The sequence below is a fragment of the Roseibium sp. genome, assembly GCF_048260565.1.
In the GTDB taxonomy this organism is placed as follows: domain Bacteria; phylum Pseudomonadota; class Alphaproteobacteria; order Rhizobiales; family Stappiaceae; genus Roseibium.
This window is the reverse complement of record NZ_JBLXGP010000012.1, coordinates 1-56,567: the sequence shown is the minus strand read 5'-3', so window position 1 is coordinate 56,567 and position 56,567 is coordinate 1. Positions and strand designations below refer to the sequence as shown.

Annotated in this window: 50 protein-coding genes (1 of these 50 running past the window's edge); 22 read left to right on the top strand and 28 right to left on the bottom strand. The window is 61.5% G+C overall.

Features of this window, described 5'->3' with window-relative positions; translation table 11 throughout:
* Both csgH and ACN0SO_RS20855 read right to left on the bottom strand, forming a co-directional pair.
* Positions 1-244, bottom strand: the 5' portion of a protein-coding gene (csgH, locus tag ACN0SO_RS20860; protein WP_417680698.1) for a curli-like amyloid fiber formation chaperone CsgH. It extends 146 nt beyond the left edge of the window; only the first 244 of its 390 coding nucleotides appear in the window; its start codon is at positions 242-244; the stop codon falls past the left edge of the window.
* A gap of 78 nt (positions 245-322) precedes the next feature.
* Complete coding sequence (locus ACN0SO_RS20855) at positions 323-757, bottom strand: curlin (protein WP_417680696.1); 435 nt, start codon at positions 755-757, stop codon at positions 323-325.
* 241 nt (positions 758-998) lie between these two features.
* Between ACN0SO_RS20855 and ACN0SO_RS20850 the strand changes: the two genes are divergently transcribed.
* Entirely contained in the window at positions 999-1,862 is an 864-nt protein-coding gene (locus tag ACN0SO_RS20850; protein ID WP_417680694.1) for a hypothetical protein, read from the top strand.
* Between the two features lie 213 nt (positions 1,863-2,075).
* Here the strand turns inward: ACN0SO_RS20850 and ACN0SO_RS20845 are convergent, their stop codons facing one another.
* Genes ACN0SO_RS20845 through ACN0SO_RS20810 form a run of 8 tightly spaced genes read right to left on the bottom strand, consistent with a single transcriptional unit; the run spans position 2,076 to position 10,534 of the window.
* Positions 2,076-2,861, bottom strand: coding sequence for a crotonase/enoyl-CoA hydratase family protein (locus tag ACN0SO_RS20845; protein ID WP_417680692.1), 786 nt, complete (start codon positions 2,859-2,861; stop codon positions 2,076-2,078).
* Positions 2,858-3,718: a hydroxymethylglutaryl-CoA lyase gene (locus ACN0SO_RS20840; RefSeq protein ID WP_417680690.1), complete on the bottom strand. Its 861-nt coding sequence runs from the start codon at positions 3,716-3,718 to the stop codon at positions 2,858-2,860. The genes ACN0SO_RS20845 and ACN0SO_RS20840 overlap by 4 nt, the downstream gene beginning before the upstream one ends.
* 3 nt (positions 3,719-3,721) lie before the next feature.
* A complete protein-coding gene (locus ACN0SO_RS20835) occupies positions 3,722-5,356 on the bottom strand; it encodes an acyl-CoA synthetase (protein ID WP_417680688.1) in 1,635 nt (544 codons plus the stop codon).
* Positions 5,346-7,340 (bottom strand): biotin carboxylase N-terminal domain-containing protein, encoded by a 1,995-nt coding sequence (locus ACN0SO_RS20830; RefSeq protein ID WP_417680934.1) that lies wholly within the window; start codon positions 7,338-7,340, stop codon positions 5,346-5,348. Before ACN0SO_RS20830 ends, ACN0SO_RS20835 begins: the two co-directional genes overlap by 11 nt.
* Positions 7,340-7,855 (bottom strand): O-acetyl-ADP-ribose deacetylase, encoded by a 516-nt coding sequence (locus tag ACN0SO_RS20825; protein WP_417680686.1) that lies wholly within the window; start codon positions 7,853-7,855, stop codon positions 7,340-7,342. Before ACN0SO_RS20825 ends, ACN0SO_RS20830 begins: the two co-directional genes overlap by 1 nt.
* A 4-nt stretch (positions 7,856-7,859) precedes the next feature.
* Positions 7,860-8,288: an ASCH domain-containing protein gene (locus ACN0SO_RS20820; protein WP_417680684.1), complete on the bottom strand. Its 429-nt coding sequence runs from the start codon at positions 8,286-8,288 to the stop codon at positions 7,860-7,862.
* A 4-nt stretch (positions 8,289-8,292) separates the two neighbouring features.
* The gene (locus ACN0SO_RS20815) at positions 8,293-9,900 is read right to left on the bottom strand and encodes a carboxyl transferase domain-containing protein (RefSeq protein WP_417680682.1); all 1,608 of its coding nucleotides are present in this window, start codon (positions 9,898-9,900) and stop codon (positions 8,293-8,295) included.
* A 1-nt stretch (position 9,901) separates the two neighbouring features.
* Complete coding sequence (locus ACN0SO_RS20810) at positions 9,902-10,534, bottom strand: TetR/AcrR family transcriptional regulator (RefSeq protein ID WP_417680680.1); 633 nt, start codon at positions 10,532-10,534, stop codon at positions 9,902-9,904.
* Positions 10,535-10,710: 176 nt separating this feature from the next.
* Here ACN0SO_RS20810 and ppk2 point away from each other — a divergent pair, with 176 nt between their 5' ends.
* Together ppk2 and ACN0SO_RS20800 are read left to right on the top strand one after the other, a co-directional pair.
* Positions 10,711-11,619, top strand: coding sequence for a polyphosphate kinase 2 (gene ppk2 / locus ACN0SO_RS20805; protein ID WP_417680678.1), 909 nt, complete (start codon positions 10,711-10,713; stop codon positions 11,617-11,619).
* Between the two features lie 97 nt (positions 11,620-11,716).
* The gene (locus ACN0SO_RS20800) at positions 11,717-12,730 is read left to right on the top strand and encodes a Gfo/Idh/MocA family protein (protein ID WP_417680676.1); all 1,014 of its coding nucleotides are present in this window, start codon (positions 11,717-11,719) and stop codon (positions 12,728-12,730) included.
* 81 nt (positions 12,731-12,811) lie between these two features.
* On the opposite strand, the gene infC is transcribed toward ACN0SO_RS20800, so the two are convergent.
* Positions 12,812-13,351: a translation initiation factor IF-3 gene (gene infC / locus ACN0SO_RS20795; RefSeq protein WP_417680932.1), complete on the bottom strand. Its 540-nt coding sequence runs from the start codon at positions 13,349-13,351 to the stop codon at positions 12,812-12,814.
* Between the two features lie 349 nt (positions 13,352-13,700).
* On the opposite strand from infC, the gene ACN0SO_RS20790 reads away from it, so the two are divergent.
* Positions 13,701-14,150, top strand: coding sequence for a translation initiation factor IF-3 (locus ACN0SO_RS20790; protein ID WP_417680674.1), 450 nt, complete (start codon positions 13,701-13,703; stop codon positions 14,148-14,150).
* Here ACN0SO_RS20790 and ACN0SO_RS20785 read toward each other — a convergent pair.
* The gene (locus ACN0SO_RS20785) at positions 14,147-14,521 is read right to left on the bottom strand and encodes a YkvA family protein (RefSeq protein ID WP_417680672.1); all 375 of its coding nucleotides are present in this window, start codon (positions 14,519-14,521) and stop codon (positions 14,147-14,149) included. The two genes, ACN0SO_RS20790 and ACN0SO_RS20785, sit on opposite strands and share 4 nt — an antisense overlap.
* Positions 14,522-14,683: 162 nt before the next feature.
* On the opposite strand from ACN0SO_RS20785, the gene ACN0SO_RS20780 reads away from it, so the two are divergent.
* Entirely contained in the window at positions 14,684-15,121 is a 438-nt protein-coding gene (locus ACN0SO_RS20780; RefSeq protein WP_417680670.1) for a DUF4399 domain-containing protein, read from the top strand.
* Positions 15,122-15,296: 175 nt separating this feature from the next.
* Here the strand turns inward: ACN0SO_RS20780 and ACN0SO_RS20775 are convergent, their stop codons facing one another.
* Positions 15,297-16,934: an acyl-CoA dehydrogenase family protein gene (locus ACN0SO_RS20775; protein ID WP_417680930.1), complete on the bottom strand. Its 1,638-nt coding sequence runs from the start codon at positions 16,932-16,934 to the stop codon at positions 15,297-15,299.
* 221 nt (positions 16,935-17,155) lie between these two features.
* On the opposite strand from ACN0SO_RS20775, the gene ACN0SO_RS20770 reads away from it, so the two are divergent.
* On the top strand, positions 17,156-18,025 hold the full coding sequence (locus ACN0SO_RS20770) for a YihY/virulence factor BrkB family protein (protein WP_417680668.1): 870 nt from the start codon (positions 17,156-17,158) through the stop codon (positions 18,023-18,025).
* Between the two features lie 3 nt (positions 18,026-18,028).
* Here ACN0SO_RS20770 and ACN0SO_RS20765 read toward each other — a convergent pair whose 3' ends face one another.
* The gene (locus ACN0SO_RS20765) at positions 18,029-18,916 is read right to left on the bottom strand and encodes a DMT family transporter (RefSeq protein ID WP_417680666.1); all 888 of its coding nucleotides are present in this window, start codon (positions 18,914-18,916) and stop codon (positions 18,029-18,031) included.
* A gap of 236 nt (positions 18,917-19,152) precedes the next feature.
* On the opposite strand from ACN0SO_RS20765, the gene ACN0SO_RS20760 reads away from it, so the two are divergent.
* Positions 19,153-20,340, top strand: a complete 1,188-nt coding sequence (locus tag ACN0SO_RS20760) for an NAD(P)/FAD-dependent oxidoreductase (RefSeq protein ID WP_417680664.1) — start codon at positions 19,153-19,155, stop codon at positions 20,338-20,340.
* Positions 20,341-20,407: 67 nt separating this feature from the next.
* On the opposite strand, the gene ACN0SO_RS20755 is transcribed toward ACN0SO_RS20760, so the two are convergent.
* The 9 genes from ACN0SO_RS20755 to secA form a co-directional block, all read right to left on the bottom strand.
* Positions 20,408-21,811 carry a uracil-xanthine permease family protein gene (locus tag ACN0SO_RS20755; protein WP_417680662.1) on the bottom strand — a complete coding sequence of 468 codons (1,404 nt, stop codon included), beginning with the start codon at positions 21,809-21,811 and terminating at the stop codon, positions 20,408-20,410.
* 239 nt (positions 21,812-22,050) lie between these two features.
* The gene (locus ACN0SO_RS20750) at positions 22,051-22,848 is read right to left on the bottom strand and encodes an alpha/beta fold hydrolase (protein WP_417680660.1); all 798 of its coding nucleotides are present in this window, start codon (positions 22,846-22,848) and stop codon (positions 22,051-22,053) included.
* Positions 22,849-22,926: 78 nt separating this feature from the next.
* Positions 22,927-24,126 carry an adenylate/guanylate cyclase domain-containing protein gene (locus ACN0SO_RS20745; RefSeq protein WP_417680658.1) on the bottom strand — a complete coding sequence of 400 codons (1,200 nt, stop codon included), beginning with the start codon at positions 24,124-24,126 and terminating at the stop codon, positions 22,927-22,929.
* 60 nt (positions 24,127-24,186) lie between these two features.
* A complete protein-coding gene (locus tag ACN0SO_RS20740; protein ID WP_417680656.1) occupies positions 24,187-25,689 on the bottom strand; it encodes a glycosyltransferase family 39 protein in 1,503 nt (500 codons plus the stop codon).
* A 10-nt stretch (positions 25,690-25,699) separates the two neighbouring features.
* Positions 25,700-26,128: a GtrA family protein gene (locus ACN0SO_RS20735; protein ID WP_417680654.1), complete on the bottom strand. Its 429-nt coding sequence runs from the start codon at positions 26,126-26,128 to the stop codon at positions 25,700-25,702.
* The gene (locus ACN0SO_RS20730; protein WP_417680651.1) at positions 26,125-27,150 is read right to left on the bottom strand and encodes a glycosyltransferase family 2 protein; all 1,026 of its coding nucleotides are present in this window, start codon (positions 27,148-27,150) and stop codon (positions 26,125-26,127) included. The genes ACN0SO_RS20735 and ACN0SO_RS20730 overlap by 4 nt, the downstream gene beginning before the upstream one ends.
* Positions 27,151-27,321: 171 nt before the next feature.
* Positions 27,322-29,106, bottom strand: coding sequence for a B12-binding domain-containing radical SAM protein (locus ACN0SO_RS20725; RefSeq protein ID WP_417680649.1), 1,785 nt, complete (start codon positions 29,104-29,106; stop codon positions 27,322-27,324).
* 233 nt (positions 29,107-29,339) lie between these two features.
* Positions 29,340-30,029, bottom strand: a complete 690-nt coding sequence (locus ACN0SO_RS20720) for a hypothetical protein (protein ID WP_417680648.1) — start codon at positions 30,027-30,029, stop codon at positions 29,340-29,342.
* Positions 30,030-30,189: 160 nt separating this feature from the next.
* Positions 30,190-32,979 carry a preprotein translocase subunit SecA gene (secA, locus tag ACN0SO_RS20715; protein ID WP_417680646.1) on the bottom strand — a complete coding sequence of 930 codons (2,790 nt, stop codon included), beginning with the start codon at positions 32,977-32,979 and terminating at the stop codon, positions 30,190-30,192.
* A 271-nt stretch (positions 32,980-33,250) separates the two neighbouring features.
* On the opposite strand from secA, the gene ACN0SO_RS20710 reads away from it, so the two are divergent.
* The 4 genes from ACN0SO_RS20710 to ACN0SO_RS20695 all read left to right on the top strand — a co-directional run bounded on the left by ACN0SO_RS20710 (position 33,251) and on the right by ACN0SO_RS20695 (position 36,229).
* The gene (locus ACN0SO_RS20710; protein ID WP_417680644.1) at positions 33,251-34,099 is read left to right on the top strand and encodes a peptidylprolyl isomerase; all 849 of its coding nucleotides are present in this window, start codon (positions 33,251-33,253) and stop codon (positions 34,097-34,099) included.
* A 110-nt stretch (positions 34,100-34,209) separates the two neighbouring features.
* Positions 34,210-35,457: a bifunctional glutamate N-acetyltransferase/amino-acid acetyltransferase ArgJ gene (gene argJ / locus ACN0SO_RS20705; protein WP_417680642.1), complete on the top strand. Its 1,248-nt coding sequence runs from the start codon at positions 34,210-34,212 to the stop codon at positions 35,455-35,457.
* Between the two features lie 98 nt (positions 35,458-35,555).
* Entirely contained in the window at positions 35,556-35,963 is a 408-nt protein-coding gene (locus ACN0SO_RS20700; RefSeq protein WP_417680640.1) for a (deoxy)nucleoside triphosphate pyrophosphohydrolase, read from the top strand.
* Positions 35,964-36,004: 41 nt separating this feature from the next.
* The gene (locus ACN0SO_RS20695; protein ID WP_417680638.1) at positions 36,005-36,229 is read left to right on the top strand and encodes a Flp family type IVb pilin; all 225 of its coding nucleotides are present in this window, start codon (positions 36,005-36,007) and stop codon (positions 36,227-36,229) included.
* A gap of 176 nt (positions 36,230-36,405) precedes the next feature.
* Here ACN0SO_RS20695 and ACN0SO_RS20690 read toward each other — a convergent pair whose 3' ends face one another.
* Entirely contained in the window at positions 36,406-37,296 is an 891-nt protein-coding gene (locus tag ACN0SO_RS20690) for a methyltransferase domain-containing protein (RefSeq protein ID WP_417680636.1), read from the bottom strand.
* A 149-nt stretch (positions 37,297-37,445) separates the two neighbouring features.
* Between ACN0SO_RS20690 and ACN0SO_RS20685 the strand changes: the two genes are divergently transcribed.
* The 4 genes from ACN0SO_RS20685 (at position 37,446) to ACN0SO_RS20670 (ending at position 39,976) form a co-directional block, all read left to right on the top strand.
* A complete protein-coding gene (locus tag ACN0SO_RS20685) occupies positions 37,446-38,204 on the top strand; it encodes a ComF family protein (protein ID WP_417680634.1) in 759 nt (252 codons plus the stop codon).
* 91 nt (positions 38,205-38,295) lie between these two features.
* Complete coding sequence (gene grxC, locus ACN0SO_RS20680; protein WP_417680633.1) at positions 38,296-38,553, top strand: glutaredoxin 3; 258 nt, start codon at positions 38,296-38,298, stop codon at positions 38,551-38,553.
* 41 nt (positions 38,554-38,594) lie between these two features.
* On the top strand, positions 38,595-39,446 hold the full coding sequence (locus tag ACN0SO_RS20675) for a carbon-nitrogen hydrolase family protein (RefSeq protein ID WP_417680631.1): 852 nt from the start codon (positions 38,595-38,597) through the stop codon (positions 39,444-39,446).
* The gene (locus tag ACN0SO_RS20670; protein ID WP_417680629.1) at positions 39,443-39,976 is read left to right on the top strand and encodes a DUF1178 family protein; all 534 of its coding nucleotides are present in this window, start codon (positions 39,443-39,445) and stop codon (positions 39,974-39,976) included. The genes ACN0SO_RS20675 and ACN0SO_RS20670 overlap by 4 nt, the downstream gene beginning before the upstream one ends.
* A gap of 103 nt (positions 39,977-40,079) precedes the next feature.
* Here the strand turns inward: ACN0SO_RS20670 and ACN0SO_RS20665 are convergent, their stop codons facing one another.
* Complete coding sequence (locus ACN0SO_RS20665; RefSeq protein WP_417680627.1) at positions 40,080-40,565, bottom strand: phasin family protein; 486 nt, start codon at positions 40,563-40,565, stop codon at positions 40,080-40,082.
* 215 nt (positions 40,566-40,780) lie between these two features.
* Between ACN0SO_RS20665 and ACN0SO_RS20660 the strand changes: the two genes are divergently transcribed.
* Positions 40,781-42,628 carry a PHA/PHB synthase family protein gene (locus ACN0SO_RS20660; protein WP_417680625.1) on the top strand — a complete coding sequence of 616 codons (1,848 nt, stop codon included), beginning with the start codon at positions 40,781-40,783 and terminating at the stop codon, positions 42,626-42,628.
* Positions 42,629-42,638: 10 nt separating this feature from the next.
* Here the strand turns inward: ACN0SO_RS20660 and ACN0SO_RS20655 are convergent, their stop codons facing one another.
* The gene (locus ACN0SO_RS20655; protein ID WP_417680623.1) at positions 42,639-43,328 is read right to left on the bottom strand and encodes an alpha/beta fold hydrolase; all 690 of its coding nucleotides are present in this window, start codon (positions 43,326-43,328) and stop codon (positions 42,639-42,641) included.
* A gap of 32 nt (positions 43,329-43,360) precedes the next feature.
* Positions 43,361-44,119 (bottom strand): bifunctional 2-polyprenyl-6-hydroxyphenol methylase/3-demethylubiquinol 3-O-methyltransferase UbiG, encoded by a 759-nt coding sequence (ubiG, locus tag ACN0SO_RS20650; protein ID WP_417680621.1) that lies wholly within the window; start codon positions 44,117-44,119, stop codon positions 43,361-43,363.
* 181 nt (positions 44,120-44,300) lie between these two features.
* On the opposite strand from ubiG, the gene ACN0SO_RS20645 reads away from it, so the two are divergent.
* From ACN0SO_RS20645 to clpB, 6 genes are all read left to right on the top strand, one after another.
* A complete protein-coding gene (locus tag ACN0SO_RS20645) occupies positions 44,301-45,551 on the top strand; it encodes an aspartate kinase (protein ID WP_417680619.1) in 1,251 nt (416 codons plus the stop codon).
* A 73-nt stretch (positions 45,552-45,624) separates the two neighbouring features.
* Positions 45,625-47,892 (top strand): phosphoenolpyruvate--protein phosphotransferase, encoded by a 2,268-nt coding sequence (gene ptsP, locus ACN0SO_RS20640; protein ID WP_417680618.1) that lies wholly within the window; start codon positions 45,625-45,627, stop codon positions 47,890-47,892.
* A 63-nt stretch (positions 47,893-47,955) separates the two neighbouring features.
* On the top strand, positions 47,956-49,029 hold the full coding sequence (prfA, locus tag ACN0SO_RS20635) for a peptide chain release factor 1 (protein WP_417680617.1): 1,074 nt from the start codon (positions 47,956-47,958) through the stop codon (positions 49,027-49,029).
* Positions 49,030-49,031: 2 nt separating this feature from the next.
* A complete protein-coding gene (gene prmC, locus ACN0SO_RS20630) occupies positions 49,032-49,889 on the top strand; it encodes a peptide chain release factor N(5)-glutamine methyltransferase (RefSeq protein WP_417680616.1) in 858 nt (285 codons plus the stop codon).
* A gap of 352 nt (positions 49,890-50,241) precedes the next feature.
* Complete coding sequence (locus ACN0SO_RS20625; protein ID WP_417680615.1) at positions 50,242-50,946, top strand: DUF4167 domain-containing protein; 705 nt, start codon at positions 50,242-50,244, stop codon at positions 50,944-50,946.
* A gap of 228 nt (positions 50,947-51,174) precedes the next feature.
* Positions 51,175-53,772: an ATP-dependent chaperone ClpB gene (clpB, locus tag ACN0SO_RS20620; RefSeq protein WP_417680614.1), complete on the top strand. Its 2,598-nt coding sequence runs from the start codon at positions 51,175-51,177 to the stop codon at positions 53,770-53,772.
* A gap of 92 nt (positions 53,773-53,864) precedes the next feature.
* Here clpB and ACN0SO_RS20615 read toward each other — a convergent pair whose 3' ends face one another.
* Entirely contained in the window at positions 53,865-55,844 is a 1,980-nt protein-coding gene (locus ACN0SO_RS20615) for a M23 family metallopeptidase (protein WP_417680613.1), read from the bottom strand.
* Between the last annotated feature and the right edge of the window lie 723 nt (positions 55,845-56,567).

Below are 56,567 nucleotides of genomic sequence, written 5' to 3'. Positions count from 1 at the left end.
CGCCCTGGCTGATGCTGGTGTTGCCGCTGCCGCCGGAGCCCTGAACGGTGAGCCGGTAGGTGCCGGACACTTCGGGGCCGGCGTCCACATGGCCGGCAAGGGCGATCATGCCGCCGTTGACGGTTCCGGTGATGTCGCAGCGGGCGGTTTCGCTGCCTGCCTGGCTGTCGCCGGCCGTCCACAGGGTTACGCCTGCAAGGGCGACGAGGATGCCGGCGAGGGCGGGTCTGGAATATTTCAACATGGCGCTTTCCTTTCCGGCGACGGCCGGGACCGGGCCCGGTCCGTCGAGGGTATCGTTGGGAGATATGCCGGACCGGGGTTACGGGCAGGTCTGGACAAAGGCCGCGACATTGCCGCCGCCGGACTGGGAGACATTGGCGTTGCAGCCGTTGCCGACCTGAACGCCGGCGGCCACGTTGCCGTTGCCGTCCTGGGTCAGGACCGCGGTGTGGTTCGCGCCGAACTGGCCGACGCCGCCGGAATTGCCATGGCCGTTCTGCCAGATGTCTGCGTCGTTGTTGATGCCGTCCTGGCCGATGGCGGCTGTGTTGTGGTTGCCGAACTGGTGGGTGACCGAATTGTTGTGCAGGCCGTTCTGGAAGATGCCGATGATGTTGTTGAAGCCGACCTGTTCGCCGCCGGCGGAATTGCCGAAGCCGAACTGGTCGATGGTGATGCCGCCGGCCATGGCGGGGGCTGCGAAAACGCTCAGGGCAATGGCGGTTGCGGTCGAGATGATGAATTTCCGGGTCATTGTGTTACTTCCTCTGCTCTGGTGTGCTGCGGCAGCGCCGCTTGCTGATGACAGGAACAGGATTAGCAACCGCATCCGGAACCCGGACTGAACCGGCCGTTCAGATTGCGTTCATGACCGGAGACGGTTTTCAGGCTTGCCTTGCGCAAAAGGGAATCCCCAGAGGAAGGCCGGAGATTTCTTGACCTGCGGGTAAAGCGGATTCACTTTTGTTGCCGTCAATTCAGAGGACCGAATCAGGGTGCGCATCACGATCCGGGTCCTCAAGCCCGGTCAACCGGAGGCCATTTTGGGCAGGACAGCGAAACTCGAGCTTCTAAGACGCCTGCTGCCGCTTTTTCTCGGCGTGCTCGGCATTGTCGGCGCGCTCAGTTTCCTGAGCCCGCTGAGCGGCCTGCTTTGCCTGATCGCCGGGATCGGTATCTATACCGCCATGCCACGGCCGAAGGTGCCGAAGGGGGCGGTGAAGCCGGTGCCGAGACCGCCGGTCTGGGTCACGGACGGAATCGGATTTTTTGTCGGGATTTCGCTGTTTTCCCTGTCATTCCTCGGCGCGATCTATGGGGCAGGCGCAGGTCTGGTGCTGTTCGCGGTCCTGCTCGTGCCGGCCAGCCTGTCGTTCCCGATCTTCATGATCGCGGTGCGCCAGGAAACGTCGTGGATGCGCTTTTTCGGCAATGGCTTCGAATTCGCCCAGCTCGGCCTTCGGGCGCGGGTGCCTTACGTGGACCTGAAAGGGGTTCGCGTGCGGGTCTGGAGCGCGCGGGGCGGCATCGGCTGGCTGCTTTCGGCCGTCGGCTCCGCGAGCCGCGGGAAGGTGGCGCTGTTGTCGGGTGCGAAACAGACCAAGACCCTGGTCTTCACCCGCAAGGACGGGTCGCAATTCGCGGTGTCCTCGGAAGTGATCCCCGATCTGCAACGGATTCTGATCGGCATGGACCGCGCCGGGGTGGATCTGCCGGAAGGCCTGAGCGACCGCGAGCGCAAGAAAATCCGCAAGACCCGCGAAAAGCTTTACGGCCGGACGCCAGAGCCGGAGACCGAACAGCTCGATGTCGCCCGCATCGCGGCCACGGTCCGCAAATACCGGCTGAACAAGAGCTGATCGGGTTCAAAGCCTCTATCGGTCGTCATCCCGGAAAAGCCGTCAGGCTTTGTCCGGGACCGGGGAGCCCCTTCATCGCGGGCTTGATTCGAAATTCCCCCGTTACGGCTCGGCTCGCCGGTCCCGGCTCTGCGCTGGCGCTCCGGCCGGGATGACAATGAGAGGGAAACGGGTTTTTTGAGTCTCACGTGCCGGGAAGGCGCGCAACTCGCTCTAGGCGACCCAGTTCGGCTTGCGCTTGTCGAAAAAGGCGGAGATGCCTTCCCGGGCTTCCGGAGTTTCCCAGGTGTCCGCGAGGCGGCGGATGGTGTCGTCGATGACCGCGTCGGACATGTCCGGTCCCAGAGACCGCGCCAGCGCCTTGCTGGCGGCAACGGCTGCGGGTGCCGCGGCAAGATAGGGTTTGATTTCCGCTTCTATCGCTGCGTCCAGCTGGTCCGCCGGAACCACCTTTGCCAGGAGATCGAGATCCCGTGCCTCCTGTGCGCCGAAGATCCGCGCTGACATGAACACGCGGCGCGCCTTGCCCTCGCCCATGCGGGCCAGAACATAGGGGCTGATCGTCGCCGGGATCAGGCCGAGACGGACTTCGGTCAGGCCGAATTTGGCGTCCTCGACGGCGACCGCCGTGTCGCAGACACTCATCATGCCGATGCCGCCGCCGAAGGCCTGGCCCTGCACCCGGCCGATCAGCGGCTTGGGCAGTTCGTTGAGCGCTTTCAGCATCAATGCGAGTTTGCGCGCCTCGGCCATGCGGGTTTCGCGGGTGGCGGCGAACTGCTCGCGCATCCAACCGAGATCGCCGCCCGCGCAAAAGCTTGCTCCGGCGCCGGTGAGGACGACCACGCGCACCTTCGGATCGGCGGCAAGCAGCCGGGCGGCTTCCGCCAGTTCGTCGATCATTTTGGCGGACAGGGAATTGTGCTTGTCGGCACGATTCAGGAGAAGGGTCGCGACACCGCGTTCGTCGGTCGTGATCGCAATGGTTTCAAAAGTCATTCGCTGTCGCTCCTCAGGCTTCGGGCGAAGGCCGCTGCCTCTGCCAGTTTTTCCCTGTCGAGGCCGGTCTCGTAGCCTTTCCGGACCATCAGGTCCGCGACTGCCTCGGTCGCGACATTGCCTTTGGCGCCCGGCGCATAGGGACAGCCGCCAAGACCGCCGATGGCGGAATCGAAGGTGCGCAGGCCCTTGTCGAGACTGACCTCGATGTTTTCCAGCGCCCGGCCCTTGGTGTCGTGGTAATGGCCGGCAAGGCGGTCGGCCGGCACCTCGGCCAGAACCGCGTCGAGCATGCGCGCGATCGTCTCAGGCGTGCCGGCGCCGATGGTGTCGCCGAGGGAGATTTCATAGCAATCGAGTTCGTAAAGCAGCTTGGCGACCCGGGCGACCGCTTCCGGTGGGGTCGGTCCGTCATAGGGGCAGTCGGTAACGCAGGAGATGTAGCCGCGGACCGGCAGGCCATCCTCATGGGCTTTTTCAATCAGCGGCGTGAAGCGCTCGATGCTTTCGGCTACGGAGCAGTTGATGTTCTTCTTGGAAAAGCCTTCCGAGGCCGCGCCGAAAATGGCGACCTCGTCGACGGATGCGTTGCGGGCCGCCGTATAGCCTTTCACGTTCGGGGTCAGCGCCGTGTAGAAGACGCCCGGATGGCGGTGGATGCCTTCCATGACCTCGGCTGCATCGGCCATCTGCGGCACCCATTTGGGGCTGACGAAGCTGGTGACCTCGATCTTGCGGAAACCGCAATCCGACAGCATGTCGACCAGCCGGATCTTGTCTTCGGTCGGAACGAAGGTCTTTTCGTTCTGCAACCCGTCACGCGGGCCCATTTCGAAGATGGTGACGAAGTCGGACATGTCTCAGGCTTTCGTTTCTTGTGTGGCGCGGTCGCGCAATTCGCGGCGGATCACCTTGCCGGTGGTGGTCATCGGCAAAGCGTCGACGAAGCTGATTTCGCGCGGATATTCGTGCGCCGCAAGGCGGGTTTTGACGAAATCGGCAATTTCCTTCGCCAATTCGTCGCTGCCGGTCACGCCGTCCTTCAGCACGATGAAGGCCTTGACGATCTCTGTCCGCTGCGGATCCGGCTTGCCGACGACGCCGGCAAGGGCGACGACGGGGTGTTTCAACAGGCAGTCCTCGATTTCTCCCGGTCCGATGCGGTAGCCGGACGAGGTGATGACATCGTCGTCGCGGCCGACGAAGCGGATCCAGCCCTTGTCGTCACGCATGCCGGTGTCGCCGGTCAGCAGCCAGTCGCCGGCGAATTTCTTCTGCGTCGCGTCCGGGTTGTTCCAGTAGCCGAGGAACATCACCGGATCGGGGCGCCGCACGGCGATATTGCCGAGTTCGTCGTCACCAAGCACGTTGCCCTTGTCATCGACCACGTTGACGTCGTGGCCGGGCACGGCACGGCCCATGATGCCGGGGCGGGCTTCCATAATCGCCGAAGAACTGGAGACGATCATGTTGCATTCGGTCTGGCCGTAGAACTCGTTGATGGTCAGGCCGAAGGTCTTGCGGCCCCAGCCGATCAGTTCCGCGCCCAGGGTTTCGCCCCCGGAGGCAACCGAGCGCAGGTCCAGCTTCCAGCGTGTCTCCGGATTTTCCACCTGGCGCATCATCTTGAGCGCGGTGGGCGGCAGGAAGGTGTTGCGGATCTTCTGCCGTTCCAGCAGATCGAAGGCGGCCTCTGGCGTGAATTTCCTGAACCGGCAGGCAACGACAGGAACGCCGAGATAAAGCGCCGGCATGAGCACGTCGAGCAACCCGCCGATCCAGGCCCAGTCGGCCGGGGTCCAGATGCGGTCGCCGGGCCGGCCCAGGAAATCGTGGCTCATCTCCACGCCCGGCAGGTGGCCGAGCAACACGCGGTGACCGTGCAGGGCGCCCTTGGGCTGGCCGGTGGTGCCGGAGGTGTAGATGATGATCGCCGGGTCGTCGGCTTTGGTCTGCTTTGGTTTAAAGGTTTCGGCCTGGTCCGCCATGGCGGGGGCCAGATGCTCGGCACCATGCAGGGCGCCGTCGATGCTGAAGACCGTCTGCAGCTCGGGCAACTCGTGCCGGGTCTTTTCCAGCTTCGCCGCGCCGCCGGTATCGGTCACCACCAGTTTCGCGCCGGAATTGCCCAGGCGATAGGACAGGGCCTCGTCGCCGAAGAGGGTGAACAGCGGAATCGTTATCGCGCCGAGCTTGAGCGCCGCGATATGGGCGAAGGCGGTTTCCGGGGTCTGCGGCAGCAGCACGCCTACCCGGTCGCCCGGCTGGATGCCCCGTGACGCGAACAGATTGGCGAGTTGGTTGGAAAGCCGTTTCAGGTCGGCGTAGCTGTAACTTGTGGCTTCGCCGCCTTCTTCGGCAAAGACAAGCGCTTCGCGATCCGGTTCCCTGTCTGCCCAGGCGTCGCAAACCGCCGTGCCGATATTGAAGGCGTCCGGAATGTCCCAGGAGAAGCGGCTGGCGAGCTCCTCGTAGGTCGAGGCCTCAGGCAGCATCACTTTCCTCCTCCTGAAGCATCAGGAGCACGGTGCCGTCCTGAACCTGCTCGCCTGCAGCGACCAGCACCTCGCCGATCACCCCGTCGCGCGGGGCCTTAAGCGTGTGCTCCATCTTCATGGCTTCCAGGACAATAAGCGGCTGGTCCCGGGTGACCGTGTCGCCGGGCTTGCCCTGCAGCAGCTTCACAAGGCCCGGCATCGGCGCAATGACCTGATCGCCTGCACCGGCGGCCTCGTCCTCGCCCGCAAGACGATCCGGCAGGCCGAAGCTGCGGGCAATGCCGCCGAAGAACACGGTGACATCGTCGTGTCCCATGGCAATCGACGCCGACCGCCGGGCGCCGTTGCAGTTGAAGACGATGGTGCCGCCGCTGATTTCGCGCAGGTCGTATATCTGCGGTTCGCCACCCAGATGAACGGCAAAACGCCGGGCTCCGAGCGCGTGCACCTCGACATCGCGGCGCTCGCCGTCGATTTCCAGAAGCGCATATTGGCGCGACGCGCTCCACATGCGCCAGCCCGCAAGGCTGTCCCAGGGATCGGTGCCTTTGCGCGGTTCGGTCAGGCCAAGGGCCGCAAGCGCGGCAAGCGCAATGGCCTCGTCGGACGGTTCCGGTTCCGCGATCAGGCTTTGCAGGTCACGGTCGATCAGGCCGGTATCGACGTCGCCTTTGGAAAAGCCCTGGTGACGGCACAGGCTTGCCAGGAAGGCCGCGTTGGTCACGCAGCCGGCGACCTCCGTTTCCTCCAATGCGGCAAGCAGCTTGGCGAGAGCCGCATCGCGGGTTGCGCCATGGACGATCACCTTGGCGATCATCGGATCGTAGAAGGGCGTGATCTCGTCGCCGGGACGCACGCCGCTGTCGATCCGCGCGGTTTCTTCCGGGAAGCGCAGATGGGAGAGCGTGCCGATCGCGGGCAGGAAGCCCTTGGGCGCGTCTTCCGCGTAGAGGCGGGCTTCAAAAGCCCAGCCGGAGAAGGTGATCTCCTCCTGGGTCTTGGGCAGGGGATTGCCGGCAGCGACCTGAAGCTGCCACTCAACCAGATCCTCGCCGGTGATCATTTCGGTCACCGGGTGTTCCACCTGAAGCCGGGTGTTCATTTCCATGAAATAGAACCGGTCGGCGCTCAGTCCCTCGGAGACATCGGCAATGAACTCGATGGTTCCCGCGCCGGAATAGTTGATCGCCCTGGCGGCAGTGACGGCGGCCTCGCCCATGGCCTTGCGCATGTCTTCCGGCATGTCCGGGGCCGGGGCTTCCTCGATCACCTTCTGATGGCGGCGCTGCAGCGAGCAGTCGCGCTCGAACAGGTGGACGGCATTGCCGTGGCTGTCGCCGAAGACCTGGATCTCGATGTGCCGCGGCTTGGTGAGGTATTTCTCGATCAGCACCCGGCCGTCGCCGAAGCTGGCCTCGCCCTCGCGCTGGGCCCCTTCCAAAGCGCTCAGGAAGTCCTTCGGATTGTCGACCCGGCGCATGCCCTTGCCGCCGCCGCCCGCGCGGGCCTTGATCAGCACCGGATAGCCGATCTGATCGGCCTGGTCCTTCAGGAACGCCGGATCCTGGTTGTCGCCGTGATAGCCGGGCACGACCGGCACGCCGGCTTCGACCATCAGCGCCTTGGCGGCGTCTTTCAGGCCCATGGCGCGGATTGCGTCGGCGCTCGGGCCGATGAAGGCAATGCCGGCCTTTGTGAGTTCGTCGACGAAGACCGGGTTCTCCGACAGGAAGCCGTAGCCCGGATGCACCGCCTCCGCGCCGCTCCGGCGGCAGGCGTCGATGATCGCATCGATCTTGAGATAGCTTTCGCCAACGGGCGCAGGGCCGAGCCGGTAGGCCTCGTCGGCCATGGCGACGTGTTTCGCATTGGCGTCCGCATCGGAATAGACGGCGACGGTGCGAATGCCGAGCCTTTTGGCGGTCTGCATCACCCGGCAGGCGATCTCGCCTCGGTTGGCAATGAGGATTTTCCTGAACATCACGATTGAGCTCTCCTCAAAGCGGTTTCGAGGTGGGTTTTGCTGGAAGCGTCGAAGGCGACGAGGATCACTTTTTTGACCTGGGGCAGGTCGGTCAGTGTCTCGCGGATTGTGCTGACGGCGATGTCCGCCGCCTGGTCGGCAGGATAGCCGTAGACGCCGGTCGAAATCGCCGGGAAGGCAAAGGTCCTGCAGCCCTTTTCGGCGCCGCGCCTGAGCGATGTGGCATAGCAGGAGGCAAGCAGGTCCGGCTCGCCATCGTTGCCGCCGTGCCAGATCGGACCGACCGTGTGGATGACGTATTGGGCGGGCAGGTTATAGCCGCCCGTGATCTTCGCATCTCCGGTCTCGCAGCCGCCGAGAGTCCGGCATTCGGCCAGAAGCTCCGGACCGGCGGCGCGGTGGATCGCGCCGTCGACCCCGCCGCCGCCGAGCAGCGACGAGTTGGCGGCATTGACGATGGCGTCGACTTCCATTCTGGTGATGTCTCCGACGAGGATCTGAATTGGTGCCATGCCGCTAACCTCCCTTCGGGCCGGGATGAAGGTCTTCGACGACCCTGAACCGCTCGCAGACCAGGTCCATTTCGGGATCGAAACCGCCGTTTCTTTCGAAATACGTTTGGTGGTCCCGTTGCCAGCCGGCAAGGTCATCGTTTTCCCCCTCGGCGAGGGCGAAGTCTTCGCCGACGTCGCAAAATTTACGGGTCGTGACATCCGTGGTTTCGATGACGAGAGCAGGCGAGCCATCCCAGTTCAGGGCGATGTCCCGGCGTCCGGTCACCGGCATGGCCTCGCCGCCGGTTTCGAAGCTGCGGAGTGCGTCGCATGTGGCCGTCTTCCTGCCTTCGCGGACGAGGGCGGTCAACCGGTCGCATAGGTCCGGTCCGTCCCCGAACCTGAAGGTTTGGGCGCCCGGATACTTCTGCTTCAACCGCTCGAGAGACATGACATCACATCCTGAACAGACCGAAGCGCGTGTCTTCGATCGGGGCGTTGAGGGCGGCCGACAGGGACAGGCCGAGAATGTCGCGGGTCTTGCGCGGATCGACGATGCCGTCGTCCCAGAGGCGGGCGGAGGCATAGAGCGGATGACCCTGTTCCTCGAACTGGTCGATGATCGGCTGCTTGAAGGCCGCCTCGTCTTCCGCTGACCAGGAGCCGCCCTTGCGCTCGATGCCGTCGCGGCGGACGGTGGCGAGCACGCCGGCGGCCTGTTCGCCGCCCATCACCGAAATGCGCGAGTTCGGCCAGGTCCACAGGAAGCGCGGGCTGTAGGCGCGGCCGCACATGCCGTAATTGCCCGCACCGAAGGAGCCGCCGACCAGCATGGTGATCTTCGGCACCTTGGTGGTGGCCACCGCCGTCACCAGCTTGGCGCCGTCCTTGGCGATGCCGCCGGCCTCGTATTTGCGGCCGACCATGAAGCCGGTAATGTTCTGCAGGAAGACGAGCGGCACCTTGCGCTGGGAACACAGCTCGACGAAATGGGCGCCCTTGACGGCACTCTCGGAGAAGAGCACGCCGTTGTTGGCGATGATGCCGACCGGCAGTCCGTGAATATGGGCGAAGCCGCAGACGAGTGTGGTGCCGTAGCGCGCCTTGAATTCGTCGAAGCGGGAGCCGTCGACGACGCGGGCAATCACCTCGCGGATGTCATAGGGCGTCTTCAGGTCGCCGGGCACGACGCCGAGAATTTCCTCCGGATCGTAGAGCGGGTCTTCCGGCGTCTGCCGTTCCACGCTTGTCGGCTTGATCCGGTTGAGGCTGGCGATCGCGCGACGGGCGAGGGCCAGCGCATGGGCGTCGTCGCGGGCGAGGTGATCGGCCACGCCGGACAGGCGCGTGTGGACGTCGCCGCCGCCGAGATCCTCCGCTGTGACTTCCTCGCCGGTTGCCGCCTTCACCAGCGGCGGGCCGGCCAGGAAGATCGTGCCCTGGTTCTTGACGATAATGGTTTCGTCCGACATGGCCGGCACATAGGCGCCGCCGGCGGTGCACGACCCCATGACGACGGCGATCTGGGCAATGCCTTTCGCCGACATATTGGCCTGATTGTAGAAGATCCGGCCGAAGTGATCCCGGTCGGGGAAGACCTCGTCCTGCTGGGGAAGGTTGGCGCCGCCCGAATCCACCAGATAAACGCAAGGCAGGTTGTTCTGCTCGGCGATTTCCTGGGCGCGCAGGTGCTTCTTCACCGACATGGGATAATAGGTGCCGCCCTTCACCGTGGCATCGTTGGCAAGGATCATGACCTCGCGGCCTTCCACCCGGCCGATGCCGGCGATCATGCTGGCCGAAGGTGCCGCACCGTCATACATGTCGTGGGCGGCGAGCATGCCGACTTCCAGAAACGGCGAACCCGGATCGAGCAGGCGGGAGACCCGTTCGCGCGGCAGGATCTTGCCGCGGGAGACATGGCGCTGGCGGGCGGTTTCGCCGCCGCCGTCGAGCGCGACCTGTGCGGCGGTGCGCACCAGCTCCAGGGCGTCCTCATGGGCCTTGCGGTTGGCCGCGAATTCGGCGCTGCGCGGGGATAGACTTGATTTAAGGATGCTCATGTCATCCGGCTCCCATGGGTTTCGATGGTGTATCGGGTGCCATGCACTTTCGCACCATCGTCAGATAAAGGGTTTCGATGTCTTGTCGGGAAAGGCCGCGGCCGGGCCGGTACCAGGTCGGTATGCCGGTCAGCATGGCGATGATGGCACGGGTGGCGACCTTCGGGTCGGCGACGGCATAGCGCCCGACCCTGACGCCGTCTTCCAGAATGTCGGAGAGGATCTTTTCGTATTTCTGCCTGGCGGCCTCGACCTCGGCGAAATTCTCCGGCTCCAGGTTGCGCAGCTCCATATAGGCGACGAACACTTCGTCGGCGCGCTCAAGGTGATAGCGGATATGGAAGCGCACGAAGGCGTCGAGCGGATCCTCGTCCGGAGACCGATCGGCGACGTCCCGCTCCCATGCCGCCAGCAGGTCGGCCATATGGGTCAGCATGAGATCCTTCAGGATGTCCTGCTTGGTCGGGAAATGATTGTAGAGGGCGCCCGGCTGGACGCCCACATCAGTCGCGATCTGGCGGATGGAGACGGCCGCATAGCCATGGCGTGCGAACAGCTTAAGCGCCGCCTCGCGCACGCGGCGCGCGGTCTGATCGCCCTTTCTGCGGGCCGGCTGTTCCGCCGCGACTTGCATGTCTTTTATGTCCTCCCGATTTCAAAAATAAATGAACGATCATTCATTTTCAACTGAAATCTGGTGAAGCAGGGGTGCAGCGCTCTAGCCGGAAGGGAAACTGTCAAAAAAGCTACACACAGACCCTGTTCACAGTACGATTGAGATCAAGCCAATCAGGATCGAAGGGAAGTGCGATGAGCGACGACAGTGCCAGGAGCTGGGTCGAGGCGGAATGGCAAGACAGCCTGGACGAAGAGCTGGAGATGGAGATCGACGACCTGCTGATCGCCAAGGATCTCGCCTTTATTTCCGAGTTGAAGCACAAGTCCTCGATCGACCGGAATACCTACTTTCACGAGCTGCTGCGGCTACAGGCCGAACTGGTGAAGATGCAGGACTGGGTCCAGCACAGCGGCGAAAAGCTGGTGGTCATCTTCGAAGGCCGCGATGCCGCCGGCAAGGGCGGAGTGATCAAGCGGATTTCTCAGCGGCTCAATCCCCGCGTCTGCCGCGTGGTGGCGCTGCCCGCGCCCACGGAACGGGAAAAGACCCAGTGGTATTTCCAGCGTTATGTTCCGCATCTGCCGGCCGCCGGCGAAATGGTCCTGTTCGACCGGTCCTGGTACAACCGCTCCGGCGTCGAACGGGTCATGGGCTTTGCGGACGAGCCCCAGGTCGAGCAATTCTTCAATGACGTCTCGGAGTTCGAGCGCATGCTGGTGCGGTCCGGCATCCGGCTGGTCAAATACTGGTTCTCGATCACCGACCAGGAGCAGCAGCTTCGCTTCCTGGTACGCATCCACGATCCGCTGAAACAGTGGAAGCTGAGCCCGATGGACCTGGAATCCCGCGTGCGCTGGGAGGACTACACCAAGGCGAAGGAAGAAACCTTCGAGCGGACCAACATCCCGGAAGCGCCCTGGTTCATCGTGGAAGGCAACGACAAGAAGCAGGCCCGGCTGAACTGCATCAGCCACCTCCTGTCGATGGTGCCTTACGAAGAAGTTCCCCATGATCCGATCACGCTTCCCGACCGGGTGTTCAACCCGGACTACGAGCGCAAGGTCCTGCCCGAGCATCTCTACGTGCCCAAGAAGTACTGATTTTTCTTCCCGGGCCTTGTCTGTCCGGTCGGGGCTTGCCATGACTGTTGTCCCAATCTGAGGGGCGTTCCTCAAAACAGTTTCATGGAGGCGGACAATGACGGGGCAGGCAAAATCCATTCGGTGGGGAATTCTGTCGACGGCGAAGATCGGATTGGAGAAATTCATTCCGGCCATCGGGCGTTCGCAAACCGGAACCACCCTCGCGATCGCGTCGCGGGACATGGCCCGCGCGAAAGCCGCCGCCACGGAGCTGGATATTCCGAAGGCTTACGGGAGCTACGAGGATCTGCTCGCCGATCCGGATATCGACGCGATCTACAATCCCCTGCCGAACCACATGCATGTGCCGCTGACGATCCAGGCGGTCGAAGCCGGCAAGCATGTCCTTTGCGAGAAGCCGGTTGCATTGAATGCGGAAGAGGCGCGCCAGCTCCTGGCTCTGCCGAAGGACCGGCTGGTCGCCGAAGGCTTCATGGTGCGCGCCCATCCGCAGTGGATCCGGGCGCGGGAGATCGTCCGGTCCGGCGAACTGGGCGAGCTTCGCGCGATCCAGTCGTTTTTCAGCTACTACAACGCCGATCCCGGCAACATCCGCAACATGGCCGACATCGGCGGCGGCGCGCTTCTGGATATCGGCTGCTATCCGATGGTGGCGGCACGCTATTTCTTCGAGGCGGAGCCGAGGCGGGCAATCTCTCTGATCGACCGGGATCCGGTCATGAAGACCGACCGTCTGTCCAGCGGGATCCTGGATTTCGGCGAGGGGCGCCGGCTCGATTTCACCGTGTCGACCCAGATGGTTCCCTATCAGCGGATCAATCTGTGCGGCACGAAAAAGCGCCTGGAGATCGTGATCCCCTATAACGCTCCTCAGCAGCAGGAGGTGGTCATCCGTCTCGACGACGGTTCTATCCTAGGCGATGGGGCGGCGACTTCCGAGACGATCCCGGCGAGCGATCAATATGCCGAACTCGTCGATACGTTCGGCCGCTCGATCCTGGGAGACATCAAGCTCCCCTACGGACCCGAAGACGCCGTCCAGAACATGGCCATCCTCGATGCCCTGTTCGCCTCGGAAAAAACCGATGGCTGGGTGATGATCGGATAACCGATACCGGACAAACGAAAACCCCGCCGATTGGCGGGGTTTGCATTTCAAACGGACACTCATCCGCAGCGGTTGATCCGCTTATTTGATCGGTGCGAGGATCATCACCATCTGTCGGCCTTCAAGCCTGGGATGGGCTTCGACCTTGGCGATTTCCGCCGTTTCCTCGCGCACCTTGTTCAGGAGCTTCATGCCCAGGTCCTGGTGGGCCATTTCGCGGCCACGGAACCGGAGCGTCACCTTAACCTTGTCGCCGTCGTTGAAGAACCGCAGCATGTTTTTCATCTTCACCTCGTAGTCGTGGGTGTCGATGTTCGGACGCATCTTGATCTCCTTGATCTCGACGGTCTTCTGCTTCTTGCGGGTTTCGGCAGCTTTTTTCTGCGCCTGGTATTTGTAGCGGCCATAGTCCAGGATCTTGCAGACTGGCGGCTGCGCGTTCGGCTGGATCTCTACCAGGTCGAGACCTGCTTCCATGGCGATATCCATGGCCTCTTCGGTCGGAATAATGCCCCTGTTGGAGCCTTCATGATCGATCAGCTGGACTTCGCGAACGCGAATTTCTTGGTTGGTGCGCGGGCCTTCCTTGGTCGGGGGCGGGGCGCGGAACGGACGGCGAATGGTCGCTAACTCCTCTAACGTTGCTGTTACGTGCTCGAATATAATACCTGCCGGGACGATACACCAACAACCCCGCACGCGAGCGCCGAGGTTGACAGGTCATCGGATGCCGGACAAGGCAGTCCTAGAAAATCCGGCGAAACGGGCGAAATGTCAACCGGATTCGGCGATTCGGCGTCGTTCGGGGTCAATTGTTTTCGTCTTCGACTACACTTCATGAGCGTTGTGGCGGCGCAACGCATAGTACCGGGTTTTTGTCGGTCAGGCATTTGAATTTCATAATCTTGCTCTTTAGATGTGGCATCCGAAAGGTCGCTGCTTCGGCGCACCGGATAAAAGGAAACCAATCATGGTTCACGGCGGCAAACTGGTCTGGCAGATCCTTCGGATCGTTTGCGGCTTCATAGCGGGTGTCCTGGCGGCCGGCGTCTTCCTTTCCTGGGGCCTGTTCCAGACCGGCGGACCGGATCAGGATCCGATTGCCTTTGCGGCGATGCTCGGCACCGGGCTCGTGACGGCAAGCGTGTTGGGCAGCCTTGCGTTCGTTCCCGCAGCCGTGGCCATCGTCCTGGCCGAGGCACTCGCCTGGCGGGGGATTATCTATCACCTGGCGGCGGCCGGCCTGATCGCACTTGGACTGTGGACACTCGGCAACGAGACGATGGCATCCGGACCGCGGCCCGGTACGGCGGTGGCCCTCGCCGCAGGGTTTTTCGGCGGTTTGGTCTATTGGATCATTGCCGGGCGAAGCTCCGGCCAGTGGCGTTCGAAAAAGCCGGAAAGCCCGAATCCGCTCTAAATCTCGTCGTCTTCAAGGGCCTTGCGGGCCGCTTCATAGTGCTCGTCACGGATGTGGCTCCGGATCAGGGCGATCGAGGCCAGGAGGACGGCCGCGTCGTCGCCGAAACCGATGCCGAGCAGAATGTCGGGAATGCCGTCCAGCGGCAGCACGAAATAGGCAAGCGCGGCAATGGCCGTGGTCCGCACCTTGCGGGGTGTGGCGGGATCGAATGCGCAATAATAGGTGGCAAGGACGTCGTCCATGAAGGGGATCTGCCTTGCGGCCTTGCGCACGGTTCTTGCCAGCCTGTCGCGGACGGTCCGGCGCTGCTCTTCTTCCGGCCCGAGGATTTCGGGATCGAAGTTGAGATCGTCAAACGGCGACGTCATGATGCTGTCCAATCCTTGGGGTCATGCTCACAAGATAGGAGCGGCAAGGGGTGCCTTCAAGCGTTTCCTCCTTTTGGCAATCATGCGAGGATGCCGGCTCCCGCAAGGGAACATGCCGTGGGTCAGGAGTTGTCTTTTGTAGAAGTGCCTCAGGAGGGGACTATGTTTGAAGTCAGGAATTTATTTGCGATCGCCGCGCTTGCGGCATTTCTGGCGCCGGTTTCGGTTCAGGCCGGCGAAACGCCGGCACCCGAAGGCGCCAAGGTCTATTTTATCAATCTGAAGGACGGCGACACGGTCGCCAATCCGGTCAAGATCCAGTTCGGCCTGTCCGGCATGGGCGTCGCTCCGGCTGGGGTCGAGGACAAGAAGAACACCGGCCATCACCATCTGCTGATCGATACCACTCTGGAGGGCGAAGCGCTTAACGAGCCGATCCCGTCCGACGACCAGCATCGCCATTTCGGCGGCGGCCAGACGGAAACGAGTGTCGAATTGCCGGCCGGCCCCCACACCCTGCAACTCGTGCTGGGCGACTGGAGCCACATTCCCCACAACCCGCCGGTGATGTCGGAACGGATCACGATTACCGTGAAATAGCGGTTAGGGACCATTGGACGAATAAAAACGGTCCGGTGTAGGAACGTTTCGCAAAGAAATTGATGACGCCCCTGCCACATACTCCCGTCTCCCCCTCAAGGGGGGAGACAGGAGCAAGGGGCACGATCATTTGTCGTTCAGCTTCGCTGTGGCACACGCTTTCGCTTCGTCATGCTCAGTTCACCGCGCGGGTGTCGAGGATGCGCCGGGCGATGACCTGGGCCTGGATTTCGGCGGCGCCCTCGAAGATGTTGAGAATGCGGGCATCGCACAGCACGCGGGAGATGGCATATTCCAGTGCAAAGCCGTTGCCGCCGTGGATCTGCAGGGCGTTGTCGGCCGCCGCCCAGGCCACACGGGCGCCGAGGAGCTTGGCCATGCCGGCCTCCAGATCGCAGCGGCGCCCGGAATCCTTCTCCCAGGCGGAGAAATAGGTGAGCTGGCGGGCGATCATCAGTTCTACCGTCATCAGGGCCAGCTTGTCGGAGACGCGCGGGAAGTCGATCAGCGGCTTGCCGAACTGGATGCGTTCCTCCGCGTAGCGCAGGCCCAGATCGAGCGCGCATTGGGCCACGCCGAGCGCGCGGGCGGCCGTCTGGATGCGGGCGCCTTCGAAGGTCTGCATCAGCTGCTTGAAGCCCTGGCCTTCCTCGCCGCCGAGCAGGTTTTCCGCCTTCACCTCGAAACCGTCGAAGGCGATCTCGTATTCCTTCATTCCACGGTAACCCAGCACCTCGATCTCGCCGCCGCTCATGCCCTCGGCCGGGAACGGGTTCTCGTCCGTTCCGCGCGGCTTTTCGGCCAGGAACATGGACAGGCCCTTGTAGCCGGGCTCGTCCGGATTGGTGCGCGCCAGAAGGGTCATGACATCGGCGCGGACCGGGTGGGTGATCCAGGTCTTGTTGCCGGAGACCTTCCAGACGTCGCCGTCCTTCACGGCGCGGGTCTTCAGGGAGGCCAGGTCGGAGCCGGTGTTCGGTTCGGTGAAGACGGCGGTGGGCAGGATCTCGCCCGACGCGATCTTCGGCAGCCACTTCTGTTTCTGCTCTTCCGTGCCGCCGCACAGGATCAGTTCGGCGGCAATTTCGGAGCGGGTGCCGAGCGAGCCGACGCCGATATAGGCGCGCGACAGTTCCTCGGAGACGACGCACATGGATTCCTTGCCGAGGCCGAGCCCGCCGTATTCCTCCGGAATGGTCAGGCCGAACACGCCGAGTTCCGACATCTGCTCGATCACCTCCAGCGGGATGTAATCGTTCTTCAGATGCCATTCGTGGGCGTGAGGGGTAACGTTGTCCTCGGCAAACCGGCGCATTTCGTTGCGGATCTGCTCGTAGGTCTCGTCGAGCCCGGTCTCGCCGAAGGTCGACTTGCCGGCCTGGTGGCGGATCAGTTCCGCGATCCGGTGACGGATTTCCGGCGTGCTGCCGGCCGCGATCAGCTGGTCGATCTCGGCCGTACGGACGTCCGCTATGTCATCCATCGTCAGTCCGAGGTCCGTCAGACGGACGATCTCGCCCTGGTTCATCGGAATGCCGCCGAAGATCTGCGCCAGATATTCGGCAAAGCCGAGGCGGACGATCAGGTTTTCCAACTCGCCGTATCGCGACTGTTCGGAAAGGCGGCTTGCATAGGCGTCGAGCTGGCGCAGGGACTCCACATAGGTCGCTAGCCAGGCAAGCCCGTGGGTCGCGCGCTGTTCGCGTTCCATGGCCGCCGACGAGATCCGGCCGTCATCCAGAACCTTTGCCCGGACCTGGCGCGCCGCCATGTCGAGCAGCCGGTCGAGGCTGGAGACGGCGCTCGCCGTCATTTCGGAAAAATTGGTTCCCGGCTCTTGGATCGGCACGGTTGCAGTCGACATTTACGCCACTCCGTTTTCATTCGTTGCTTATTATATCCCGAATTCGCAGCTATGTTGCGTTGCAGCAGGTCATTTGTCGAGCCGATATTTCTTCGCCTTTCGGTGCATAGGCTTTTGGTGACCAGGGTCCTTTTGTTGACCTTTGCCTCCGGTACGGGCACATCAGATTCATGAACTGGAAAAACTGGGCTAAGGCGACGTATCAGGTCCTCAAGGACGTCATTGGGCATTTCAATCGCGACGACGGGTTCGCCATGGCAAGCCATGTGGCCCTGTCGGCGCTGCTGGCGGTGTTTCCACTTCTGATCTTCATCGCGGCCCTTGCCGGTTTCTTCGGATTCGGGGACGCGGCGACACGGGCCTCCGATCTGGTCTTCGAAGCCTGGCCACAACGGGCGGCCGAACCGATCGTGCGCGAGATCCACCGTGTCCTGACCGTGCCGCGCGGCGACCTTCTGACCTTCGGTGCCATCGCCGCGCTCTGGTTTGCCTCAAACGGCATCGAGGCCATGCGGGCCGCGCTCAACAGGGCCTATCGCCAGCGGGAGACGCGGAATTTCATTCTCCTGCGGCTTCAGGCGCTGGTGCTCGTTGTCCTCGGGGCCATCGTCCTGATCGTCTACACGTTTCTGGTGGTGCTGGCGCCGTTGGTGCTGTCAGGTGTGGAGGCCTGGGTGCCGGCGGTGAAGCCGTTCATCGTGTCGATCGATATCGCCCGCTATGCAGTTGCGGGCTCCCTGCTGATCATTGGCCTGATTTGCATTCACTGGCTCCTGCCGGTCGGTAAACGAAGGTTCGTCGACCTCCTGCCGGGGATCTTTGCCACGCTGGTGATGTGGATGGTATCGGGGGCCGCCTTCGGTGCCTATCTGGCGACTTTCGCGAATTATGTGTCCACCTACGGCGGCCTGGCCGGGATCATGACCGCCCTGGTGTTTCTCTACATCTGTTCCATGATGTTCATTCTGGGCGGAGAACTCAATGCCGCGATCATCCGCCAGAGAACCATCATGCGGGAGCGGGCGTCAAAAAGCTTCTGATCCTCAGGCGGGTTTCACGCCCGCCGGCTTGCGGCGGATCACCAGCACGGCCAGGACGATCAGGGCCATGCCTGCGATCTGAACAAGCGTCAGCGTTTCGCCGAACAGGAAATAGCCTTCGATCGTGGTTGCCACCGGCACCAGGTAAAACAGGGATGCGACCTCCGAGACGGCACCCTGCCGGATCAGGAACATCAGCAGCAGGATGGCGCCGATCGACAGCACTAGGGTGAGCCAACCGAGCGCGAACAGGAATTCGCCCGACCAGATGACGGTCCAGCTTTCGGTAAAGGCCACCGGAACGGTGACGAGGAGAGCCCCGATATATTGCCAGAAGGTGGCCGCCATCAGATCCGTGGTCGGCACGAAGCGCTTCTGATAGATCGTGCCGAGGCTGATCGCCACGACGGCGGCAAAGGCAGCTGTTATGGTTTCGGCGTCGATGCCCGATCCCGCCTCGCCCAGTTTCGGTCCGAGCACCAGGAGAAGACCCAGGCCCCCCATGACGATTCCGCCCCAGTGTTTGGGCAGGATCCTTTCGTGGAGCAGGGGGGCAGCGGCCAGAACGGTCAGCACCGGCTGAAGCCCGACGACGATCGCGCTCGCGCCGGCCGGCATGCCCTTGTGGACCGCCCAGAAGACCCCGCCGAGATAAATCCCGTGCACGAGCATGCCTGTGACGATGCAATGAACGATCGCCCGGACACAGGTCGGCCAGCGCGCGCCCATAATGACTGCAATGCCCGCGATCAGAGGTAACACGGCCGCGAAACGGATGCTGAGAAACACCATCGGATCTGCGTAAGGCGAGCCCAATTTGGAGCCGATGAAGCCGGTCGACCACAAGAGCACGAAGACGCCGGGAGCGACGAGGATGAGGATCCGTTTCAAGAGAAGTCCGGTCGATTGGAGACGTTAAGCGGGAGAAACTTGATAGACCGCGCAGCCATGAAGTGCAATCGATTGCTCATCGCTGCCATTGGCGGTGATATGCAGGGTCCGGTGAATTCCGGAGTTTCAAATGATGCGTTTTCTGCAATTGTGACGCGGCGTTGTGTCTGTCTGGCGAAGGCGGGAAAGCCGTGCTAGGTGATGAGCAAACAAGATCAAACAAGAGGCGGAGCGGGATGCAGGAAACGATCGTCATAGTAGGAGCAGGACAGGCCGGGGCACAGGTGGCGCAGTCGTTGCGCCAGGGCGGCTATGAAGGGCCGATCCGACTGATCGGTGATGAACCTTACGCCCCCTACCAGCGTCCCCCGCTGTCAAAGAAGTTCCTGCTGGGCGAGATCGGCCCGGAAGGCCTGTGGCTGCGCCCGCCCGCGTTCTACACGACGCAGAAAATCGACCTGATCCCGGATACGACGGTGGTGTCGATCGACCGCGCCTCGAAGCGGATCGCATTCGGAAATGGTGATACGCTCGGCTACGACAAGCTGATCCTGACCACGGGGACCAAGGCCCGGTCCATTCCGCTCGAAGGCGCCGATCTGGACGGGGTGATGACCCTGCGCACCATCACGGATGTGGATGCGATCCGCGCCAAGCTGGAGGGCAAAAGCAATCTGGTGATCGTCGGTGCCGGCTATATCGGCCTGGAGGTCGCAGCGGTTGCCAAGTCTCTCGGCAAATCCGTAACCGTGGTGGAGGCGCTGGACCGGCCGATGAAGCGTGTGGTTTCGCCGGTGGTTTCCGATTACTTCACGAAACTGCATCGGGCAAAGGGTGTCGATCTGCGCCTGAATACGGGTGTGGAAGGCTTTGTCGGCGAGGGAACCGTTTCCGGCGTGCGGATTGCGGGCGGAGATGTCCTGCCGGCCGATCTGGTTCTGGTTGCCGTCGGCGCGGAACCGAACGACGGTCTGGCGGCCGCTGCCGGCCTTGATGTGGACAACGGGATCATCGTCGACGGCTGCGGCCAGACCACTGACGAGGCGATCTACGCCGCCGGCGATTGCACCCGGTTCTTTTCAAACCGCTATGGCCGGTCGGTGCGCATGGAAAGCGTGCAGAATGCCATCGATCAGGCGAAGGCGGTAGCGCAGGCCCTTCTGGGCGAAGAGGACGTCGATTACGATCCGCTGCCCTGGTTCTGGTCGGACCAGTACGACATCAAGCTGCAGATCGCGGGTCTGTCGGATGGCTATGACGACACGAAGGTTGTCGGTTCTCAGGACGCCAACAAATTCTACGTGGCTTATCTGAAGGACGAACAGCTGATTGCCGTGGACAGCATCAATTCGCCGCGGTCGCATATGATGGCCCGCCGGACGATCGGCGAAATGTGGCGTGATGATTTGCTGCCTGAAGCCTGACGTCGGGACGCCTTAAAAGTGATAAAAAACGCCCGCGCAATGCGCGGGCGTTTGCTTTTTATGGCCCTCAATCCTTTGTCGAATGTCCGGCAAGGCCACCGGAGATTTCTTCCGTCTGTTCTTCGGTGACGTCTTCCGGCAGAACGAGATTGAGAATGATCGCCAGGAAAGCGGACGGAAGCAGGCCGGACGACAGCAGCACCTTGGCGGTTCCCGGCAGATGCTGCAGGGCGCCGGGCTCGAGCTGCAGGCCGAGGCCGATGGACAGCGATACGGCGAAGATCACCATGTTGCGCCGGGTCCAGTTGACGTCGGACAGCATGGAGACGCCGGCAGCGACCACCATCCCGAACATGACGATCACACCGCCGCCGAGAACCTGGATCGGCACGGTGGAAATTGCGGCGCCGACCTTGGGAATGAAACCGGCAAGGATCAGGAACAAGGCGCCGATGGTCACCACGTGGCGGCTCATGACGCCGGTGATGGCGATCAGGCCGACGTTCTGGCTGAAGGACGTGTTGGGCAGTGCTCCGAAAACACCGGCAATCGCCGAACCGAAACCGTCCGCGTAAGTGGCACCGGTGATTTCCTTGTCGGTCGCCTCGCGTCCCGCTCCACCCTTTGTGATGCCGGAGACGTCGCCGACCGTTTCAATGGCGGAAATGATCGCCATCAGACAGAAACCGATCACCGCGGCCAGGGAGAATTCGAAGCCGAAGTGGAACGGATCGGGGAGGGCAAAAGGTGCCGCGCGTTCCACATTGCCGAAATTCACCATTCCCATAGCGAAGGCGACGACATAGCCGACGATCAGGCCGATCAGGATCGCCGAGACGGACAGCATGCCCTTGGCGAAAAACTTGAAGCCGAGGGTGACGACGATCACCACCAGGGCCACGGACCAGCTCTGCAGGTTACCGTATTCCGGCTTGCCGATGGCGGGAACACCGCCGGCGGCATACTGGATGCCGACCTTGACCAGCGCCAGTCCGATCATCGTGACGACAAGACCGGTGACCAGCGGCGGCAGGGCAAAGCGGATCTTGCCGATAAAAGGCGCCAGGCAGGCATGGAACAGGCCGCCGATCATGACGCCGCCCATCAGCACCGCCATGGCGTCGATGCCCTTGCCGGCAACCAGCGGAATCATGATCGGAATGAAGGCGAAGCTGGTTCCCTGGACAATGGGCAGGCGGGCGCCGACGGGGCCGAAGCCGATCGTCTGGAACAGGGTCGCCACCCCGGCAAACAGCATGGACATCTGGATCATGTAGATCATGTCCGGGAAGTTGGGCGAGTTCGACCCGAACCCGAAACCGGCCGCACCGGCCACGATGATGGCCGGCGTCACGTTGCTGACGAACATGGCAAGCACATGCTGGATCCCGAGCGGAACCGCCTTTGCCAAAGGCGGCGTGTAATTGGGATCCTTGAGTTGGGCTGCTGTTCCCAAAGAACTGGATGTCATTAATGCTCCTTCGTCCGGGCCGCACGAAGTACCCCCTTCAGCCTTTCGGCCTGCCCCCGGAACTTTACCGTTTATTAACCGGCTTATTAGGGCCGTTTTTTTAGGCAAGAACAATCTTGAGGCGGTGGTCGGAGGGAGGTTTTTGTCGGGCGGTCGGGAAAACCGGCCTTTTTCCGCAGGAAAGTTCGCCGCGAAATCGCTTTCGGATTTCCTGCCGCCCGCCTTTTATCGTTCGCGAATCAGACGCAAGCCGTGTTCTGGAGTATCAGCCGGGTGACTTCCTGCGGAATTTCCAGATGGGGCATATGGCCGACCCGTTCGAAGATGTGGGTGGCAACGGTGCCCGGCAGCTTGTGGGCCTGCCGGGTCGGCAGCACCCGGTCCTGCGTTCCCCAGACGACCTTGATCGGCATGGGCAGGGCGGCAAGTTCTGTCCGCGGCAGGGTCTTCTGGGTGGTGCCGTCGATGATCTCGTCGGCTATGGCTGCAAGTGTTGCCGCCGCTCCGGGCCGGGCGCGGGATTCAGCCGCGGTTCGCGCGAGAAGGCGGGGCAGCTTGAATTCCCAGCCGAAGAACTGCTCCATCAGCATTTCCATCTCGTCCGGGCTGGTCGCAGCCGCGTAACGGCGCAGGAGCTTGTGATTGATTTCCGGGCCGAAGCCGCCGGGGGCGAGCAAGGTCAGGCTGGCGATCCGCTCCGGTGCGCGCAATGCAATCAGGGCCGCGATGGCCCCGCCCATGGAATGGCCGACCAGATGGACCTTTTCCAGCTCAAGCGCGTCCAGCGACTGGCTGACCGCCTTGGCGGCGATGCCGGCGTTGCCGATCCGCGGCCAGTCCAGCGCGTCGCCATGACCGGGCAGGTCGAAAGCGATCGAGCGGCGGGCCGGGGCAAGGGCTGTCTGGAGGTTCAGCCAGGTCGCCTTGTCGCCGCCGAAACCGTGCAGGAGAACGACCGGTGTGTTCTCCGCAGCTTCAGGCCCTTTCTGGTCGTGATAGGGCAAGTGGGCCGGTGCGGTCGGGCGAAGGTCGGTCATGACAGGTCCTGGAGCGTGATTTCGAGTGGTGCGGGCAGGCGCTGCCAAGGCAGACGCACGGCCCGGAGGATCAGTTGTTTAGCGGACGGGGTTCAGGGAAAACAAGGGGCGTTTGGAGGCAAAGCCGGTCAATTCGAAAGACCCGACAGGGTCCTGCCTGTCCGGCACGAGGTCGGCGATGTCCCGGGTCATCAACGTCTCTACTCCGACGGCCTTGGTCAGGGCCTCGATCCGGGCGGCGGCGTGGACGGTCTGACCGATGACGGAGAAGGTCAGCCGGGTGGACACGCCGATGTTGCCGAACATCACGTCGCCGACGGAAAGGGCCATGCCCACTTTCAGCGGATGCTTTTCTTCACCGGTCCGGTTGAGGGCTTCCAGCCGATGCCGGACCTCGTCGGTGGCCGCAATCGCCCGGCGGCCGGCTTCCTCCAGGCCCAGGTTGCTGATCGGAAAGATGCCCAGGACCGCGTCGCCGATGAAATCGAGGACCTCACCGCCTTCCTTGAGGACCGCGCCGGCAGTGGCTTCGAAGTATGTGTTGAGAAACTTCAGATACCCGTCCGGCCCGAGATCCTCCGCGATCGAGGTCGAATTGCGCATGTCGCAATAGAAGATCACGGCCTTGATGGTTTCGCCGTCGCCGTGGCGGATCTGGCCGCTGAGAACCTTGGAGCCGGCCCAGGTGCCGAGATAGGTCTCGGCGATCGTTTTGGTGATCTGGGCTTCCAGATTGGCTCGGGCTGCCAGCGCCAGACGCTTCTGGATATAGTGGATAGCGTGCAGGGCATCGTCCGGAAAGCCGCCCGGTTTCCGTGTGGCCCAGCTGACGATGATGCCGGTTTTGCCCTCCATGTCCGCAATGGCAGGCATGTCGAAATGAACCTTGATGGCCAGGTAATCCGTGTAGCCCGCCTCGGCCAGATCCCGGCAGACCGGGTAGTCGTGCTCCGCATTTGCCTGCTCCAGGCGTCGCCTGAGCGTCGGTTCGTCACTGTCCAGAAGGGCCCGCATCGGGCTTGTCATCCAGGCTTCGTTGCCTGATTCGGCATGCTCGATCCGTTCGTGGCGGACCGCTTCGCCGGCCTGCCAGAACGCGATCTCCGAGCGGATCAGCGGGTGAAGGGTCGCCCAGGCAAGCATGGCCCGGTCCACCGGCACGCGGCAGTCACGCAGGCGCTGGCACATTTCGCCGAACATGTCGGGAACCAGGGCGGACCCGAGCGCCTGCTCGATCAGCCAGTCCTCCACCGCGTCGATATCTTGCATGTTCACCATGGGCGCCACGTTAAATTGGTTTTTTATCGTTCGCTACGGCGAGTTGAAGGGACGTTGAATTTAATCAGGCCCGATGTCCGCGACCTTGCCCGGCGGCACGATGACCCAGTTCAGGGTGACCGGGCGCATGGTGTTGGAAGCGGCGGTGTGAAAGCTCCTGGAGCCTTGTCGGGTCGTCGTCGGGTAGAGGCGATGGAACATGGGCGGCACCTCCGGCCCATCTCCTGTCCAGACCAGCAGCACGCCTTTTTCCTGCACGTCTTCCATGTCGATCCACGGACTTAAGGCCGGATCGTGATCGAGGAACATGGAGGGGCGGCTCGGGGCGAACAGGGTCAGGTGGGCGGCCGGCCACATCTCTCCGGCAACATAGGCGAGCGGCGTGCCTGTTTCCTTCCGCCATTCGTCGGAGAGGAAAAGGGCGGTCTCGCGGCCCGGATAGTGGATCCGGGAAAGCTTTTTCTTCCAAAGGGGTTCAAGCAGCGCCTGACCGGTGATGACGCCGAGAAATATCGCCTGGATGAGCGTTGCCGTGACGAAGGCCCGTTTCGGGGAACTCCAGTCCACAGGCACCCGGAATGCGGTGACGGCGAGGATGCCCGACAGCACGAACATGGGCGTTCCCCACATCTGCTTGAACTCGCTGCCGGTCACGGCGGATGCCAGCAGCACGACGCCGAGCGGCAGGAAGGCGAACCAGAGCAGGAAGAGAGTGTCGGAGCGGTTTTCCAGTTTTGGGGCCGGGAGCTTCAGCCGGAGTTTTTTCAAGGTCGCAAGGCTGAAGCCGGCGAGAGCGACCAGGAACAGGCCCGCGTGATTGGCGATCTGGGCGCCGAGGAAGTTGACCGGGTTATAGAGGTGATCGGTCCAACCCGATGCCTCATGGCTGCGGCTTGCGGCGTATTTGAAGGTGATGAAATCGGTCTTGACCAGCCAGGCCAGATGCGGCGCGAAGGCCAGCAGGCAGACGAGGGCTGCGAGCCAGGGACCGGGCGTCATCACGTGGCGGCGGGCGGAGGGAAACACCAGCGCATAAAGGCCGATAGCGCCAATCAACAGTGCGACAAAATATTTGGTGTAAAGGCCGAAGGCGGCCAGCAGCCCCAGGATCGCCCAGTCGATGAGCCGGCCTTTTTCCAGCGCCCGGTGAAAGAACAGGATCATGCCCGCCCAGACCGGGATCTGCAGGATGTTCGGATTGAATTCCGGTGCGGGCAGGGTGAAGTAGAAGGTGACACTGGTCAGGACAATCGCCCAGAACGCCTGCTGTGCGGTCAGGCCAAAGCGGCGTGCCAGATGCCAGATCGCAAGATAGCCGAGGCCGATGGAGATCTGGCTGAGCCAATAGGCCCCGTAGGCCTTGCCGCCGGTCAGATGAAAGCTCAGTTCCAGGAGCCACGCCTGCATCGGAGGATGCTTGGTGTAGCCGAGCGCCATCTCCCGTCCCCAGGCAAATCCCTCCACCACGTCGAGCGGCGGATTGGGGAAGAACAGGGAGGGGATCAGCACCCAGAGCAGGCAGAGCGTCAGGCCATACACAAAGGCGGAGCGTTCGGCGGACATCAAGACAGACTCACAAGCTGCGCTGGGGTGCGGAGAAGGCCCAGAAACGCGCGCCCAGGAACGTGAGCGCGGGGACCACGGCAATTGCGAACAGGATCCCGAGCGTGTCCGGCCAGGGGGTGAAGGCAAGCCAGCTGGCGAGCACGCCGGAGTTCAGCGCGAAACCGCTGATCGCCAGCAGAAAGAACCGGCGCATGCGCCGGACTGTCTGCCCGGGCGTATGGGTTGCCGCGAAGCTCCAGAAATGATGGCCGCTGAAGGAAACGGCGAAGGCGACCAGGAAGCCGACGATGTTGGCGGGAAAGGCGGCCAGGAGGTTCGTGTTCAGGAGTGTCACGGCAACGCCGGCATGGGTCGCCGTGGCGATAGCGCCGACCACGGCGAACCGGCCCGCCATGCCGGCCTCGGCGACGACCTTGCTCTTCGCGGTTCGGGTCACTTCGCCGATGCCTTCTTCTTTTCAGGGTCTTTGCCTTCGATCACGTCCTGGACCAGATAGACGGGGCGCTGTTTGGCTTCGTTGAACAGCCGGGCGACATATTCGCCGATCATGCCGATGGACAGAAGCTGGATGCCGGAGAAGAACAACAGGCCGACCATGAGCGAGGCATAGCCAGGAACATCGATGCCATAAACCAGCACACGGATGATCAGATAGAGCGCATAGGCAAAGGAAAGGGCTGCCACCAGCGCGCCGCCATAAAGCCAGATGCGCAGCGGCATGGTGGTGAAGCCGGTCAGGCCGTCGATGGCGAAGTTCCAGAGTTTCCAGTAATTCCACTTGCCCTCGCCGGCGCGCCGCGGCGGGCGTTCGTAAGGCAGGGCCATTGCCGGGAAACCGACCCATGCGAACAGCCCCTTCATGAAGCGGTTGCGTTCGGGAAGCTTCAGTAGCGCGTCGACGACGACCCGGTCGATGAGGCGGAAATCCCCGGCATTGGCGGGCATGTCGATATTGGCGAGGCGGTTGAACAGCCGGTAGAACAGATCCGCCGAGCCGCGCTTCATCAGCGTGTCGGAGGAGCGGTCGACCCGGAGCCCGTAGACGACGTCATAGCCGGCGCGCCAGCCGTCGAGCATACGCGGAATGAGATCGGGAGGATCCTGCAGGTCGACGTCGATGATGACGACGACATCACCTTTGGCATGCTCCAGCCCGGCGGACAGAGCCGCCTCCTTGCCGAAATTGCGCGACAGGCCGATGAGCCGGCCCGGCAGGCTGCCGTCCAGATGTCCGGAGATCAGATTGGCCGTGTTGTCCCAACTGCCATCGTCGATAAAGACATATTCGTAGGGCAGGTCCAGCGGATCGAGCACCGCTCTTGTGTCGTTCAGGAAGTGATCGATCACGTCTTCTTCGTTGAAGACCGGTACGACGATGCTGATGAGGGGGGCTTCCGGGCGGGTTTCAACGCGCCGCCGCAGATAGGGGGTGCTGTCTTTTTCAATCATCTCGCTCATGCATCAAACCGGTCGTCGCCCGTCAGTCAGGATTTGGGCTGGCTGCGCCTGCGCCTTGCCTACTCCGGTTTTAGGCAAATGTCACACGGGAACACCGGACACCGTTAAACGGCACCGGCTTCATTGCGGATGGGGACTGCTCCCGGTGGGCGCGAATTCCCTTGGGCAGGCCTATTGCGCGGCGTCCAGCGGCGCTGCGTCTTTCGAGCGCGAGTCGCTGAGGATTTCCTTCTGCCGTTTGGCCTTGGCGACCGCGGCACGGGAAGAGTCGTTCAGGTCGAACATTTCCAGGCTTTCCTCCTCGCCCTCGACGACGGGCCTGATGGCGAGGTCGGTGTAATTCCGGTTGCTCTTGTCCTTCTGGATCCGCATGCGCATGCGGTTCAGCTTCCAGGCATAGGCGCCGAATTTCACATACTTGATCAGGCTTTCGACGGCGAAGGCCGGATAGAACAGGAACGACGGGGTCCGCTTGAAGCCCGGACGGCGCTCCTGCGGATCCTTCAGTCGCAGATAGCCGCATTGCTGCGGATGGACGCCCTCGAAATGCATGGCCCCGTAGATCTGCAGGCACATGCGCCAGACGCGGACCGGCTTGATGCCATAGGCCATGTTCCGGCGCATCAGGGTCTCGATATGCTCGTCCGTGTAATACCAGTCCCAGATATCCTCGTAGGTCTGCTGCCAGAGCTCCTTGCTCATCTTCGGGTGCTCGATGGTGGCGTGTTCGAGGTCATAGCGGTTGAGATCGGGATCGAGCCAGGTGCCCTTTTCGTAGAGCACCTTGTGATCTTCGGAGCCGGGCAGGGGCGTGAGCATAGTGAACTCGAGAACGTCGACCGGCAGCTCCCGTTTTACCAGTTCGATGTCGCGCCGGATGCTTTCCGGCGTGTCGCTCGGCAGGCCCATGATGAAGCCGGCATAGGTCATGATGCCGTGCTCCTTCCACATCTGGAACATTCTGCGGTATTCCGTGATCCGGTTCTGGCCCTTCTTCATGTGGGCCAGGTTCTCCGGGTTGATGCTCTCCAGGCCGATAAAGACATTGGTGCATCCGGCCCTTGCCGCCTTTTCGATGAAATTCGGCAGCCGGTGGGCGAGCGTGTCGACCTGGATCAGGAAGCGGATGCTGATGCCCTCGTTTTCGCGCAGCTCGATGATCCGGTCGAAGATCGGCTCCCAGTTCTTGTTGCGGGCGAAATTATCGTCGGTGATGAAGAACGAGTGGATGCCCTGGGCATGGTTGGCACGGATCAGGGTTTCGATGTCGTCCGCGTCGCGCCAGCGCGATTTCCGGCCCTGCACGTTGATGATGGTGCAGAAGGAACACTGGAACGGGCAGCCGCGTCCGGCATCGAAGGAAGACGTCTTGCCGTCGTATTTCCTGACAATGCTCTCCGGCAGGATCGGCGCCACCTGATGCTGCAGGCCCGGCAGGTCATTCATCTTGTTGTAGACCGGCTGCAGCTTGCCCTCGTAGGCCTCCTTGAGGAAGTCGTCGAAACACTCCTCAACCTCACCGGCAAAGAGCGTCACGCCCAGATCGAGGGCGTCCTGAAGATCCTGCGGAAGGTCTTTCAGCATGGAAATGCAGCCGGACACATGGAAGCCGCCGATGGCGACGGTTATGCCTTGGGCGCGCAGTTTCTTCGCGATGTCCATGGCGCGGGGGTACTGGTTCGACTGAACGCCGACGAGGCAGACGATCCCCTTGTTGTCATTGGACTTGATCGTGCGGGCAATCCGGTCGAGCGGAAGGCGCATGGTCATTTCGTCATAGGCGTTGACGACAACGTCGACATCCTCGCCCAGCACCTTGCGGTTGGCGCTGTCCTGCGCGATCGCGTAGAGGCAGGCCATCGAGTTCGAAGGAATCCACGCCTTCCACCACTGAAGAACATAGCCGTCATTGTCATAATGAGACGGCTTGATGATCTCTATATGGAAATTCCCCATGTCCGATTGCCCTTTGTTTGCAGCACCGGATCGTCAGTTCATCTCATCAACGGCTTTGTCTCGCCGACTTCCTGCCGTCTTGAGCTTGCCTGTCCAGCTAAAGATTTCCCTGACTTAGCGTAATGGGGGGTGGTATTTGCATCAAGCGGCAAATGTTCAGACGGGAGGCCGAATGCCGTTAAACGTCTTTGTTGTGATGTTGAAAATGCGCAATCACAGGCGGCCGGGTGCGTTTAGCCCAATTTTTTGATGAAAAAGAGCCACGCATCCATTTGGACATTGGACTTGTAGGTCTTTACGACTTTGATCGAAATGCTGAATCCGAACCAATCGCAGAGCACATAGGGCATGACAGTTGGTCTGACACCGAACGGATCCATACCGGAGGCGCCTTTGGGACCATGCGCTTCCGTATGCTCGAGAACGACATAGCCGCCTGTGTGAACCTGCCCCAACCAGGACGTCAGTGCTTTCCTGGGATTCCAGCCCTGGTCAAGCGAGTTGGAGTACACAAAATCAAACTGACCGAGCCAATCGGGATTTTCATCATGGAAATCCCATTGGACACTGTTTTCGAACTGGGTCGCGGTGTCCGAAATATCGGTGCCGATGCAATCAAATGAGTAAGTGTCGCGGAAAAAGGCCTGTTCGAAACCGTTGCGGGAGCCATGGCAGAGCCCCTTCAAATCGGATCTTCCGTACAGCTTCTTCAATTCCTCGGCGATGACGCCCAAAGTCTCTTCGTCTGCCCAGACGTTCGAAAGTTTTTGCTTGTTATAGTAAGTTTGTATGTCTCGATATTGTTCGTAGCTTTCGTATTCGTGCAGGTAGAAATCGACAAGTTCATCCTTGTCGACGATTTTCTTGTCGAATCGATCGAGTAATTTGTTCGCTCTCTTTATGATCGACTTTGCTAAGTGCATTTTTCCCCGCTCAGGCCCGCGTAGGCTTCTTGTTATAACTTTATAAATCGCCGATCGAATTTCGCTTTTGGAAGCGAGCCTGATAACTTAGGGTAAGTTATCAGGCTTTGAATTCAGTCAGGTCGACCCGCATCCGACATGGTGCACGCAGCAAGAGAGATCAGTTCAACGCCCCGTGGCAATGCTTGTACTTTTTGCCGGAGCCACACGGACAGGCCTCGTTGCGGCCGACCTTGCCCCAGGTGGACGGGTCCTCGGGGTTGCGCGCTCCGCTAGGCGCCGGCGCCGCCAGCTGGGCATCGGCCAGTGCCAGTTCGTCCAAACCGGTCGTCGCGTCGACATGGTGGGCGTGCATTTCCGGCAGGTCTTCTTCCGCGAAGGCGGGCGCCTGTTCCTGAACCATTTCGACCCGCATCAACTGCGCGGTCGTCATCTGGCGGAGCTGGGACAGCATGGCCTCAAACAGGGTAAAGGCTTCGGTCTTGTATTCCTGCAGCGGGTCGCGCTGGGCGTATCCGCGGAAACCGATGACCGAGCGCAGGTGATCGAGGTTCGACAGGTGATCGCGCCACAGGTGATCGAAGGTCTGTAGCAGGATCGCCTTTTCCACATAGCGCATCATGGCGGGGCTATATCTGGCGACTTTCTGCGCCATGGCCTCGTCCGCGGCGCGGCGGAGACGATCCTTGACCTCTTCCTCCGCAATGCCTTCCTCCGCGGCCCAGTCCTTGATCGGCAGGTCCATGTTGAGGATATTCCGGACCTCTTCCTGCAGGCCTTCGGTATCCCATTGCTCAGGATAGGCGCGTTCGGGGATGTGGCGGGCGACGAGGTCCTCGATCACGTCGTGACGCATGTCGGCCACGGCTTCCTGGATGGCCTCTCCGTCCATGAGTTCGACGCGCTGCTCGAAGACCACCTTGCGCTGGTCGTTCATCACGTCGTCGTACTTGAGCACGTTCTTGCGCATGTCGAAGTTGCGGGCCTCGACCTTCTGCTGCGCTTTTTCCAGGGCCTTGTTGATCCAGGGGTGGATGATGGCCTCGCCTTCTTCAAGCCCGAGCTTCTGCAGCATGGAATCCATGCGTTCGGAGCCGAAGATGCGCATCAGGTCGTCCTGCAGCGACAGGAAGAACTTGGAGTGACCGGGATCGCCCTGACGGCCGGAACGGCCGCGCAGCTGGTTGTCGATCCGGCGGCTTTCGTGCCGCTCGGTGCCGATCACGTAAAGGCCGCCGGCGGCGAGCGCTCTTTGTTTGAGTGCTTCGACGTCCGCACGGATGGCGGCGATCCTGGCATCGCGCTCTTCGCCTTCCGGAACGTCGGCGAGTTCGCGCTCGATGCGCAAGTCGGAATTGCCGCCGAGCTGGATATCGGTGCCGCGGCCGGCCATGTTGGTGGCGATGGTCACAGCACCCGGCAGGCCTGCCTGGGCAATGATGAAGGCTTCCTGCTCGTGATAGCGGGCGTTCAGGACCGCGAAGATCTTTTCCTGCGAGCTGCCCTGGTCGCCGTTATAGAGCGGAGCAAAGGCGTCGGGATCGGTCACGTCGATCTGCCTGTAGCCGTGCTTCTTGAGAAGCTCCGCCAGATATTCCGATTTCTCGATCGAGGTGGTGCCGACCAGGATCGGCTGACCCCGTTCCTTGCAATCGTCGATCAGCTTGACGATCGCGTGGAATTTTTCCTCAGCCGAGCGGTAGACCTCATCGTCGTCGTCGATACGGGAAACCGGCATGTTGGTCGGGATCTCGATCACGTCGAGGCCGTAGATATCCATGAATTCATCCGCTTCGGTCGAGGCCGTACCGGTCATGCCGGCCAGCTTGTCGTACATGCGGAAGTAGTTCTGGAAGGTGATGGACGCGAGCGTCTGGTTTTCCGGCTGGATGCGGACCTTTTCGCGTGCTTCGAGCGCCTGGTGCAGGCCTTCGGAGAACCGGCGGCCCGGCATCATGCGGCCGGTGAATTCGTCGATGATGACCACTTCACCGTTGCGGACGATATAGTCCTTGTCGCGCTGGAACAGCTTGTGCGCCTTCAGCGCCTGCTGCAGGTGGTGCACGACGGAGACGTTTTCGACATCGTAGAGCGACTCGCCTTTCAAGAGGCCGGCTTCGCCGAGAAGCTTTTCCAGCTTTTCGTTGCCGGCTTCGGTGAAGTGGGTCGAACGCTGCTTTTCGTCGAGCTCGAAGTCTTCGTCCGTCAGATGCGGAATGAAGGCGTCGACGGTGTTGTAGAAGTCCGAACGGTCCTCGAGCGGGCCGGAAATGATCAGCGGGGTACGGGCCTCGTCGATCAGGATGGAATCGACTTCGTCGACGATCGCATAGGCATGGTCGCGCTGAACCATGGACTCGCGTTCGTGCTTCATGTTGTCGCGCAGATAGTCGAAGCCGAATTCGTTGTTGGTGCCGTAGGTCACGTCAGCGGCGTAGGCATCGCGGCGCTCTTCATCGGACAGGCCATGGGTGATGCAGCCGACGGACAGGCCGAGGAAGCGGTAGACCTGTCCCATCCAGTCGCTGTCGCGCTGGGCGAGATAGTCGTTGACGGTGACCACGTGGACGCCGCGTCCGGTCAGTGCGTTCAGATAGACCGGCGCGGTGGCGACAAGGGTCTTGCCTTCACCGGTACGCATTTCGGCGATCCGCCCGGAATTCAGGACCATGCCGCCGATCAGCTGGACATCGTAGTGGCGTTGCCCGAGTGCCCGTTTCGCGGCTTCGCGAACGGTTGCGAAAGCGGGAACCAGGAGATCGTCCAGAGAAGTTCCGTTCTTGTACTGCTCGCGAAACTGGTCGGTTCGGGCGCGCAATTCGTCGTCCGATAGTACCTCTATTTCCGGTTCGAGCGCGTTGATCTGTTCGACCGTTGCCCGGAATGATTTTACCTTGCGGTCATTGGCGGAACCGAAAATCTTACGTGCTAAAGCGCCAAGGCCAGCCATGTGGCGGTCCTTCCCCTGTTGGGCGGCGACCAATAGACAGTGTCAGGCGCCAGCCCATGAAATCGTCTCAATTGCTGTCCACTTTCTCCTGATTGTGCCAGTGCACAAGCAGAAAACTCGCGGCGAAGGTCATGCCCGAACCCGAAAGCCGGGACGCTCGACAGATAAGAGGGGGCCAGATGCTTGTCAACGCCGCTGGTTTCGGCAAAGTTGCATCGCCCTGCCGGGTAGGGCGTTTATAAAAACAGTTCCGAATTGCAAAGGACACCAAATGTTCCATTTTTCCATGCGCCGGTCTGCACGGTTGCTTCTCGTACCTGCGCTCGCACTGACGCTGGGTAGTACGGCAATTCATGCGGCAGAACCGGGCGATGTCGTCGCAAAGGTCGGCGACGCGGAGATCACAGAGGCCGATCTCGCCTATGCGGCTCAGGATATCGGCGCCGACCTTCAGAAATTTCCGCCGACGCAGTGGCGTTCCATTCTGCTCGATGTCGTCGTCGACATGGAACTCTTCGCCCAGGCGGCCAAAAAAGACGGTCTCGACGAGAGCGACGACGTCAAGCGCCAGTTGAATTTCCTGACGCTGAAGGTGCTGCGCAACGCCTATCTGAAAGACAAGATCGACGCCTCGATCTCCCCCGATGATCTGAAGGCGGCCTATGAAAAGGAATACGCCGACTTCAGCGGCGAGGAAATCAGCGCGCGCCATATCCTCGTCAAGGACAAGGCGGAAGCCGAAGAGATCATCAAACAGCTGGAAGACGGAGCCGATTTCGCCGAACTGGCCAAGGAAAAGTCGACCGGGCCGTCCGGACCCAAAGGCGGGGAACTCGGATATTTCTCAAAGGGCCAGATGGTGCCGGAATTCGAAACGGCCGCTTTCGCTCTGGACAAGGGCAGCTTCACAAAGGAACCGGTTCAAACCCAGTTCGGCTGGCACGTCATCAAGGTCGAGGACAAACGGCCTCAGGAGAAGCCGAAATTCGAAGATGTCGCGGCACAACTGCGCCAGCAGCTCATTCGCGAACGCTATGAGACGGTGATGGCGGAGCTGAAGGCCGACACGCCGGTCGAGATCCTGGATCCGACCCTCGAGGAGCAGCCGGAAGCGAAATAAGCGCATTTGCGTTTAAACACACTGGACGGGACCGCTTCGGCGCAGGCATAAGAGCCTGAACCGGAGCGGTTTTCTTTTTCTTGATCCCACGTGCTGCAGGAGTTTGGCCTATGGCCGCGTCAGCGTCAGTTTCTCCCCTTGCCCCCAAATCCTATCCGGACATGCCGGAAATCGATGGGGTTCGTTTTGCAACGGCCGAAGCAGGCATCAAGTACAAGGGCCGGACAGACGTCCTTCTGGCGCGGATCGACGCGGGAACCACCGTTGCCGGCGTCTTCACCAAGTCGCGTTGCTCGTCGGCACCGGTCGACTGGTGCAAGTCCATCCTGAAAACGGGAAGCGCCCGCGGTTTGATGGTCAACTCCGGAAATGCCAATGCCTTCACCGGCAAGAAAGGCAAGGCGGCCGTCGAGCTGTCTGCGCGCATTGCCGCCAGGGCGCTGGACTGCAAGCCCGAAGAAATCTTCCTTGCGTCCACGGGTGTGATCGGCGAGCCGCTGGCTGCGGAGAAGTTCGAGACGGTGATCGACGGTCTTGCGGCGATGGAAAAGCCGGCCGCGTGGATCGACGCCGCCAGGGCGATCATGACCACCGATACCTATCCCAAGGTGGCCACCGCCTCGGTCGATCTCGACGGGGAAACCGTCACCATCAACGGCATGGCCAAGGGCGCAGGGATGATCGCCCCGGACATGGCAACCATGCTGTCGTTCATCTTCACCGACGCGGCGATTTCCGCCGACGTCTTGCAGGCGATGCTTTCCGGGGAAGTCGACGGTAGTTTCAATTCGTTGACGGTCGACAGCGATACCTCGACCTCCGATACGGTGCTGCTGTTTGCAACCGGCACGGCGGCGAAACGGGGCGTGGAGCCGATTGCATCCCTGGACGATCCGCGTGTGGCCACGGTGCAAGCTGCGCTTGCCGACGTGATGGTGAACCTGTCCCAGCAGATCGTGCGGGACGGCGAAGGCGCGCGGAAGTTCGTGGAAATCCAGGTCGAAGGCGCGGAGAGCGACGCATCGGCCAAGGTCATTGCCATGTCGATCGCCAATTCGCCGCTGGTGAAGACGGCGATCGCCGGTGAGGACGCGAACTGGGGCCGTGTGGTCATGGCGGTCGGAAAGGCCGGCGAACCCGCGGACCGGGACCGGCTGGCCATCTGGTTCGGCGACGTTCGTGTCGCCGTGGAAGGCGAACGCGATCCGGATTACTCCGAACAGGCCGCAAGCGCGGTCATGAAGGAAGAAGAGATCGTCATTCGCGTCGATCTCGGTTTCGGCGCCGGCTGCGCCCGGGTCTGGACCTGCGATCTCACCAAGGAATATGTCGCCATCAACGGCGATTACCGAAGCTGACGGTCGACGGACGGCGCACATCGCACGCCACTAAGAAGTGTTGCGTAACAGGGTAAACCGTCCGTAAGCCATCTGTCAGACAGTGGAACAGTCTATTCATGAGCCGTATTGTCCTGGTCGCCGCCTGTGCCCTTGTCGATATTGACGGGCGTATCCTGCTTGCCCAAAGGCCGGAAGGAAAATCAATGGCCGGATTGTGGGAATTCCCGGGCGGCAAGGTCGAGGCGGGCGAGCGGCCGGAAGAGACACTTATCCGAGAACTTGACGAAGAACTCGGCATAAGCGTTAACGAAGCGTGCCTCGCGCCCCTGACCTTTGCGAGCCACGCTTATGAAGATTTTCATTTGTTGATGCCACTTTACGTCTGCCGTCGATGGGACGGAACGCCGAGCGCGATGGAAGGTCAGGCCCTCAAATGGGTCCGCCCCGTCCGGCTTCGCGATTACCCCATGCCTCCCGCCGACGAACCGCTGATACCGCATCTGATGGATCTGGTGTCGACGTAAGGGGCATGTTGCCCCGATCCGTTTGGTGAAAGGGCACTGTGATGACGCATGTTGGAAAGGCAGCCGGCTTCTTCGAAACTGGACTTGCAGCCTCCGTGCAGCGTTTCTCCGGAGAAGAGACAGGTGCCACCACCGTCGAATACGGCATGATCGTCGGAATGATCAGCGTCGCCATCATAGCGACCCTGACGTCGATCGGCTTGACGATCCGGGACGATATCTTCGGCGTAATCTCCACCGCGATGAGCGGCGGCGAGGCGAACTAGTGTGGTGGATTTGAAATACGCCTCTTTTCCGCAACCAATGCCGGAGCGTATTTCAAATCCCAAAACCACACTAGAAACATATATTTGCTCGTCACCCCTTTGAATCTGAAGTTCGTTCAGAACACGCTGAGAAAAGAGACGAACTTCAGATCCGAGTGACTGGCCCTTCCTTCCGACTATTTCTTCAGATCGCCTTTCTGTGCATTCAGGGCATCAGCAAGGCTTGTTTTCGCTGAGCCCGGCTTCAAGGGTTTCTGCTGGCTCTCGTGCGGGGCCCAGCCGGAGAGTGACACGAGGGCAAAGGTTGCCCGGATCCGTCCATCCGCATCCGCGTGATCGCGGGCGTAAAGCTCCGCCGCCCTGAAGAAAACCTGTTTCGACAGGGGGGTTCGGCTGCGTTCCCGCAAGACAGATGCCGCACCCATCGCCCTCAGATCGTTCATCAGGTCGAACAGCGAATTGTAGCGGACGGTGATCCGGTCGAGGTCGGTGACCGGCAGGGCGAAGCCGGCTCGCTGGAGCAGGCTGCCCAGTTCGCGGACATCGGTAAACGGGCCGACCCGCGGGGCCGCGCCGCCGCTCAGTTCCAGTTCCGCGCGCATCAGCACATCGCGCAATTCGAAAAGCGTCTCGGCGCCCGGCAGCGTGGCCAGGAACAGGCCATCGGGCTCAAGCGCCCGGCGGATCTGGATCAGGGTCCCGGGAAGGTCGTTGACGAATTGCAGGGAAAGCGCGGATACGATCAGGCCGACCGAGGCATCCCTCAGCGGCGGCAGAGCATCGTCAAAGACGAAATCGGGCGGATCGAGCGCAGGGTCGGGATCGAACAGATCCCCCCGGTAGACGGTTTCGACCTTGCCGCTTTGTTTGAGCATGGCGGCGATATGCCCGGTATGGCCGCCCAGATCGATCCCCGTTTTGAAATTGCGGCTGATCATCGACAGCCGGTCGGCAAGGTCGTCGCTGACGGTCTTCAGCAGGAAATCCGCGCCGTTTATTTTTTTCCGGAGCGCGTTGAGACGGCGTTGCCTGAAAAGCCGGCGGTCGAAGATGTCGGGAGCGGTCATCGGATTTCACGGTTCCTGCTGGCAGCCAATTCCGGCTGCGATCTTTCGTTGACATAGGCAATGCAACCGTCCGCGTCAAAAACGTGATAGCCTGAGCGGTGTTTTTCCGAAGGTGGGCCGTGGTACACGCGAGTTTGGCGGGAAAGAGGGTGTTCGGAATTGCCGGGCGGTGGAGCCGCCGGGCCGCCGGCGGCGTGCTCGATCTGTTGTTGCCGCCGCGATGTCTTGCCTGCTCAGCCGTGACCGATCAGCCCGACGGACTGTGTGCCGATTGCTGGCGCGACATGCCGTTTCTGGAACAGCCCTGGTGCGCGCGTTACGGAACGCCGTTTTCGCATGATATCGGCAAGGACGGCCTGTCTCCGCGCGCCATAGCCGAGCCGCCGGTGTTCGACAGGGCGCGGGCGGCCACTCATTATTCCGGTACGGCTCGGGATCTTGTCCTGGCTCTGAAGTTTTCCCGGAGGCGGGAACTGGCCGGGCCCATGGGAAGCTGGATGGTTCGTGCGGGCCGGGAGTTCCTGGACGAAAACAGCGTGATCGTGCCCGTGCCGCTGCACCGGTTCCGTCTGTGGCAGCGCCATTTCAATCAGGCCGCGGATCTTGCGCGCGCTGTCGCCGAAATGTCCGGCGGCACCTATGTACCGGAATTGCTGCATCGCAACCGAAGGACACGCCAACAGGTCGGGCTCGATGCCGTCGCCAGGCAGAGGAATGTGCGCGGGGCTTTCGGCATCCGTAAGGATCTGGAGGAGATTGTTTACGGAAAACAAGCGGTTCTCGTTGATGATGTGCTGACGACCGGTGCAACGGTTACCGCTTGCACCAGGATCCTCAAGTCGGCGGGCGCTGCGGGTGTCGACGTGCTGACGTTTGCAAATGCGGATCCGGCAAGTGCTCTCGCATGAGTGAGAGATGCTGCAATTGCACTCAGCTTGAAAATAGCCATATAACGGGGCAGCTTTACAGGCGGAAAGCCTGAAAACCCAAGGAAACACAATGGCTGAAGTCGTCATCTATACACGCCAGCTTTGCGGATTTTGTACGGCGGCAAAACGTTTGCTGGAAAAGAAAGGCGTCGCCTTTCAGGAATTCGACGCGACCTTCGATCCCGCGCTCCGGCAGGAAATGGTGCAGCGCGCAAACGGTCGCGCGACATTCCCGCAGATCTTCATCGGTTCGACCCATGTGGGCGGCTGCGACGAGTTGCACGATCTGGAACGAGCGGGCAAGCTGGATCCGCTTCTGGCCGCCTGAAGACGGGATGACCGGATAAAAATGACAGGTGGGAACCGGCAATGAGCGACTTCACCGCAGCATGCGTGCAATTGCGCAGCGGCAAAAACATCGCCGACAACATTGAGCTTTGCTCGGACCTGATCCGGCAGGCGGCCGATGCCGGCGCCCGGTTCATCCAGACACCGGAGATGACCAACGTCCTGGTGCGCAGCCGGGATGAGTTGATGGAGCGTATTGCCGGCGAAGACGAAGACATGACCGTCGCGCGGCTCCGCAAGCTGGCGGAGGAACTCGGCGTCTGGATCCACATCGGTTCCATTGCGGTCCGTTTCGGCGACAAGGTCGCCAACCGGGGATTTCTCCTGTCGCCGGAAGGACGCATTGCCGCACGATACAGCAAGATCCATATGTTCGACGTCGATCTGCCCAACGGCGAAAGCTGGCGCGAATCCGCAACCTATGAGCCGGGCACCAAAACGGTCATTGCGGAGTTGCCCTGGGCGCGTCTGGGGATGGCGATCTGTTATGACGTGCGGTTCCCCGCGATCTTCCGCGAGCAGGCTCGCCAGGGTGCGGAGATTCTCTCGGCGCCGGCCGCCTTTACCCGCCAGACCGGTGAAGCCCATTGGCATGTGTTGCAGCGCGCCCGCGCCATCGAGAACGGGGCCTACATGATTTCGGCGGCCCAGGGCGGGCGCCATGAAGACGGACGGGAGACCTACGGGCACAGCGTGATCGTCGATCCCTGGGGTGTCGTGATCGGCGAACTCGATCATGATGAACCCGGTTTCCTGACGGCCGTCATCAAGCCGGAGGAAACCGGCAAGGCGCGCCAGCGTATCCCTGCGATCGCCAATGAACGTGACTTCTCGGTCGAAATCGTTCGTCGGGTTCAGGAGACGATGAATTGATCCGCTACGCGCTGACCTGCGATTTTACGCATGAATTCGAAGGATGGTTCCGCAATTCGGATGATTTTTCGACCCAGAACGACAGGAAGCTCATTTCCTGCCCGGTCTGCGGGTCGACCGATATCCGGAAAAAGCTGATGGCGCCGGCGGTTTCCACATCACGGGCGAAACGAAGGTCGATCGAGAACGATCCGGCCGCTCAGATGCCGGCCGTTCCGGACGCGCAGGTCAGTGTCCCGGCACCGGTTGCTGCAGGCGCCGACGCGCAGGTCGTTCAGCAGGCGGCGCTCATGCCCCAGGACGTGCGCCAGAAAGAAGTCATCGAGGCGCTCAAGACCCTGCGCAAGCGCATGGTCGAGGCATCCGACTATGTCGGCAAGGACTTTCCCGAAGAAGCCCGCCGGATGCATTACGGCGAAACGGAAGAGCGCAACATCTACGGGGAATCGAGCCTCGAAGACGCCAAGGCGCTGCTGGATGAAGGGATAGACATCCTGCCGCTTCCCGTTCTTCCGGACGAGAAGAACTAGGCCAAAAGAACCAGGCCAAGGCCATCCTTGCGGGAAAGGCTTCTATCGAAGCCTTTCCCTGATTCATGATCTGATGATGTGCGAGGCGGTAGAACCGCCGGTTTCAGCTCTTGCTGGCCGGAGCCTTTTTCCGGGAAACCGGCTTGGTGGCTTCTTCCATGCTTTCTTCCGCGGCATGGGCCAGTTCGGATGCGGCTTCAACAGCGGTCTCGCCGAGTTCCTCTACGGTCGCCATGCCCTTGTTCAGGCCGCTTTGAAACAGCTCGATCTGCTTGGTGAAATGGCTCTGATATTCGTCGGCCATTTTCGTGTAGAAGGTCTGCAGGGTGGCAAAGGCCTGGTCGGGCATCGTGCACTCGCCCAAGGCCTTGGCGCATTCGAAATCCTCATGCAGCCGATGGCTGACGAAATTCATGTGATCGTCCAGCGCCTTTTCGGCCTGCTCCCAGACCGCGCGCTGGGCATGCTGGATCCCTTCGAAAGTCTTTTCCTCGAGCCTGTCTTCCCGCTCGGCGAAGGCCCAGTTGGAAAACGCGGGCATCATCATCTTGGTGAGATCGAACGGTGCTGGTGTGGTCTTTCCCGACATGACGTTCCCCTTTGCTGTTGAAGAGAGTTGGAGCAAGGATGCCTGCGGCCCGGTACAGCCTGATCGTTAGCCGGCTCTTCACCTTGCCTAGCTATTAACATTATTGCAATGCACCCTAATTGATCTACGTCATAGAGTTGTGACGATTTTAAGGGAACTTTCGCGCTTGCGATGACAAAGTTTCCCGGATCTAAACCCAAGGTACGGAGGGCGCGATGCCCGTAAAGCCTGACAAGCCGAAACCTGTGTCCCGAAAGCGGGACGGCAACAAATCCGCGATCGAGCATTCTCCGATGGACTTCGAACAGGACCTCGAGGCCGTCGAGGACAGCTATTCGGTGACCGCATTCGCGGAACTGATGGATCGGGCGACACGGGCAACGATCGCCCGCGGCACCATGGGCATATCTCCGGCCGCTTTATGGAGCGCCTATATGGACTGGGCGCTGCATCTGGCCATGTCGCCCGGCAAGCAGGGGCGGCTTGTCGAAAAGGCCTGGACCAAGTGGCAGCGGCTGCTGCGCTTCTCGGCCGGGGTCTGCGCGACCCATGGCGATGGCGAGCGCTGTATCGAGCCCCTGCCGCAGGACCACCGGTTCGATCATCCGGGATGGGAGAAGTTTCCCTTCAACATCTATTCCCAAAGCTTCCTGCTCGGTCAGCAGTGGTGGTACAACGCCATGACCGACGTACGGGGCGTGACCGCTCATCACGAGAAGGTGGTTGATTTCACGACCCGCCAGATCCTGGACTTTTTCTCGCCGTCCAATTTCTTCTGGACCAATCCGGAAGTGATCGAGCGGACCGTTCAGGAAGCGGGGATGAACATTGTCCGGGGCGCGCAGTATTTCACCGAGGATCTGGACCGCCAGAGCCGGCATCTCCCGCCGGCAGGCCTGGAGAATTTCGAGGTCGGCGGCAATCTGGCGAATACGCCCGGCAAGATCGTCTACCGGAACCGGCTGATCGAGCTGATCCAGTACACGCCGACGACGGACAAAGTCCGGCCGGAGCCTGTCGTGATCGTGCCGGCCTGGATCATGAAATATTACATCCTCGACCTGTCGGAACAGAACTCGCTGGTGCGCTATCTCCTGAGCGAAGGCTATACCGTCTTCATGATTTCCTGGAAAAATCCGGGAAAGGAAGACCGGGATCTGGGCATGGAGGATTACCGCAGGCTCGGGGTTCAGGCGGCGCTGGATGCGGCGCTGGCGATCACCGGTGCGGACAAGGCCCATATGGCGGGTTACTGCCTGGGAGGGACCCTGCTGTCCATCGCGGTAGCGGGCATGATGCACAACGGCGGCCATCATGTGGCCAGCCTGTCCCTGTTTGCGGCCCAGACCGATTTCACCGAGGCCGGGGAATTGACCCTGTTCATCGACGAGAGCGAGGTCTCGTTCCTTGAAGACATGATGTGGGAACAGGGTTTCCTGGATACCAACCAGATGTCGGGCGCTTTCCAGCTGCTCAGGTCCAACGACATGATCTGGTCGAAAGGGGTGCGCGAATATCTTCTGGGCGAACGGGCGCCCATGTTCGATCTGATGGCATGGAACGCGGACGGAACGCGCATGCCCTACAAGATGCATTCGCAGTATCTGACCGAGCTTTTCCTGCACAATGATTTTGCCGAAGGGCGATACGAGGTCGATGGTCAGCCGGTTTCGGTCGAGGACATCCAGGTGCCGATCTTCGCGGTCGGGACCGAACACGATCACGTGGCGCCCTGGCGTTCGGTCTACAAGATCGTGCATCTGGCGGATTCGGAAGTGACCTTCGTGCTGACTGCCGGCGGGCACAATGCGGGCATTGTCAGTGAGCCGGGGCACAAGAACCGACATTACCGGATCATGACCACGCTCGAGCATGACGGATACATCGATGCCGGAACCTGGAAGGAACGCGCCGACATGTGCGAAGGCTCCTGGTGGGAAGCCTGGTCCGACTGGCTTAACCACCGATCCGGCAAACCGGGCGATCTGCCGCCCGTGGGGAACGAGGAAAAAGGCTATCCTGTCCTCGGCGACGCGCCGGGAACCTATGTTCGCGTGAGCTGATAACCGGAGGTCATTCCGACAGCCACCGGGTCAGTTGCGCGGTGACGGCCTCGGGCTTTTCCAGGGTCGACAGATGGCCCGATCCCTCGATGACCGCCAGCCGGCTGTCCGGGATCAGGCCCTGGATTTCCCGTGCGAGGTCGGGCGGCGTCAGGCGGTCGCCATCGCCGACCAATACCAGCGTCGGGCATTTGATTTCGTGAAGCGTGGGGCGGGAGTCATCGCGCCGGATCAGGGCCGTCTGTTGTCGGATAAAGGCGTCCGGGCCGGTGTCCATGGCCATTTCGACCACGATGGCTTTCAGCTCCTCATCGTCTTCCCTGCTCTCATGGACGAACCCCGGGTAGAGCAGGTGCGGAACCTTCTTGAAATCCTTTTTCCGGGTCAGGTCGATCAGAAACTCGCGCCGCTCGGTCTGTTCCGGCGTATCCGCGCGGGCGTTGGTATCGAGCAGTGCCAGTCGGCTCACCCGTTCGGGCGCGATCCGCATGATTTCCATGGCAATGTAGCCGCCCATGGAGAGCCCTGCGAGGGAGAATTTCTCGGGCGCCTTTTCCAGAATGCTTGCCGCGATTGCGGGGATGGTGTCGTGCCGGCGGTGGTCGGCGATCATGAGCGGCCGGTCCGCAAAGGCGACGATCTGCTGCGTGTAGAGAAGTTCGGTGCACAGGAGGCCGGGCACAAAAACGATCGGTTCCATGGGATCTTTGCCTTTTGGATGAAAGAGCCGGATCAGGCGTCTGGCCGTTCTGCCAGGAGCATGTAGTTCACGTCCATGTCCCGTGACCGTTTCCAGGTGTCCGTCATCGGGTTATAGCTGACGCCGCAGCGATCTATGATCCGCATGCCTGCTTCGTTGAGGGGCGCTTCGATTTCCGCCGGCCGCATCAGCTTGTCGAAGGTGTGGGTTCCCTTGGGCAGCCAGCGCAGGACATATTCGGCACCGACGATCGCCAATGCGTAGGCCTTCAGCGTGCGATTGATGGTCGCAACGAACATCAGGCCGCCGGGGCGGACCATTTTCGCCGTCTCGCTCAGGAACAGGGACGCATCGGCGACATGTTCGACGACTTCCATGTTCAGGACAACATCGAAGGTCTCGCCGGCCGCCGCGAGTTCCTCCGCGGTCTGCGCCCGGTAATCGATGTCGAGGCCGGAACTCTGCATATGCAGTTTCGCGACCTCGATGTTCGTGGTTGAGGGATCGGCGCCAATGACTTCGGCGCCGAGGCGGGCCATGGGTTCGCACAGGAGCCCGCCGCCGCAACCGATGTCGAGGAAGCGCAAACCCTTGAAGGCCGCAGGCGATTTCGGATCCCGGCCGAATTTCTCGCAGACCATCTCCTTGATGTAGGCGAGGCGGACCGGACTGAACTTGTGCAGGGGGCGGAACTTGCCGGTCGGGTCCCACCACTCGGCCGCCATAGCGGAAAAGCGGGCGACTTCCGCCTCATCGACGGTGCTTGCGTTCCGGGTGGTCGCGTCACTCATGTCGGTTCCTTTCCTCAGGGCACTGCCTGACTGTCATAATATCCGGGCGAGAACTTGAAGCTCGGACAGGTTTTGTCAAGACGCCCTGTTGCGGCGAAAGACCTCTGCCTGTATGGATGGCGCCCGATCCGCCGGGCGCGGTCAGCGCTCTCGTTCCTTTCATGAAAAGACTACGACCACAATGGCGCGACTGGTAATGAAATTTGGCGGCACCTCGGTTGCCGACCTGGACCGCATTCGAAATGTGGCCCGACATGTGAAACGGGAAGTCGATGCCGGGCACGAGGTGGCGGTGGTCGTCTCCGCCATGGCCGGCCAGACAAACAAGCTGGTGGACTTCTGCCGGGAAGCATCCCCCCTTCACGACGCCCGGGAGTATGACGCCGTCGTCGCTTCCGGCGAACAGGTGACCTCGGGCCTCCTGGCAATCGTGCTACAGGACATGGGCGTCAATGCCCGGTCCTGGCAGGGCTGGCAGGTGCCGATCAAGACCGACACGAGTCATGGGGCGGCCCGGATCACCGATATCGACGGCAGCCTGCTGATCGAGCGGATTTCCCAGGGCCAGGTGGCTGTTTGCGCCGGTTTCCAGGGGATATCCCCGGACAACCGGATCTCGACGCTGGGCCGCGGCGGGTCCGATACCAGCGCGGTGGCGATTGCGGCCTCGATCAAGGCCGACCGCTGCGATATCTACACCGATGTGGATGGGGTCTATACGACCGATCCACGCATCGTGCCCAAGGCGAAGCGGCTCGACCGGATCTCGTTCGAGGAGATGCTGGAAATGGCTTCGCTCGGCGCAAAGGTGCTGCAGGTTCGCTCGGTCGAAATGGCCATGGTCTATGGCGTGCGGACCTTCGTGCGCTCCAGCTTCGACGACCCGGATGCGCCGCAGATCGGCATCGGCAACCTTCCCCCTGGAACCCTTATTTGCGACGAGGACGAACTCGTGGAACAGCAAGTTGTGACCGGCATCGCTTTTGCCAAAGACGAAGCCCAGATTTCGATTCGCGACGTGGCCGACAAACCGGGCGTTGCCCATTCGGTCTTCGGTCCGCTGGCCGATGCGCACATCAACGTCGACATGATCGTGCAGAACATCTCGCCGGACGGAAAGACGACGGACATCACCTTCACCGTGCCTGAAACGGACTACCAGCGGGCGATCAAGGTTCTGGAAGAGAACCGGGATGCCATCGGTTTCCAGAATCTGGAAGGCGCCACGGATGTGGTCAAAGTGTCCGTGATCGGCATTGGTATGCGCTCTCATGCGGGTATCGCCGCCCAGTGTTTCCGTGCGCTGGCGGAAAAAGGCATCAACATCCGCGCCATCACGACATCGGAAATCAAGATTTCCGTGCTGATCGATTCTGCCTATACGGAACTTGCAGTCAGGACTCTCCATTCGCTATACGGATTGGACGGATAGAACGGTCCGATTCAGGCAGAGGGGCCGAAGAGGTCTTCCATTTGCCGACAATGCGAACCTGACGGGGTAGGCGATGCGCAGCAACCTGGCCGGTCCGCGCCTGTTGCTCCGCAGGCTCCGCGAAGTCATGGCGGAGCCGATCACGGCGCAGGAGCGGCTCGACAAGATTGTGGTCCTGATCGCGGCGAATGTGGTCGCCGAGGTGTGCTCCGTCTATATCCTTCGGGCCGACGGCGTTCTGGAACTCTATGCCACGGAAGGTCTGAAGGCCGAAGCCGTTCACCAGGCGTCGCTCCGGGTCGGCCAGGGCCTTGTCGGTCTGATCGCGGCCGAAGCCCGACCGCTCAATCTTCCCAACGCCCGCGCCCATCCGGGCTTTGCCTATCTCCCGGAAACGGGTGAAGAGGAATACAATTCCTTCCTCGGCGTGCCGATCCTGCGTGCGGGCCGGACGCTCGGCGTCCTGGTCGTTCAGAACAAATCGCACCGGACCTACCTCGAGGATGAAGTCGAGGCGATGCAGACCACGGCAATGGTCATTGCCGAAATGGTGGCTGCCGGCGAACTCGAAGCGATCGCCCAGAAGGGCACCGGTCTCGACCTCTCCCGACCGATTCATGCGATCGGTGTCCCGCTTTCCGAAGGTGTCGGCCTCGGCCATGTGGTGCTGCACGAGCCGCGAGTCGTGGTCACCAACCTGATCGCCGAGGACACGGACAAGGAAAGCCACCGGCTCGAGGCGGCCATCAACCGGCTGCGCCTGTCCATCGACGATCTTTTGTCCAGCGGCGACATGGCGGCCATTGGCGAGCACCGGGATGTGCTCGAAGCCTATCGGATGTTTGCCAACGACCGGGGCTGGATCCGCAAGATCGAAGAGGCGATCCGCAACGGCCTGACGGCCGAAGCCGCCGTCGAAAAGGTTCAAAGCGACATGCGTGCGCGCATGCTGCGCCAGACCGATCCTTATCTGCGCGAGCGGCTGCATGACCTCGACGATCTTGCTCATCGCCTGATCCGGGAGCTGATGGGGCGCCAGCACGGTCCGCTCGCCTCGGAACTGCCGCAGGATGCGATCATCGTGGCCCGCAACATGGGGGCGGCCGAACTGCTCGATTACGGACGCGACCGGATTCGCGGTCTGGTTCTGGAGGAGGGCGGCCCGACCAGCCATGTGACCATCGTTGCACGGGCACTGGGGATTCCGACCGTCGGCCAGGTGGAGGATATCGTCAGCCTGGCAGATGCGGGTGACGCCATCATCGTCGACGGCGAGGCCGGCGAGGTCTATCTGCGCCCGGCGACCGATGTCGAGAACGCCTATGCCGAAAAGGTCCGGTTCCGGGCACGGCGCCAGGCACAGTACCGGCGCCTGCGCAACAAGCCCTCCGTCACCAAGGACGGTGTCGAGATCTCCCTGCAGATGAATGCCGGGCTGCTGGTCGACCTGCCGCATCTGGCGGAGGCTGGAGCGGTCGGCGTCGGCCTGTTCCGCACCGAGCTGCAGTTCATGGTCGCTTCGTCGTTCCCGCGCATGCGCGAGCAGCAGGCGCAATACGAACAGGTGCTGGATGCCGCGGACGGGAAACCGATCACCTTCCGCTCGCTCGATATCGGCGGCGACAAGGTGCTGCCCTATCTGCGCTCCATTCAGGAAGAGAACCCGGCGATGGGCTGGCGCGCCCTGCGCCTCGGCCTCGACCGGCCGGGGTTGCTGCGGACGCAGATGCGGGCGCTGCTCAAGGCGGCCGCTGGCCGCGAACTGAAACTGATGTTTCCCATGGTCGCCGAGGTGGACGAGTTCCTGAAGGCGAAGAGCCTGGTGGAACGTGAGATCAAGCACCTGCGGCGCCATGATCACGGCATTCCGGACAACATCCGGCTCGGGGTGATGATCGAGGTCCCCTCGCTCCTGTTCCAACTGGACGAACTTCTGCATCATGTCGATTTCGTCTCGGTCGGCTCCAACGACCTGTTCCAGTTTTTCTGTGCCGTCGACCGGGGCAACACACGGGTGTCCGACCGCTTCGATCCGATCAACTTCGCTTTCCTGAGGGCGCTCAAGACCATTGTGGATGCGGCAAACAGGGCCCATGTTCCGGTGACCCTGTGCGGCGAACTCGCCGGACGTCCGCTGGAGGCCATGGCGCTCATCGGTCTGGGGTACCGGGATCTCTCCATGTCGCCGGCTTCTCTGGGACCGGTGAAGGCGATGCTTCGTTCGCTCGATGCCGGGCGGTTGTCGGCCCGGCTTCTGCCGCGCCTGGAGCCAGGCCATCCGGAAACGAATATCCGCGAATTCCTGTTGCGCTTTGCGTCCGATATGGACGTGGCGCTTTAGCTAAGATCATTTCACGACCACCCGGGCTCTCTTGCCGAGAGGCCTTGAAGGAGACAGGCGCTCATGCTGGCGCGTAACAAGCTCGATACTTTGTTGGACCGGTTCGCCGAGATCGAGCATCAGATGTCCGCCAACCCGGACCCGCAGACCTATGTGAAACTGTCCCGGGAATATGCCGGGCTGGAACCGCTGATTTTCAAGATCCGCACCTATCTGAAGGCGCAGGACGATCTGGCCGATGCGGAAGCGATGCTGGCGGATCCGGACACGGATCCGGAGATGCGCGAACTTGCCGAGGCCGAGCGGGACGAACTTGAGGAAAATCTCGAGACCCTGACCCAGGATGTCCGGATCGGGCTGTTGCCGAAGGATGCCGCGGATTCCAACGATGCCATCCTGGAAGTCCGGGCCGGGACCGGCGGAGACGAGGCAGCGCTTTTTGCCGGCGACCTTTTCCGCATGTACCAGCGTTATGCGGAATTGCACGGCTGGAAGGTGGAGGTCCTGTCGGCCAGCGAAGGCGAGGTCGGCGGCTACAAGGAAATCATCGCGGCTGTGTCGGGAGAAAACGTCTTCGCGCGTTTGAAGTTCGAATCCGGCGTCCATCGGGTGCAGCGGGTACCGGCCACCGAATCGGGCGGACGGATCCATACGTCGGCGGCGACGGTTGCCGTGCTGCCCCAGGCGGAGGACGTGGATGTCGATATTCAGGACAGCGATCTGCGCATCGACACTTTCCGCGCCTCGGGTGCCGGCGGACAGCATGTGAACACGACGGATTCGGCGGTTCGCATCACCCATATGCCGACCGGCATCGTCGTCGCGGTTCAGGACGAGCGGTCGCAGCACAAGAACAAGGCCCGGGCCATGCAGCTTTTGAGGGCGCGCATCTATGACGAGGAGCGTGAACGCGCGGCCAGCGAACGCACGGAGGCCCGCAGGCTTCAGGTGGGGTCGGGCGACCGTTCAGAGCGGATCAGAACCTATAATTTTCCGCAAGGCCGCGTGACCGACCACCGGATCGGTCTGACGCTCTACAAGCTGGACCAGATCATTTCCGGCGAGGCGCTGGACGAGGTGATCGACGCCCTGATCATGGACCACCAGGCCTCGCTGCTCGCCGCAGAAGAAGTCTGACGATGAAGATCGGCGCCCTCGTTCGCGAAATCAGAGGCCGATTTCGCGATAAAGGCCTTGAAACCGCCGATCTCGATGCGCGGCTCCTGGTTGCCGCTGCCCTGGATCTGGACGTGTCAACGGTCATACTCGGTGCCGACGACGAGGCGTCCGAAGGCGCATGCGGCAAGGCAAGGGCGTTGTGCGAAAAGCGCCTGTCGGGCATGCCGGTCGGGCGTATTCTTGGGCATCGGGAATTCTGGGGCCTCGATTTCAGGCTCAATTCCGAGACGTTGGAACCGCGGCCGGACACGGAGACGCTGGTCGAGGCGGTTCTTGAACGGACACCGGTGGAAACCCGGTTCCGATTTGCCGATATCGGCACCGGCACCGGAGCGATCGCGGTCGCGCTTTTAGCCGAACGCACAAACGGCCTGGGCGTGGCTGTCGATATTTCCGAGGTGGCCCTGCAGTGCGCAGCGGGGAACGCCGCAAGGGCGGGTGTTGCGGGCCGCTTGCTCTGCGTTCGCGGGGACTATTGCGCAGCACTCGGTCGGGGGTTCGACTGGATCATCAGCAATCCGCCTTACATCGCATCCGCTGTCGTCGAGGGGCTTGGCGCGGAGGTGCGGGACCATGATCCCCGACGGGCGCTCGACGGTGGAATCGATGGTCTGGATGCCTATCGTTCTATCATCGCGCAAGCCCGAAGCTGCCTTAACGTCAACGGGCGAATCGCCCTTGAAATCGGCTTTGACCAGGCGGACGCCGTTGCGGCGCTTCTCGGCGACTACGGGTTTTTTGCTATTGAAATCATTCAGGATCTTGGCGGAAACGACCGGGTTCTTGTTGCAAGGCGATATAAAAAGCAGGCGTTTTAAGCCTATGGAGAAAAACCGCTTGGAAATCCGGACGGAAACGGTTAGGTTCACCTCGCCGAGACCGGAATAAGTGATCAGCAAATTGCGGAGCACGCCCATCCGGCAACGTGGGGACAGACGCTTTTGCGTTATGGAATTCGTTGCACAAGGGATGACCCGGACTTTCGGACTGTCGCAGAAACCAGCGAGTGCATCGGTTGCTGACCGGTAGGACAGAACTTGTGCGGTCGTTTCAAATGACAGGCGCTGACCCTCACGGTTGGTTTCGGCATTTATTTCGTATCGGTATTATAGAATTCCGATGATGGGCCGGCGATAAGCAGGCCGCCGTTCTTTAAGAGAAAACGGCAGGATGAGACCAGGAAATCAAAACAACAAGCGCATGCGTGGGCGTGGCCGCAAAGGGCCGAATCCGTTAAGCCGGAGCTATGAATCGAATGGCCCGGACGTAAAGATCCGCGGAACTGCACTGCATATCGCAGAAAAGTACCAGCAGCTCGCCCGGGATGCACAGGCTTCCGGCGACCGGATCATGTCTGAAAACTATTTCCAGCATGCGGAGCACTATCTGCGGATCGTTGCTGCGGCCCAGGCGCATCTGCAGCCTGCCGCACAGAGCAACCGTTCGGACGGAGATGATGCGGGCCAGGAAGCTGCCGCGTCGGGATCCGGCACGACCGGTTCCTCCGATCGCCGCGATCAGGTCCAGGCGTCCGCCGGTGGCGACATGGTCGGCGAAGACAGCCCGCAGCCCTACATCGAGGATATGCCGCTGATCGATGCATCCGGTCAGGTCAACGGTCATGCACCCGAAGCCGGTTCGGAAAATGGCGAGGACGCCAAACCCCGTCGGCGCACACGCGGCACGCGTGGACGCGGAGCCAAGTCCGAGACGGCTGAAACGACTGCCGAAGCCAATGCGGCTTCGGAAGAAGCGGCCGGTTCGAGCGATGATGATGAGGCGCCCAAGCCGAGAGCCCGTCGGGCTCCGCGGCCGCGCAAGGCCAAGCCGGCGGAAGAAAGCTCCGATGCAGAGGTCGTTGCGGCCGGCGAATAAGGTCAGCCCCGATCAAGCTGAAAGATATAAACGGCGTCCTTGAGGGCGCCGTTTTCTTTTGTCCTGTCCTGATGCAAAATTTCGGCGGCCCCCTCTTTTGTTGTCATTTTGCAACACTATATCGGAGGAGCGGGGCTCAACGAGACCGCGCAGATGCCTGACGGCAGGATCTGCATTCCGAAATCATCGGCCATGCTTCGGGTGGTTCCGATGGCAAGGAGGGAAAGTATGAATTTCGAAAAATACACTGAGCGGGCGCGGGGTTTCGTACAGTCGGCTCAGACCTATGCTCTTGGCCAGGGCCATCAGCAATTCACCCCGGAACATGTTCTCAAGGTTCTGCTGGACGACCCGGAAGGGATGGCCAGCGGCCTGATCGAACGTGCCGGCGGCCAGGCGAAGCTTGCCCAGGCCGAGGTCGAGCGTCTTCTTGAGAAAATGCCGAAGGTGTCCGGCGGCAGCGGTCAGCTCTATCTGGCGCCCGCCACGGCCCGTATCTTCGACCAGGCTGAAAAAATCGCGGAAAAGGCCGGTGACAGCTTCGTGACCGTCGAGCGTCTGTTGCTGGCGTTGGCCATGGATGCGGACAGCGAGGCCGGCAAGCTTCTGAAAAACGCCGGTGTGACGCCCAACAGCCTGAACGAGGCGATCAACACGCTTCGTCAGGGGCGGACCGCGGACAGCGCGACGGCCGAAAACCAGTACGACGCCCTGAAGAAATATGCCCGGGACCTGACCCAGGTGGCGCGCGACGGCAAACTCGATCCGGTCATCGGTCGGGACGAGGAAATCCGCCGGACCATCCAGGTTCTGTCGCGACGCACCAAGAACAACCCTGTGCTGATCGGCGAGCCCGGCGTGGGCAAGACCGCCATCGCGGAAGGCCTGGCGTTGCGGATCGTCAATGGCGACGTGCCCGAATCCCTGAAGGAAAAGCGATTGCTGGCCCTGGACATGGGTGCGCTTATTGCGGGCGCGAAGTATCGCGGTGAATTCGAAGAACGTCTGAAGGCGATCCTCTCGGAAGTCGAGTCGGCTGCCGGCGGTATCATCCTGTTCATCGACGAGATGCATACGCTGGTGGGTGCCGGCAAGGCGGACGGTGCGATGGACGCTTCCAACCTGCTGAAGCCGGCCCTTGCGCGCGGCGAGCTCCACTGCGTGGGCGCGACCACGCTCGACGAATTCCGCAAGCACGTGGAAAAGGATGCGGCCCTAGCCCGCCGGTTCCAGCCGGTTTTCGTCAGCGAACCGACGGTGGAGGACACGATCTCCATCCTGCGCGGTATCAAGGAAAAATACGAGCTGCATCACGGCGTCCGGATCACCGATTCGGCGATCGTCGCGGCCGCGACCATGTCGAACCGGTACATCACGGACCGGTTCCTGCCGGACAAGGCCATCGACCTTGTGGACGAGGCCGCAAGCCGGCTGCGCATGCAGGTCGATTCCAAGCCGGAAGAACTGGACGAGCTCGATCGCCGGATCATCCAGCTCAAGATCGAACGCGAGGCGCTGAAGAAGGAAGACGACAAGGCGGCCAAGGACAGGCTGGAAAAGCTCGAAAAGGAGCTGTCCAACCTGGAAGAGGAATCCGACGCCATGACCCGCCGCTGGCAGGGGGAAAAGGAAAAGCTGAATCTTGAGCAGAAGATCAAGGAACAGCTCGACCAGGCACGGATCGATCTGGAAATCGCGCAGCGGCGCGGCGATCTGGCGAAGGCCGGCGAGCTTGCCTACGGCGTGATCCCGGACCTGGAGCGCAAGCTGACGGAAGCCGAGGCGGCCGATGACAGCGACGCCATGGTCGATGAGGCGGTCGCACCGACCCACATCGCCCAGGTCGTCTCCAAGTGGACCGGCATTCCGGTCGACAAGATGCTGGAAGGCGAGCGGGAAAAGCTGCTCCGGATGGAGGATGTTCTGGCCAACCGCGTGGTCGGCCAGGCCGAGGCCATCCATGCGGTGTCGACCGCGGTCCGCAGGGCCCGGGCCGGGCTGCAGGATCCCAACCGGCCGATCGGGTCGTTCATGTTCCTCGGCCCGACCGGGGTCGGCAAGACCGAACTGACGAAGGCGCTGGCAAGCTTCCTGTTCGACGATGACAGCGCGATGGTGCGTATCGACATGTCGGAGTTCATGGAAAAGCATTCCGTGGCCCGGCTGATCGGGGCTCCTCCCGGTTATGTCGGTTATGAGGAAGGCGGCGTTTTGACGGAAGCCGTCCGCCGCAGGCCGTATCAGGTGGTCCTCTTCGACGAGGTCGAAAAGGCTCATGGCGACGTTTTCAACGTGCTGCTGCAGGTGCTTGACGATGGCCGTCTGACCGATGGTCAGGGCCGGACCGTGGACTTCCGCAACACGCTGATCATCATGACGTCGAACCTGGGTGCGGAATTCCTGGTCAGTCAGCCGGAAGGCGAGGACTCCGATGCGGTCCGGGATCAGGTGATGGGCGCGGTGCGGGCGCATTTCCGCCCCGAGTTCCTGAACCGTCTTGACGAGATCGTTCTGTTCCATCGCCTGCAGCGCTCGCAGATGGCAGACATCGTCGCAATCCAGCTGGAGCGGCTGCGCGGCCTTCTGGCCGATCGCAAGATCACCCTGGAACTGGACGACGGCGCGCTCGCCTGGCTTGCCCAGAAAGGCTACGATCCGGCTTATGGTGCCCGGCCGCTGAAGCGGGTGATCCAGAAGGAAGTACAGGATCCGCTGGCGGAAAAACTGCTGGCCGGCGAGATCGTCGACGGGCAGACGGTCGAAGCGACGGGCGGGGGAGACCGGCTGGTCTTTTCCACCCGGGACAGTTCCGCTGCCGCGGCCTGATCACTTCGCTAAAAACGAAAAAAGCCGGCCATGTTTGCCGGCTTTTTTTATATCCAAAGCGTATTCTTTCGGCGGCGTGGAGTTTTCAAACCTTATTGAACCGCGGAGGCGACCCTGGAGGGGCGCCTTGCCTGATCCAGCAACGCATCGATGCGCAGGCGCTCGGTTTCGAATTGCGCCAGCATCTCGCCTTCGAGCACGCGGCCACGCGGCAGGCGGATCCGCATCGGATCCACGTAGCGCTCGTTGACCTTGACCTCATAGTGCAGGTGCGGACCGGTCGACAGGCCGGTGGACCCCACATAGCCGATGATCTGGCCCTGGCGCACCTGGACGCCTTCGTGAATGCCCTTGGCGAAACCGGACTGGTGATTGTAGGTCGTGATATAACCGTTGGCATGGCGGATCTCGGTCCGGCGGCCGTAGCCCGAACTCCAGCCGGCCTTGATCACCGTGCCGTTGCCGGCCGCCATGATCGGCGTGCCGCGCTGGGCGGCCCAGTCCACGCCGGTATGCATCTTGGAATAACCGTGGATCGGGTGTTTGCGCATGCCGAAGCCGGACCGGAACCGGCCTTCCGGTACGGGTTTGCGCATCAGGAATTTCTGAGCGCTCTGACCGTTGGAATCATAATAATCTATCATGCCGTCATCCGGGGTGCGGAACCGGTAAAAGCGCCGCTTCGTGGAGCCCGTGTCGAGTGAGGCATAGAGGACTTCAGGCGGGTTGTCGGTGTCCTTGTCCGTGTCGGCGTAGAAGACTTCGATGGAGTCTCCGGGCTGGACTCTGGAATTGAAATCGACGTCGAAGGAGAAGACCCGGATCAGTTCCTCAATCAGCGGCTCGGGCATATCCTGCTCCAGCGCTGTCTGGTAGATGCTGTCATAGATCGCAGGCGTCGGTCCGCCATAAGAAATGCGATCGGCCTCTGCGAAGGCGTCTGCCAGGAAGGTCGTCGGCGCCTTTGCCTTGACGTAGGCACCCGTATCGGAACGGGCGACGGTCGCCTTGTGAACCGTATCGGAATAGAGGCTGATGCGCTCCGGGCGCATGCGGCCGGTCTTCGGGCTCGGCGCATAGGCAATGCGAAGCCGTTGGCCGGCGACCAGTTCGTCAATGCTGTAGGTGTTGACGAAGGCGTTCTGGATCAACTCCGCCTCTTCCGGGGTCGCATCATTATCCGACAGGACATCCGCGATCGCGCTGTCTTCGGAGATGGGAACGATCTTCTCGTCCATTCCGGCATACCGGGTTTCGTCGTCGCGTTTGGAAATGAAGGAGACGTTTTCCGGCGTGATCCGCACCGCCAGTCGGGCGTATTCGGGCTGGCGGGCCAGATTGAAATCGAAACGGCCCGGATCGACGATCGACTTTGCCGCCGTTTCCACCGTACTGTCCGCGAGGAACCGGGCTGTCTGGCGGACGCTTTTTTCGACTTCGGATTCGTCCGGTGTCTCGTCCAGGTCGATCGACGAACTGTCCTCGGGGAATGATCTCAGGCTGATGCTGACTTCGCCTTCGACCTTCGCGCCGTAGTCGGCATTGGAAAATATCGATTCCGTTGCCAGTCTTTTCGGTTCCACCTGGACATCGGAAAACATGTCGAGCGGGTTGAAGGGGGGGATCGCGTCCGTGAGTTCGGAATTCTTCCGGGTCGCCAGGCTGGAGCTGATCAACACATAGGGCCGAACCCGAATGTGCTCCCGTTCTCCGTCGCGCGTAACCACATTGACGGGGATGACCTGCCGGTTGGCGTATTCCTCTGCGGTGCGTATCACCCTGTCGCCCTTGGCGCCCGGTCCATCCGATGGCGGCGAGAACTGGGCATTGCCTGCATACTGGTCCGGGTTGGGAGCGGCGGTGACGCTGTATTGTCCGTCGAGGGCGGCAAACAGGGCACCTCCCATCAGCACGAGGGACGTAATACCCGTCAGCACCGATCCGGTCAGCCAGCGGAGTGAGACGTTTTTTCGGTCCGGCAGGATCTGCCGTTCGTCATAGACGACGAGGGGCGGGATATCACCGAGATCGACCGTCGAATGGTGGTGCGTATGAAAAGGGCCAAAATGCATTTCGCGGCTCAGGTTCCTCGCAGTCGCATGAAGACATGTCGAACGATCGTCATGCGCATCCAAACGGGTTTTACAGGTGCAGGCGAAAAATGCCGATTTGTTGGCTATCCGTCAATCTGCAGCACGGGTAAAGATGTCTTTGTTGTCAGCTTCATATGCCTGAGGGTCTTATTTTCGAACAATCAGGCCAATCTGGGGCGGAGGCGTCAAAGAAGGCCTCTTTATATAAAAGGGGCCTTTTGCTGCCCGTTCCTGGTCGCTGTGAACAACGGTCCGCGCATGCCCCAAATCCGGTTTCGGTCCGACGGACAGGGGTAAACCGACATCATTGCCTGGAATACGCAAAAAAACTTCCGGGATTTTACCGTTGAGCAGACGGAAGCCGCGTCGTGCATCGTTATTAGGTCCCGGAAATCCGCCGTTTTTTTGCGGCTCCTGCCTGTGTGAATCTTTTTTGACAAAGGTTGTTGACTCGGAATGGGCCCCTGCGTATAACCCCCTCCATCGACGGCGGCGCTGCGGACAACGCGGTGCCAGCGCCAGTCGGTTCTACCAGACAACTGGACGTGACCAAGCTCTTCGGGGCAAACACTAAAGTCGTCGCTAGTCCTTGGAAACAGGGGCGAAATTCGCCAAATAGCGAATTGTTCTTTGACAATATGATATATTGAAGGAAGGGAAGCGTGGACGGCGTTGTTCTTGCGGAGCTGGGGCTTTATTGTC

Excerpts from the sequence above, each read along its gene's own strand:
- ACN0SO_RS20745 (WP_417680658.1), bottom strand. The coding sequence starts at position 24,126 with ATGGTGAACATGCAAGATATCGACGCGGTGGAGGACTGGCTGATCGAG.
- ACN0SO_RS20830 (WP_417680934.1), bottom strand. The coding sequence starts at position 7,340 with ATGTTCAGGAAAATCCTCATTGCCAACCGAGGCGAGATCGCCTGCCGG.
- ACN0SO_RS20625 (WP_417680615.1), top strand. The coding sequence starts at position 50,242 with ATGAGACCAGGAAATCAAAACAACAAGCGCATGCGTGGGCGTGGCCGC.
- ACN0SO_RS20645 (WP_417680619.1), top strand. The coding sequence starts at position 44,301 with ATGGCGCGACTGGTAATGAAATTTGGCGGCACCTCGGTTGCCGACCTG.
- ACN0SO_RS20820 (WP_417680684.1), bottom strand. The coding sequence starts at position 8,288 with ATGTCTCTCGAGCGGTTGAAGCAGAAGTATCCGGGCGCCCAAACCTTC.
- ACN0SO_RS20810 (WP_417680680.1), bottom strand. The coding sequence starts at position 10,534 with ATGCAAGTCGCGGCGGAACAGCCGGCCCGCAGAAAGGGCGATCAGACC.
- ACN0SO_RS20800 (WP_417680676.1), top strand. The coding sequence starts at position 11,717 with ATGACGGGGCAGGCAAAATCCATTCGGTGGGGAATTCTGTCGACGGCG.
- secA (WP_417680646.1), bottom strand. The coding sequence starts at position 32,979 with ATGGCTGGCCTTGGCGCTTTAGCACGTAAGATTTTCGGTTCCGCCAAT.
- ACN0SO_RS20720 (WP_417680648.1), bottom strand. The coding sequence starts at position 30,029 with ATGCACTTAGCAAAGTCGATCATAAAGAGAGCGAACAAATTACTCGAT.
- ACN0SO_RS20660 (WP_417680625.1), top strand. The coding sequence starts at position 40,781 with ATGCCCGTAAAGCCTGACAAGCCGAAACCTGTGTCCCGAAAGCGGGAC.
- ppk2 (WP_417680678.1), top strand. The coding sequence starts at position 10,711 with ATGAGCGACGACAGTGCCAGGAGCTGGGTCGAGGCGGAATGGCAAGAC.
- grxC (WP_417680633.1), top strand. The coding sequence starts at position 38,296 with ATGGCTGAAGTCGTCATCTATACACGCCAGCTTTGCGGATTTTGTACG.
- ACN0SO_RS20615 (WP_417680613.1), bottom strand. The coding sequence starts at position 55,844 with ATGCATTTTGGCCCTTTTCATACGCACCACCATTCGACGGTCGATCTC.
- ACN0SO_RS20690 (WP_417680636.1), bottom strand. The coding sequence starts at position 37,296 with ATGACCGCTCCCGACATCTTCGACCGCCGGCTTTTCAGGCAACGCCGT.
- ACN0SO_RS20775 (WP_417680930.1), bottom strand. The coding sequence starts at position 16,934 with ATGACGGCGAGCGCCGTCTCCAGCCTCGACCGGCTGCTCGACATGGCG.
- ACN0SO_RS20655 (WP_417680623.1), bottom strand. The coding sequence starts at position 43,328 with ATGGAACCGATCGTTTTTGTGCCCGGCCTCCTGTGCACCGAACTTCTC.
- clpB (WP_417680614.1), top strand. The coding sequence starts at position 51,175 with ATGAATTTCGAAAAATACACTGAGCGGGCGCGGGGTTTCGTACAGTCG.
- ACN0SO_RS20845 (WP_417680692.1), bottom strand. The coding sequence starts at position 2,861 with ATGACTTTTGAAACCATTGCGATCACGACCGACGAACGCGGTGTCGCG.
- ACN0SO_RS20755 (WP_417680662.1), bottom strand. The coding sequence starts at position 21,811 with ATGACATCCAGTTCTTTGGGAACAGCAGCCCAACTCAAGGATCCCAAT.
- prmC (WP_417680616.1), top strand. The coding sequence starts at position 49,032 with ATGAAGATCGGCGCCCTCGTTCGCGAAATCAGAGGCCGATTTCGCGAT.
- ACN0SO_RS20750 (WP_417680660.1), bottom strand. The coding sequence starts at position 22,848 with ATGACCGACCTTCGCCCGACCGCACCGGCCCACTTGCCCTATCACGAC.
- ptsP (WP_417680618.1), top strand. The coding sequence starts at position 45,625 with ATGCGCAGCAACCTGGCCGGTCCGCGCCTGTTGCTCCGCAGGCTCCGC.
- ubiG (WP_417680621.1), bottom strand. The coding sequence starts at position 44,119 with ATGAGTGACGCGACCACCCGGAACGCAAGCACCGTCGATGAGGCGGAA.
- ACN0SO_RS20785 (WP_417680672.1), bottom strand. The coding sequence starts at position 14,521 with ATGACGTCGCCGTTTGACGATCTCAACTTCGATCCCGAAATCCTCGGG.
- ACN0SO_RS20730 (WP_417680651.1), bottom strand. The coding sequence starts at position 27,150 with ATGAGCGAGATGATTGAAAAAGACAGCACCCCCTATCTGCGGCGGCGC.
- ACN0SO_RS20695 (WP_417680638.1), top strand. The coding sequence starts at position 36,005 with ATGACGCATGTTGGAAAGGCAGCCGGCTTCTTCGAAACTGGACTTGCA.
- ACN0SO_RS20815 (WP_417680682.1), bottom strand. The coding sequence starts at position 9,900 with ATGAGCATCCTTAAATCAAGTCTATCCCCGCGCAGCGCCGAATTCGCG.
- ACN0SO_RS20740 (WP_417680656.1), bottom strand. The coding sequence starts at position 25,689 with ATGTCCGCCGAACGCTCCGCCTTTGTGTATGGCCTGACGCTCTGCCTG.
- prfA (WP_417680617.1), top strand. The coding sequence starts at position 47,956 with ATGCTGGCGCGTAACAAGCTCGATACTTTGTTGGACCGGTTCGCCGAG.
- ACN0SO_RS20770 (WP_417680668.1), top strand. The coding sequence starts at position 17,156 with ATGAACTGGAAAAACTGGGCTAAGGCGACGTATCAGGTCCTCAAGGAC.
- ACN0SO_RS20710 (WP_417680644.1), top strand. The coding sequence starts at position 33,251 with ATGTTCCATTTTTCCATGCGCCGGTCTGCACGGTTGCTTCTCGTACCT.
- ACN0SO_RS20835 (WP_417680688.1), bottom strand. The coding sequence starts at position 5,356 with ATGCTGCCTGAGGCCTCGACCTACGAGGAGCTCGCCAGCCGCTTCTCC.
- ACN0SO_RS20825 (WP_417680686.1), bottom strand. The coding sequence starts at position 7,855 with ATGGCACCAATTCAGATCCTCGTCGGAGACATCACCAGAATGGAAGTC.
- ACN0SO_RS20760 (WP_417680664.1), top strand. The coding sequence starts at position 19,153 with ATGCAGGAAACGATCGTCATAGTAGGAGCAGGACAGGCCGGGGCACAG.
- ACN0SO_RS20700 (WP_417680640.1), top strand. The coding sequence starts at position 35,556 with ATGAGCCGTATTGTCCTGGTCGCCGCCTGTGCCCTTGTCGATATTGAC.
- ACN0SO_RS20780 (WP_417680670.1), top strand. The coding sequence starts at position 14,684 with ATGTTTGAAGTCAGGAATTTATTTGCGATCGCCGCGCTTGCGGCATTT.
- ACN0SO_RS20855 (WP_417680696.1), bottom strand. The coding sequence starts at position 757 with ATGACCCGGAAATTCATCATCTCGACCGCAACCGCCATTGCCCTGAGC.
- ACN0SO_RS20840 (WP_417680690.1), bottom strand. The coding sequence starts at position 3,718 with ATGTCCGACTTCGTCACCATCTTCGAAATGGGCCCGCGTGACGGGTTG.
- ACN0SO_RS20790 (WP_417680674.1), top strand. The coding sequence starts at position 13,701 with ATGGTTCACGGCGGCAAACTGGTCTGGCAGATCCTTCGGATCGTTTGC.
- argJ (WP_417680642.1), top strand. The coding sequence starts at position 34,210 with ATGGCCGCGTCAGCGTCAGTTTCTCCCCTTGCCCCCAAATCCTATCCG.
- ACN0SO_RS20675 (WP_417680631.1), top strand. The coding sequence starts at position 38,595 with ATGAGCGACTTCACCGCAGCATGCGTGCAATTGCGCAGCGGCAAAAAC.
- ACN0SO_RS20725 (WP_417680649.1), bottom strand. The coding sequence starts at position 29,106 with ATGGGGAATTTCCATATAGAGATCATCAAGCCGTCTCATTATGACAAT.
- ACN0SO_RS20665 (WP_417680627.1), bottom strand. The coding sequence starts at position 40,565 with ATGTCGGGAAAGACCACACCAGCACCGTTCGATCTCACCAAGATGATG.